The organism is Veillonella tobetsuensis (genome assembly GCF_002959935.1).
Classification (GTDB): domain Bacteria; phylum Bacillota; class Negativicutes; order Veillonellales; family Veillonellaceae; genus Veillonella; species Veillonella tobetsuensis.
This window is the reverse complement of sequence record NZ_PPDF01000012.1, coordinates 2,501-60,171: the sequence shown is the minus strand read 5'-3', so window position 1 is coordinate 60,171 and position 57,671 is coordinate 2,501. Positions and strand designations below refer to the sequence as shown.

The 57,671-nt window shown below is 37.7% G+C and carries 50 protein-coding genes, 1 tRNA gene and 2 rRNA genes (2 of these 53 running past the window's edge); 8 read left to right on the top strand and 45 right to left on the bottom strand.

Annotated features, from left to right (window positions below; genetic code table 11):
- The 20 genes from VTHSUH11_RS06190 to VTHSUH11_RS06095 form a co-directional block, all read right to left on the bottom strand.
- Positions 1 to 251: the 5' end (the start) of a nucleoid-associated protein gene (locus VTHSUH11_RS06190; RefSeq protein ID WP_059361853.1), read on the bottom strand. It extends 748 nt beyond the left edge of the window; 251 of the gene's 999 nt are visible here — the first part of the coding sequence; the start codon lies at positions 249 to 251; its stop codon lies beyond the left edge, outside the window.
- 194 nt (positions 252 to 445) lie between these two features.
- Complete coding sequence (locus tag VTHSUH11_RS06185; RefSeq protein ID WP_059361852.1) at positions 446 to 958, bottom strand: biotin transporter BioY; 513 nt, start codon at positions 956 to 958, stop codon at positions 446 to 448.
- Between the two features lie 159 nt (positions 959 to 1,117).
- Positions 1,118 to 1,978 (bottom strand): UTP--glucose-1-phosphate uridylyltransferase GalU, encoded by an 861-nt coding sequence (galU, locus tag VTHSUH11_RS06180; protein ID WP_105093023.1) that lies wholly within the window; start codon positions 1,976 to 1,978, stop codon positions 1,118 to 1,120.
- Between the two features lie 11 nt (positions 1,979 to 1,989).
- Positions 1,990 to 3,540, bottom strand: coding sequence for an LptA/OstA family protein (locus VTHSUH11_RS06175; RefSeq protein WP_059361850.1), 1,551 nt, complete (start codon positions 3,538 to 3,540; stop codon positions 1,990 to 1,992).
- An 18-nt stretch (positions 3,541 to 3,558) separates the two neighbouring features.
- Complete coding sequence (locus VTHSUH11_RS06170; RefSeq protein ID WP_105093022.1) at positions 3,559 to 4,689, bottom strand: hypothetical protein; 1,131 nt, start codon at positions 4,687 to 4,689, stop codon at positions 3,559 to 3,561.
- 114 nt (positions 4,690 to 4,803) lie between these two features.
- Entirely contained in the window at positions 4,804 to 5,250 is a 447-nt protein-coding gene (locus VTHSUH11_RS06165; RefSeq protein WP_059361848.1) for a hypothetical protein, read from the bottom strand.
- Between the two features lie 190 nt (positions 5,251 to 5,440).
- On the bottom strand, positions 5,441 to 6,448 hold the full coding sequence (hypE, locus tag VTHSUH11_RS06160; RefSeq protein ID WP_059361847.1) for a hydrogenase expression/formation protein HypE: 1,008 nt from the start codon (positions 6,446 to 6,448) through the stop codon (positions 5,441 to 5,443).
- A complete protein-coding gene (hypD, locus tag VTHSUH11_RS06155; RefSeq protein ID WP_181143916.1) occupies positions 6,449 to 7,567 on the bottom strand; it encodes a hydrogenase formation protein HypD in 1,119 nt (372 codons plus the stop codon).
- Complete coding sequence (locus tag VTHSUH11_RS06150; RefSeq protein ID WP_059361845.1) at positions 7,527 to 7,778, bottom strand: HypC/HybG/HupF family hydrogenase formation chaperone; 252 nt, start codon at positions 7,776 to 7,778, stop codon at positions 7,527 to 7,529. Before VTHSUH11_RS06150 ends, hypD begins: the two co-directional genes overlap by 41 nt.
- 120 nt (positions 7,779 to 7,898) lie before the next feature.
- Complete coding sequence (hypF, locus tag VTHSUH11_RS06145) at positions 7,899 to 10,196, bottom strand: carbamoyltransferase HypF (protein WP_105093020.1); 2,298 nt, start codon at positions 10,194 to 10,196, stop codon at positions 7,899 to 7,901.
- 43 nt (positions 10,197 to 10,239) lie between these two features.
- On the bottom strand, positions 10,240 to 11,649 hold the full coding sequence (gene scfB, locus VTHSUH11_RS06140) for a thioether cross-link-forming SCIFF peptide maturase (RefSeq protein ID WP_105093019.1): 1,410 nt from the start codon (positions 11,647 to 11,649) through the stop codon (positions 10,240 to 10,242).
- A 165-nt stretch (positions 11,650 to 11,814) separates the two neighbouring features.
- A complete protein-coding gene (gene scfA / locus VTHSUH11_RS06135) occupies positions 11,815 to 11,958 on the bottom strand; it encodes a six-cysteine ranthipeptide SCIFF (RefSeq protein ID WP_004693318.1) in 144 nt (47 codons plus the stop codon).
- A gap of 99 nt (positions 11,959 to 12,057) precedes the next feature.
- Positions 12,058 to 12,777, bottom strand: coding sequence for an ECF transporter S component (locus VTHSUH11_RS06130; protein WP_105093018.1), 720 nt, complete (start codon positions 12,775 to 12,777; stop codon positions 12,058 to 12,060).
- 59 nt (positions 12,778 to 12,836) lie between these two features.
- A complete protein-coding gene (locus tag VTHSUH11_RS06125) occupies positions 12,837 to 13,676 on the bottom strand; it encodes a hypothetical protein (protein WP_105093017.1) in 840 nt (279 codons plus the stop codon).
- Positions 13,669 to 14,076 carry a hypothetical protein gene (locus VTHSUH11_RS06120; protein WP_059361840.1) on the bottom strand — a complete coding sequence of 136 codons (408 nt, stop codon included), beginning with the start codon at positions 14,074 to 14,076 and terminating at the stop codon, positions 13,669 to 13,671. Before VTHSUH11_RS06120 ends, VTHSUH11_RS06125 begins: the two co-directional genes overlap by 8 nt.
- Before the next feature lie 145 nt (positions 14,077 to 14,221).
- Positions 14,222 to 16,366: a heavy metal translocating P-type ATPase gene (locus tag VTHSUH11_RS06115; protein ID WP_105093016.1), complete on the bottom strand. Its 2,145-nt coding sequence runs from the start codon at positions 16,364 to 16,366 to the stop codon at positions 14,222 to 14,224.
- Between the two features lie 16 nt (positions 16,367 to 16,382).
- Positions 16,383 to 16,643, bottom strand: a complete 261-nt coding sequence (locus VTHSUH11_RS06110) for a DUF6110 family protein (protein WP_004697111.1) — start codon at positions 16,641 to 16,643, stop codon at positions 16,383 to 16,385.
- Positions 16,644 to 16,753: 110 nt separating this feature from the next.
- Positions 16,754 to 16,954 carry a FeoB-associated Cys-rich membrane protein gene (locus VTHSUH11_RS06105; protein ID WP_105093015.1) on the bottom strand — a complete coding sequence of 67 codons (201 nt, stop codon included), beginning with the start codon at positions 16,952 to 16,954 and terminating at the stop codon, positions 16,754 to 16,756.
- A 231-nt stretch (positions 16,955 to 17,185) separates the two neighbouring features.
- Positions 17,186 to 19,558 carry a ferrous iron transport protein B gene (feoB, locus tag VTHSUH11_RS06100; protein WP_105093014.1) on the bottom strand — a complete coding sequence of 791 codons (2,373 nt, stop codon included), beginning with the start codon at positions 19,556 to 19,558 and terminating at the stop codon, positions 17,186 to 17,188.
- Between the two features lie 9 nt (positions 19,559 to 19,567).
- Entirely contained in the window at positions 19,568 to 19,801 is a 234-nt protein-coding gene (locus VTHSUH11_RS06095) for a FeoA family protein (protein ID WP_105093013.1), read from the bottom strand.
- A gap of 505 nt (positions 19,802 to 20,306) precedes the next feature.
- On the opposite strand from VTHSUH11_RS06095, the gene VTHSUH11_RS06090 reads away from it, so the two are divergent.
- A complete protein-coding gene (locus tag VTHSUH11_RS06090; RefSeq protein ID WP_105093012.1) occupies positions 20,307 to 21,605 on the top strand; it encodes a DEAD/DEAH box helicase in 1,299 nt (432 codons plus the stop codon).
- A gap of 55 nt (positions 21,606 to 21,660) precedes the next feature.
- Here VTHSUH11_RS06090 and VTHSUH11_RS06085 read toward each other — a convergent pair whose 3' ends face one another.
- A complete protein-coding gene (locus tag VTHSUH11_RS06085; RefSeq protein WP_105093011.1) occupies positions 21,661 to 23,976 on the bottom strand; it encodes a DNA topoisomerase 3 in 2,316 nt (771 codons plus the stop codon).
- 176 nt (positions 23,977 to 24,152) lie between these two features.
- On the opposite strand from VTHSUH11_RS06085, the gene VTHSUH11_RS06080 reads away from it, so the two are divergent.
- Together VTHSUH11_RS06080 and VTHSUH11_RS06075 are read left to right on the top strand one after the other, a co-directional pair.
- Entirely contained in the window at positions 24,153 to 25,748 is a 1,596-nt protein-coding gene (locus tag VTHSUH11_RS06080) for a peptide chain release factor 3 (protein ID WP_105093010.1), read from the top strand.
- Positions 25,749 to 25,991: 243 nt separating this feature from the next.
- A complete protein-coding gene (locus VTHSUH11_RS06075; RefSeq protein ID WP_105093009.1) occupies positions 25,992 to 27,239 on the top strand; it encodes a sodium/glutamate symporter in 1,248 nt (415 codons plus the stop codon).
- A gap of 74 nt (positions 27,240 to 27,313) precedes the next feature.
- Here VTHSUH11_RS06075 and rsmA read toward each other — a convergent pair whose 3' ends face one another.
- On the bottom strand, positions 27,314 to 28,168 hold the full coding sequence (rsmA, locus tag VTHSUH11_RS06070; protein WP_105093008.1) for a 16S rRNA (adenine(1518)-N(6)/adenine(1519)-N(6))-dimethyltransferase RsmA: 855 nt from the start codon (positions 28,166 to 28,168) through the stop codon (positions 27,314 to 27,316).
- 69 nt (positions 28,169 to 28,237) lie between these two features.
- Positions 28,238 to 28,768 (bottom strand): ribonuclease M5, encoded by a 531-nt coding sequence (gene rnmV, locus VTHSUH11_RS06065; RefSeq protein WP_105093007.1) that lies wholly within the window; start codon positions 28,766 to 28,768, stop codon positions 28,238 to 28,240.
- Positions 28,769 to 28,875: 107 nt separating this feature from the next.
- On the opposite strand from rnmV, the gene VTHSUH11_RS06060 reads away from it, so the two are divergent.
- The 3 genes from VTHSUH11_RS06060 (at position 28,876) to msrB (ending at position 32,143) form a co-directional block, all read left to right on the top strand.
- Complete coding sequence (locus tag VTHSUH11_RS06060) at positions 28,876 to 29,814, top strand: LysR family transcriptional regulator (protein ID WP_105093006.1); 939 nt, start codon at positions 28,876 to 28,878, stop codon at positions 29,812 to 29,814.
- Between the two features lie 271 nt (positions 29,815 to 30,085).
- Positions 30,086 to 31,207, top strand: a complete 1,122-nt coding sequence (locus VTHSUH11_RS06055; protein ID WP_105093005.1) for a 5-methyltetrahydropteroyltriglutamate--homocysteine S-methyltransferase — start codon at positions 30,086 to 30,088, stop codon at positions 31,205 to 31,207.
- Positions 31,208 to 32,143: a peptide-methionine (R)-S-oxide reductase MsrB gene (gene msrB / locus VTHSUH11_RS06050; protein ID WP_105093004.1), complete on the top strand. Its 936-nt coding sequence runs from the start codon at positions 31,208 to 31,210 to the stop codon at positions 32,141 to 32,143.
- A gap of 113 nt (positions 32,144 to 32,256) precedes the next feature.
- Here the strand turns inward: msrB and VTHSUH11_RS06045 are convergent, their stop codons facing one another.
- The 20 genes from VTHSUH11_RS06045 to VTHSUH11_RS05950 all read right to left on the bottom strand — a co-directional run bounded on the left by VTHSUH11_RS06045 (position 32,257) and on the right by VTHSUH11_RS05950 (position 56,042).
- The gene (locus VTHSUH11_RS06045) at positions 32,257 to 33,228 is read right to left on the bottom strand and encodes a 3D domain-containing protein (protein ID WP_105093003.1); all 972 of its coding nucleotides are present in this window, start codon (positions 33,226 to 33,228) and stop codon (positions 32,257 to 32,259) included.
- Positions 33,229 to 33,641: 413 nt separating this feature from the next.
- Complete coding sequence (ppk1, locus tag VTHSUH11_RS06040; protein WP_105093002.1) at positions 33,642 to 35,759, bottom strand: polyphosphate kinase 1; 2,118 nt, start codon at positions 35,757 to 35,759, stop codon at positions 33,642 to 33,644.
- A 1-nt stretch (position 35,760) separates the two neighbouring features.
- The gene (locus VTHSUH11_RS06035; protein ID WP_105093001.1) at positions 35,761 to 37,311 is read right to left on the bottom strand and encodes a Ppx/GppA phosphatase family protein; all 1,551 of its coding nucleotides are present in this window, start codon (positions 37,309 to 37,311) and stop codon (positions 35,761 to 35,763) included.
- 9 nt (positions 37,312 to 37,320) lie between these two features.
- Entirely contained in the window at positions 37,321 to 38,856 is a 1,536-nt protein-coding gene (locus tag VTHSUH11_RS06030; protein ID WP_105093000.1) for a Ppx/GppA phosphatase family protein, read from the bottom strand.
- A 162-nt stretch (positions 38,857 to 39,018) separates the two neighbouring features.
- Entirely contained in the window at positions 39,019 to 39,789 is a 771-nt protein-coding gene (locus VTHSUH11_RS06025) for a TatD family hydrolase (RefSeq protein ID WP_105092999.1), read from the bottom strand.
- Positions 39,789 to 41,738, bottom strand: a complete 1,950-nt coding sequence (gene metG, locus VTHSUH11_RS06020) for a methionine--tRNA ligase (RefSeq protein WP_105092998.1) — start codon at positions 41,736 to 41,738, stop codon at positions 39,789 to 39,791. The genes VTHSUH11_RS06025 and metG overlap by 1 nt, the downstream gene beginning before the upstream one ends.
- A 34-nt stretch (positions 41,739 to 41,772) precedes the next feature.
- Complete coding sequence (gene rsmI, locus VTHSUH11_RS06015; RefSeq protein WP_105092997.1) at positions 41,773 to 42,618, bottom strand: 16S rRNA (cytidine(1402)-2'-O)-methyltransferase; 846 nt, start codon at positions 42,616 to 42,618, stop codon at positions 41,773 to 41,775.
- Positions 42,605 to 43,333, bottom strand: a complete 729-nt coding sequence (locus tag VTHSUH11_RS06010) for a tRNA1(Val) (adenine(37)-N6)-methyltransferase (RefSeq protein ID WP_105092996.1) — start codon at positions 43,331 to 43,333, stop codon at positions 42,605 to 42,607. The genes rsmI and VTHSUH11_RS06010 overlap by 14 nt, the downstream gene beginning before the upstream one ends.
- Positions 43,326 to 44,171, bottom strand: coding sequence for a PSP1 domain-containing protein (locus VTHSUH11_RS06005; RefSeq protein WP_105092995.1), 846 nt, complete (start codon positions 44,169 to 44,171; stop codon positions 43,326 to 43,328). Before VTHSUH11_RS06005 ends, VTHSUH11_RS06010 begins: the two co-directional genes overlap by 8 nt.
- Positions 44,172 to 45,212 (bottom strand): hypothetical protein, encoded by a 1,041-nt coding sequence (locus VTHSUH11_RS06000; RefSeq protein WP_105092994.1) that lies wholly within the window; start codon positions 45,210 to 45,212, stop codon positions 44,172 to 44,174. It abuts the gene before it with no gap.
- An 89-nt stretch (positions 45,213 to 45,301) separates the two neighbouring features.
- Complete coding sequence (locus tag VTHSUH11_RS05995) at positions 45,302 to 45,988, bottom strand: dTMP kinase (protein ID WP_105092993.1); 687 nt, start codon at positions 45,986 to 45,988, stop codon at positions 45,302 to 45,304.
- 2 nt (positions 45,989 to 45,990) lie between these two features.
- Positions 45,991 to 47,472: an aminotransferase class I/II-fold pyridoxal phosphate-dependent enzyme gene (locus tag VTHSUH11_RS05990; RefSeq protein WP_105092992.1), complete on the bottom strand. Its 1,482-nt coding sequence runs from the start codon at positions 47,470 to 47,472 to the stop codon at positions 45,991 to 45,993.
- Positions 47,473 to 47,530: 58 nt separating this feature from the next.
- Entirely contained in the window at positions 47,531 to 48,109 is a 579-nt protein-coding gene (gene pth, locus VTHSUH11_RS05985) for an aminoacyl-tRNA hydrolase (RefSeq protein WP_005378490.1), read from the bottom strand.
- 10 nt (positions 48,110 to 48,119) lie between these two features.
- Positions 48,120 to 49,073 (bottom strand): ribose-phosphate diphosphokinase, encoded by a 954-nt coding sequence (locus tag VTHSUH11_RS05980; protein WP_105092991.1) that lies wholly within the window; start codon positions 49,071 to 49,073, stop codon positions 48,120 to 48,122.
- 139 nt (positions 49,074 to 49,212) lie between these two features.
- A complete protein-coding gene (gene glmU, locus VTHSUH11_RS05975) occupies positions 49,213 to 50,586 on the bottom strand; it encodes a bifunctional UDP-N-acetylglucosamine diphosphorylase/glucosamine-1-phosphate N-acetyltransferase GlmU (RefSeq protein ID WP_105092990.1) in 1,374 nt (457 codons plus the stop codon).
- Between the two features lie 9 nt (positions 50,587 to 50,595).
- The gene (gene purR / locus VTHSUH11_RS05970; protein WP_105092989.1) at positions 50,596 to 51,420 is read right to left on the bottom strand and encodes a pur operon repressor; all 825 of its coding nucleotides are present in this window, start codon (positions 51,418 to 51,420) and stop codon (positions 50,596 to 50,598) included.
- A gap of 167 nt (positions 51,421 to 51,587) precedes the next feature.
- Complete coding sequence (locus VTHSUH11_RS05965) at positions 51,588 to 52,184, bottom strand: 3D domain-containing protein (protein ID WP_059361786.1); 597 nt, start codon at positions 52,182 to 52,184, stop codon at positions 51,588 to 51,590.
- Positions 52,185 to 52,208: 24 nt separating this feature from the next.
- On the bottom strand, positions 52,209 to 53,381 hold the full coding sequence (nhaA, locus tag VTHSUH11_RS05960; RefSeq protein ID WP_105092988.1) for a Na+/H+ antiporter NhaA: 1,173 nt from the start codon (positions 53,379 to 53,381) through the stop codon (positions 52,209 to 52,211).
- A gap of 28 nt (positions 53,382 to 53,409) precedes the next feature.
- Positions 53,410 to 54,564, bottom strand: a complete 1,155-nt coding sequence (nhaA, locus tag VTHSUH11_RS05955; RefSeq protein WP_059361782.1) for a Na+/H+ antiporter NhaA — start codon at positions 54,562 to 54,564, stop codon at positions 53,410 to 53,412.
- A gap of 152 nt (positions 54,565 to 54,716) precedes the next feature.
- Positions 54,717 to 56,042 carry a PepSY-associated TM helix domain-containing protein gene (locus VTHSUH11_RS05950; protein WP_105092987.1) on the bottom strand — a complete coding sequence of 442 codons (1,326 nt, stop codon included), beginning with the start codon at positions 56,040 to 56,042 and terminating at the stop codon, positions 54,717 to 54,719.
- A 136-nt stretch (positions 56,043 to 56,178) separates the two neighbouring features.
- Between VTHSUH11_RS05950 and VTHSUH11_RS05945 the strand changes: the two genes are divergently transcribed.
- Positions 56,179 to 56,252: transfer RNA gene (locus VTHSUH11_RS05945), tRNA-Gly, on the top strand.
- 98 nt (positions 56,253 to 56,350) lie between these two features.
- Positions 56,351 to 56,560 carry a TOBE domain-containing protein gene (locus tag VTHSUH11_RS05940; RefSeq protein WP_059361778.1) on the top strand — a complete coding sequence of 70 codons (210 nt, stop codon included), beginning with the start codon at positions 56,351 to 56,353 and terminating at the stop codon, positions 56,558 to 56,560.
- Positions 56,561 to 57,106: 546 nt separating this feature from the next.
- Here VTHSUH11_RS05940 and rrf read toward each other — a convergent pair.
- Both rrf and VTHSUH11_RS05930 read right to left on the bottom strand, forming a co-directional pair.
- Positions 57,107 to 57,223: ribosomal RNA gene (gene rrf / locus VTHSUH11_RS05935) — 5S ribosomal RNA — on the bottom strand.
- Between the two features lie 183 nt (positions 57,224 to 57,406).
- Positions 57,407 to 57,671, bottom strand: a 23S ribosomal RNA gene (locus VTHSUH11_RS05930) (its annotated part continues 2,500 nt past the right edge of the window); the annotation flags it as partial.

Sequence of the window (57,671 nt, the reverse complement as noted above, 5' to 3'; positions counted from 1 at the left end):
TTCTCCCCTAACTCTTTTGCTAACGTAACAAAGGCGATTTCACCAGATTTATATTCACCGATTCGCTTTCCCATAGGGCTATGTGCATGTAATGTCCCTGTTCTCGCACCAGGATCTTTAAAAGCTTTCGTTACATGGCCTGCAATATAGTCATGTATGTCTTGCTCACCTATTTTTAATTCATGTTCAGAATAGACCGCTAAAGATGATATAAAATCAAAAATCTCTAAGGCTGCTTTATTAATTTGCATGATAACTCCTAAAGAATAAAAATATTACTCTTTATTATACCATTCTTTTAGCAATTCTTTGTCTATTTTTGAATGATCAATAATTAGACATAATTTAAACACCTATATTTATGTTCATAAATTAAGAGAAAGTAATTATATATCCTCTTAATACAACAAAGGAGGTGCCTGTTAACACCTCCCTTGTTATAGTATTAGATTTTAATTTTAGTGGCTAACCAAGCAGCAACTAAGCATTTTACAATATCTCCAGGAATATAAGGGAACATTGCAGCGGTTAATGCAGCCCAAAGTGGAGTTCCTGTAACAAGCATAAATCCAGCAACACCAAAAATATATACTACAGGAATTGTTATAGCAATAGAACGCCAAGCATAAGAGAAAAAGCTTCGAGACTTACCTTTACAAACACTCAACAATGTATATGCTATTGGCCAAGAAACAATAAAGCCACCTGTAGGCCCCCATAATTTAGTTAATCCAGAAGTACCACCAGCAAATACGGGAACCCCTATAAGGCCTAATAAAATATATACTAAGAATACCATTAATGCGTCCTTCGGCTCCAACATTAATCCTGTTAGTGTAGCCACTAAAGTTAGTGCTATCACTGGAACAGGGCTAAATGGTAATGGAAAAGAAATCCATGCTGAAACACATAATAAGGCCGTTAGTAAAGCCATTTTAGTTAAACGTCTTGCTTCCATATTTTACCTCTCTATATATTATAATTATTACTATTAAATTATAATCAACCAGCAAACCATCGTCAACCAATTAATTTTGACTAGTTAACAACAAAAACCACCATTGATAATCAATGGTGGCTTACACTGTAAAGCTAGATTTATAAAATATAATATATATTATAAATTCAAACCTTTCAAATACTCTTTGAATGCAGCGCCTAATTCTTCATTGCGAAGGGCATATTCTACAGTAGCTTTTAGATATCCTAATTTATCGCCTGTATCATAGCGAATACCTTCATAAGCTAATGCATAAGTATCTGTTTTTGATGCGGCTAAAGCATCTGTCAACTGTACTTCATTACCAACGCCTGGTTTTGTATTTTCTAGAATATCAAAAATATCCGGTGTCAAAATATAGCGTCCAAGAACAGCTAAATTAGAAGGTGCTTTATCAACGCTTGGCTTTTCTACTAAACCATTTACGCGATATAAATTATCAGCTAATGGTTCTCCTGAAACAATACCATAAGAACTTACCTTATCATTAGGCACAAATTGAGCACCAAGTATAATCCCTGGATGTGTCTCATAACACTCCATTAATTGTTGTAAACATGGTTTTTCTGGATTATAAACAATGTCATCACCCAACAATACTGCAAATGGTTCATCACCAATAAATGCCTTAGCACATAGTACGGCATCACCTAAACCACGAGGTGCTTTTTGACGGATAAAATGAACCTTAATATCCGCCAAGTCCTTTACCATAGCTAACTGTTTGTTTTTACCTTGTTTTTGCAATAACTCTTCGAGCTCAACACTACTATCAAAATGATCTTCTATAGCACGTTTGCTACGACCTGTTATGATAAGAATTTCTTCAATACCAGAATCAAGTGCTTCTTTTACAATGTATTGAATTGCCGGGGTATCAACGATAGGCAACATTTCCTTTGGTTGTGCTTTCGTTGCTGGTAGGAATCTCGTACCAAAACCAGCTGCTGGAATGACAGCCTTACGAATAGACTTCATGTGTATGCTCCTTAGAAATCTTTACCAACGAATTTGATTTTCCATTGGTTATTGTTATTTTTATGAGAATCTTTATATGTTAAATACATATCAAAGGAGTGCAAATCACGATGGTATGTGTAATAGATAGAATCCACATCGCCACTCATCATATTTTGTTTAACACTCACAGAAATATCATCGAGACGTGTCAATTTAAAGGAACCACCATAGATGAGCTCCTTAGGAAGCTCTGTACTATCAAAGCGATATGGCGAGTTGTTATAGTTAATATTGCGTTGATTATACGATACCCACGCATTAACTCTAGGTCCTACAGCTGTACGGAATTGAGCGCCCCAGTACGGCATGCTACGTATCGACTTATCATAGCCATAATAATCGCGTTGATAACCGCCGAAGAATCGCAAAGTACCATCTTTCCAAATGGTGATAGGATCATGAGATACTTCTACCTTATAGTCCTTATGGACCCCCTTTACAGATCCTTCCTTCCAATAACCAATGCTTGTTTCACCACGTGCAGTAAATGGAGATTTACCAATATGGTACGTATGTGTATCAAGACGTAATTCGCCGATTTTTTCTACCCATACAGTTTCATCATTGTATTCATTGGATACTTTACTATACCCGATAGATGCAGTCCCCCAAGGTAGGTAATGACGATAGCCTATTTGCGGCTTAAATCCCGATTTGAAATACCATTTATAATCAAAATAGGCTTCGCCGGATTTTCCCATTGGAATATCAGCATTACCACGTAATCCAAACCCATCATCACTATTATAAATAGGACGAGGCATAATAGAAAATGCACTTACTTTACCTTGTTTATCTCCACGTATAGATTTTGTATAAGATTTCAAGCTAAAAAGTTTAAAATTCTTGATGTAAAAGCTTGGATGTTGAATTACTACCTTATCGCCAGGATAGATTTTAATGTCTTCACCTTCAATACGGTAATCAGGTGTATGCTTAAATGCCATGGCATGCTTAGACGTAATCATACCCTTCTCTATGGAACCAGTTTGCCCATCATAAGATAAGTTTTGACCCTTCACATAATACGGATCAGACCAGCCTTGTGTATGACCTGCATCAAAATGTTGATCGCTAGTACGATAAGTCATAACATCACCAGTAAGGTCTTTTGTTTTACCACCATCTTCCAAATAGCGATATGGTCCATCTGCAGTCCTATACTCTGTAGTCTTAGTATTACCAGTAATGCGATTAGCTAATAATGTGCGATTACCTTGAGTAACCACTACATTACCAAAAGCATTTACATCGCCAGTACTACCGGAATATGTCATCTTATCTGCATCTACACGAGTTGGTAACTTTTCTGTCGGTGCAGTAATCGGTGAAGCACCACGACGAACAACACGAATATTGCTGCGTTCAGGTGTAGACGGCTGTTGAATTTCACCTGCATAAGATTCAGATATACTATCCAAACTATCTTGATATGTAATTGATTCTGAAGCAGCCCATGCTGGCTGGGCTAGACAAAGCAAGCATGCTGCCACGAGCCATTGTATTCTTTGTTTCCTCATGGTCACTAAACTCCTCTATTAGTTACGTTTTACTACAACGATTGGTTGGGATACATTTTCGACCGTATCATTTGTATCTTCCACGTCTTCCTCTGAAGTATCTTCTGCATCGACATCATTTCCAACTACATCATTATTAGGGCTATCTGCAGAATCATCTACTATGCTTTCATTTGTATTTGTAGATGGTACAGTAACCGCATCAGCTAACTCATCATCACTATGAGCTAAACCATCACCACCAATAACAAGACCTTGAATGGAGACAGAATCTTGCGGTTGAATGAATACAGTAGATCCTGCTGGGTAATCAATATTTTTCCCTTTAATAAAAGCACCACCTACAAGACCAACAGGGCCTAATAGTACAGCACCAGCAATAGATGCACCAGCAGCCTTAATCTCACCCTTTGTCTTTTCTTTTGCTTCATCGCCTTGGATAGCAGTAAATTCTGTGCCATCAATAGCAGGAACAGAGTCAAAAGTAATATCTAGTGCGCCATTGCGACCAAAGGAGCGTGCTTTTTTCAAAGTAGTAATCGTTGCAGATCCAACAGTACCAGCTGGAACGAGTAAAACATTGCCATCCATTACATTTTCAGCAACAGTAAATTTAATTACATCGCCTTCATGGCTTGTTTTTGTAGATACTGCATCATTGAGGATTACTTTGAACACATGGTCAGATGCTAATGTACCGACTTGATTTGTAAGCGTTACATTGCTACCATACACCTTTGTTTTCAAACTGATAATACGCTTTTTCAATGGACCATTTGCAATTCTACCATTAACGCTACGTTCCATTTTTTCAACACGTTCTACAAGAGATCCGTCGTTAATGCTATTTTGATAAGTATATTCAAGAGCATCCATTTCTTCACGTAAGGAAATACTAGTACCACTACCTTCTACAGAATCATATAAAGAATCCACACGTTTACTTAATGTCGCACTATTTCCAGAGAATCCGTTACCATACACTGTTTCATCTAATTGGTTAATGCGATCTACTACGGCACCATCTTGAGGTGCACCATATACAGTGGTTTCCAATACTTGTGTTTTTTCCGTTACTGTACCAGGTGCAGCAAACGCTGTGCCTGTCAACAAAGATGCCATCAAAAGTGTAAGTACTTGCTTCTTCATATAATCCTCCAAAACTAATCCCCTATAGGACGTATACGTTAAACAGCACAATAAGCACGGGCCTAAGACCGTGCTTATTTTCTGAGTACCTCTAACGAAGTATCTCAGTGGCCATTAAATTTTCAAATCAATAAGCGCAGATACACCTACACCTTGAACACGGGAAGCGCCAACTGGATTTGTACTATCTACAGGTACTAAACCTTTAACGCGAACCATACCATTAAAGCTACCTTCGATTTGAGCAACAGCTTTAACTTGTTCAATACTAGATGCAGGGCCAGTTACTTGCGCAGCACCAATATAACCTTTAGTACCAATACTTACAATAGGAACAACCTTTGTAGTATATTCAGTACTTAAATTATTTTGTTTTAGTAATTTATTTAGGAAAGAGTCAATTTGTGGACCAAATTTGCTTACTAAAATGCCGACACCACCAATTTTAGCAGCGCCACCAAGAATACTGCTCAAGCCACCAGCTTGAGTGGTTAAAACACCACCAAATGCAGTCGTAGTCAAACAAATCCCTAGTACAGCAGTCATAATTTTCTTTTTCATGATAAGCCTCCTAATAGATACTTATATTTTAACAAATTCTATACATAGTTTCTAGTATAAGTATAAATACTTATACTTAAAGATAATAAAATTATATAAAAGTACAATGAGTTTATTGTGAGTTTTACACAATTTAATTTTTAACTATGTATTTTTAAAAAATTATACACTAATCACTAAAATAAAGCAATCAACAGATTCTTGGCACTTGATCTTCGCCTAACAAATCTACAAGCCGAACACCACCTATGGATGTTTGTAAACCAACTTTACCAATATTCTTATCCATAGTTTTTCCTATATGAGTGGCTTCACGACCTTCAGGATAACTATGTAGTATCTCTAATACTTGATTCGTCACCGTTGGCTCCACCACAAAAATACATTTACCTTCATTAGCTAAATATAACGGATCATAGCCAAGAATATCACAAACAGACTGAACCTCATCATGAATAACAAGTTGAGATTCGTTTACCTTAATGCCGACTTGGCTTTGTTCTGCAATCTCTTTTAATACAGTACCTAAACCACCTCTCGTAGGATCACGCAACAATGCAACTTGTGAACCCACCTGTTGAAGGACAGCATGAACCATATGGTTTAGCGGTGCACAATCCGTCTGAATCGTATCTGATAATTCAAGGCCAAAACGTTCACCCATGACGGCTATGGAATGGTCTCCAAGGGAACCTGATACTATGATATCCATATTAGGTTTCACCCGATTAGGCCCTATATTAATCCCTTCAGGAATCATTCCAATACCAGAGGTATTAATATAAATTTTATCTACTTCGCCCTTTTTAACAACTTTTGTATCACCTGTAACGATTTGTACATTAGCAGCCTTAGCCATATCAGCCATGGTACTGAGAATTAGCTCTAATTCATCAAAAGGTAGCCCTTCTTCTATAATAAGCCCACAACTAAGGTATTGCGGAATAGCCCCATTCATAGCTAAGTCATTAACCGTACCACATACAGCAAGCTTACCTATATTACCACCAGGGAAAAAGGTAGGTTGTACTACATAGGAATCAGTAGTAAAAGCCATACGACCAGAAGGAACAGAAAATTGAGCTCCATCATGTAAAGGTGCCAACAAATCATTGGTAAAATATTTTAATATAAATCGTTCTGTCAATTCGTGACTAAAACGGCCACCATTGCCATGAACTAAACGAACTCGTTCCATCTAATCCTCCCAGGCTAATCCACCGCTGGAAAAACCATATTTATACCAAGCTGCACAGCTACCTTCTACGGACACCATACAGGCACCTACCGCATGATCAGGTGTACAAGCCTTACCAAACAATGGACATTCATTAGGCTTGATTAAGCCTTGTAATACACTACCACATTGACATCCCTTTGGATCCATAGAAGGTTTTTCTAACTGAACAGGCAAGACCTTTTCTGCATCCAAAAAGGAATACGCCTCATTCAATGTTAGTCCTGAACTTGGAATTACACCAATTCCGCGCCATGTGTCATCACATACATCATACACTTCGTTCATCACACACACAGCAACCGGATTACCCTCCTTCATAACCACCGAATGATAAGTATTGCCTACTTTAAACTGCCCACTTTGTCGTTGTTCCAAAATATTGACGATAGCTGAAAGTATTTCTACTCCATCAAATCCAGCAATGCAGGAAGGTATTTTATATTCATTTGGCAAAAATTCATATGGTTTTTCCCCAATAATAACACTTACGTGCCCTGGCAAGATAAAACCATCAATTTGCCCTATATGTCGATCTAATAAGGCACGCAATGCAGGCGGTACTAATTTATGAGAAACCAAAAAGAATACGTTTTTCACATCTGCCTGAGCTACGGCTTTCACAGTAGCTCCGATTACGGCAATCGTCGTTTCAAAGCCGATAGCTAGAAACACAATATGCTTATCAGGATTCTGTTTACTTAATTCTAATACCTCTAAAGGTGTATAGATAATATGAATATGTGCGCCCTGTGTCTGTGCCTCACTAAGACTACTATAACTACCTGGTACCTTTAACATATCACCAAAGGTAGCAATGATGACATCATCGCGTTTGGCATATTCTAAAGCCTTATCCATGTAAACTTGATCTGTTACACATACAGGACATCCAGGTCCACTCACCAATTCAATACCTGCTGGTAATAATTGACGCAATCCTTCTCTAAAAATGGATACTGTATGTGTACCACAGACCTCCATAATTCTCACCCGTTCACCAGGTGTATGAAGTTCATTAATGCGATGCAATAAGGCATCAGCTGTTTTCTGTTTTTCCTGCAAAGTAAGCTTCTTCAAGTTCTTCCAACTCCCGGAAGGCATCTAGCGTTGCCTTCGCTTCTTCTTCATCTACAATTTGAACGGCAAAACCGGCATGAACTAACAGCCAGTCCCCCACCTTTGCATCTGGCACAAGAAGCAAACTACAATCGCGCGTTGCACCGGTTAACTCTACGGTGCCAATGGCATCATTAATAGAGATTAACTGTGCTGGTACTGCTAAACACATATACCCTCCTCTAGTTAATAAAAATTAAACTTATATTTGTTATCATTAATTTGAATATTTTCAATATAGTTATTGTATCACAATTAGAAGATGAATTTCTGTAACCTAGAACACTTTATATTATGTATGATGAGCAATCCATAATTGACCTAATGATAGCCCCCCATCATTACAGGGAACCTTTTTATTAACATATAAATTGCCATGATGCCATTTATGTTGTAACAAATTCAATAATTTACGATTTTGGAATACACCACCACTGATACATACATCATCAATGCCATAGCGCTCACATAAATCAGCACCTACTTCACATATTGCAATAGCTAGCGTCTTATGAAAGCTTGCAGCCAAGGAGGATACACTTTCACCATGCACATAGCCATCCATAATCTGTTGTACGGTAGGCATCAAATCCAAAACTTGCCCATCATAATTAAAATCTAATAATTGGCCTTTTTCGTCGCCGCATTTAGACTCTAAAGCGATGGCGATTTGTGCATCAAAGGTGTGAATATTCCCCAATCCCAATAAAGAACCAATCGCATCAAATAGCCTGCCTACACTAGTGGTCATCATCATCGGCATATCAGACTGTAGTGCTTTATCAAGAATTTCCCATCCCACAGGCAGATTACCAGTCCACTCTTTATAAACCTCTGGTATATCCTTACCATAATAATTTCGTATATACCACAAAGCTTGGCGCCACGGTTCTAAGGCAGCCTTCTCACCACCTGGAAGTGGTGCCCCGTGAATATGTGCTACGCGCATGTATTCAGCACCATAACACAACATAAACTCGCCGCCCCATATAGTATCATCATCGCCATAACCAGTACCATCAAAACATATCCCCAAAACGGGATATTTCAAATCATATTCGGCCATAACCGATGCAATATGGCTATGATGATGTTGTACTTCTATAGTTGGAATATTGAGCCTTTCACTTAAGATTCGACCATAATTGGATGAGAAAAAAGAAGGATGTTTATCCATAACTATAGCCTCTGGTTTTACATCAAATAGCTGCTCATACCGTTCTATGGTCCACTCATAGGTGTCATGCGTGGACTGACTCGCTAAATCACCAATATGCGGGCCCATTAAAACCTCTTGCCCCTTATTCATGGCAAAAGTATTTTTTAAATCACTCCCCATTGCTAATACAGATTTATTAGACAACGATTCACAATGAATAGGCTCAGGTACAAACCCACGACTGCGACGAATCAAAAGAGGTTTGTCCTCCACAACTGATATAATCGAATCATCTACAGGTGCAAAAATTTGACGATTATGAATCAAATAATAGTCTGCAATCCCTTGTAATTTAGAAAGTGCATGTTCATCTTTATAAATTACAGAATCGCCACTAGCATTGCCACTTGTCATTACCCATACCGCATCTGAGGGCACCAATACATAATGAATAGGTGCATAAGGTAACATTACGCCTATCATATGATTATCTGGCGCTACAAATTTACTAATTGATAATGTCGATCTATCTCTTTTCTCTAACAGCACGATAGGTCTTGCCATATTTGCCAGCGCATCTAAGTCGCCATCACTAACAACAGCAAAGTCCTCTACAATATCAATGGAGCCCGCCATAACAGCAAGAGGTTTATCTTTTCTTTGTTTTCGTTCACGCAAGGTTTTTACGGCCTCATCATTTGTAGCATCACACACCAAATGATAGCCCCCAATGCCTTTTAGCGCTATAATCGCACCACTGGCGATTAATTCTCTCGCTTTATCAAAACAATTGTCCACAGCACACAGCTGACCGTTACGGTCTAACAAACGATAACTGGGACCACAATTTGCACATGCATTGGGTTCCGCATGATATCTACGCCCCATTACATCTACATACTCAGTATGGCAAGATTCACACATAGTAAAATCAGCCATTGTAGTTCGTTCTCTATCATAAGGCATAGATTTGATAAGAGAATATCGAGGTCCACAGTTTGTACAATTGATAAATGGATAGTCATGACGGCGCCCCTGCTCTTTCATCTCTGTTAAACACTTATCACAAGGAGATGTATCAGCACTAATGAAAGTGTTAACGGTCCCTCCAAGAGGAGATGGTGCAATGACAAAAGCATCCTTTTCATTACATTCTACGTCAGTAGGTTCCAAAGGTGTAATACCGACATGGGTTATACGACATAATCGCGGTTGTTCATCTTGAATCATATCCACAAATAATTGTAATGTATCTTTATCAGCTTGAGCCTCAACATATACACCGGAACCATCATTAAATACAAATCCATTAATACCTAATTGATGGGCCAACATAGAAACAAGGGGTCGAAATCCGACCCCTTGTACGATACCTGTAAATCGAATTCCCCACCGTTCATTAGTTTGTTTGTCTTCCAATCTAGTGTTCATAGTGGCTCCTATTACACAAAGTATAACAATATTTATAACTTATTTATCCTAAAGCTACAGGAATACTACCATCAATGCCAGCTTGCTCAAGTTCAGCTTGAATCATGATAGCACATTCAATGCGTTTCTTTTGTAGACGACAGCCAAATTCATAAGGTGTCTCTAAATCGCCACCTAATGTAATATTATTGGCGTGACAACCACCAGAACAGAAGAATTTAGCCCAACACTCAGCACATGTAGGTTTTGTAAATACATGTGTATTACGGAAGTCCTTTGGAATTTCTGTATTTTGCAAACCTTCATATACATTACCAAGAATATAAGCCTCTTTACCTACAAATTGGTGACATGGATAAATATCCCCATTTGGTACTACCGCCATATATTCATGACCAGCACCACAACCACGTAAACGTTTTGCCATACATGGTCCTCGGTATAAGTCCATACGGAAGTGGAAGAAATTAAATTTCTCACCCCACCCCTCTTTTTGACGTTCTAAGTATATTTCTGCTAACTTTTCATATTCCTTTTCAAGAGCTGGCCAATCTTCTTCACGAAGTACATAATCACCATCTTCACCTACCACAGGTTCCATGGATAAATGTTCAAAACCTAAATCAGACATAGCCATAACATCCTTAGTAAAATCAAGATTTTTATGAGTATAGGTACCACGTACATAATACTCCAAGCCATGGCGCTGTTTTACGGCATTTACAAGATTTTTAGCAATATATTCATAAGAATTAGCACCACTACCAGCTACTGGGCGCATTGCATTATGTACATCTTCACGACCATCTAAAGACAATACTAAGCTCATTTTATGTTCGTTTACATAATCGATTTTCTCTTGATTCAATAACATACCATTCGTAGTTAATGTCAATTTAAAAATCTTGTTATATTTTGGAGCTTCTTGTTCGATATACTCTACTGTTTGTTTTACTACTTCCCAATTAAGAAGAGGTTCACCACCAAAGAAATCAATTTCACAATGCTGACGAGAGCCACTCATTTGGATAAGAAAATCAACAGCCCGTTTAGCTACATCAAAGCTCATCAATTCTCGTTTTACACCACCGTAATCACCTTGGCTAGCAAAACAATATTTACAAGCTAAATTACAATCATGTGCAATATTTAAACATAAAGCTTTAACAATTGGCTTCTCACCAACTACAAGTTTAAACTCTGTACTCATAGGCGCAAATAACTGCTCTGCAGCGATTAACTCATCTAATTCATCCATGATTTCATTCAATTCTACAGGATCTTGAGAGCTATCTAAAGTAGCATGAACCGCATCGCGATTCGTGCCATCATATATATCTAATACTTTATCAATGAGTTCATCAATAACGTGAATGATACCACTATTTACATCTAAACAATAGTAGCTATCTTTCATCCGAAACTTATGGATCATTGGTTTTAATTCTAACATGGTACCTCCAAATTGTGTGTATGTGAAAGAACTAAACTATATAGAACTTTCTAGATAATTGTACCACATTTTTAGTATATCGTGCTGAAAGTGTTCATAAATATATACCATATACATTATGTAATGTAGTCATAACAAAAAAGAGAGCCATCGGCTCTCTTTTTATTATTTTTGTTTGCAAACTTGGTTGCCTACTGTGCAGCTTGTTTTACAAGCAGATTGGCAAGAAGTTTGGCATTCACCACAACCACCAGTTTTAGCAGTTTTTTGTAGAGATTCAGTGTTGATTGTACGAATACGTTTAGCCATGATTATCCTCCTCAATACTTATTGTATTAATATTATTTTATCATAGGTATTTAAACTATGTAAAACATAAATTGTAGTGCACCTATAAAAGTAAATCCATTAATTAGACAATTCAACAGATTCATTAGGTTCTTCTTTTTTTACTTTTTGTACATCCTTACGCAATGCTTTTCGTAAAGCTAATGCAATTGGTGTTACAATTACACCTGCAAATATGGCCTCCGGAATGCCATGCGTAGCAGACAAAATCAATATGGTCCCTAACACTTGATCCGCTGAAAGATGCATTGCCTCTGCAAACATATTGGAGTATAGTACATAAATTAATCCCATGACCATACATGTATGGAATATAGTGCCCATGAATGCGGAAACTATTAAACGAGGTCCTTGTGGCACCTTCCACAGTGATTTATATACCAATACGGCTAGCACTGGAAATAAAACGCGCGGTAATACTGATACCAATGGATTAATAAATAAGGGTGACAAAATATTTGGTGCTGTAAAGTTTTGCCAGAAACTATACATACCAAAAATAAGTCCAACAAAAGCACCTACCTTAGGACCTTCTACTAGGGCCCCTATCAAGGTTGGTACATGTAATGTTGTGACATTTAAAGGCCCCAAAGCCATAATGCCATAACCAGATAAGCCTAAAATAATTGTAATTGCTGCTAACAAACCTACAATGGTAAGCTCACGTAATGTAAGACTAGATTTTTTAACAGGTTCCTTACTCTGCTTACGCTCCATTGTGTCAGTTTGCTGTTCATGGATTGATACCTGTTGGTTACCATCCTTCACATTTTCATTCATAGAAAAGTCCTCCTCCGCTCTCATTCTTTAAGGATATGAGTCGAAACCAGAAATAAAAATCAACCCTTGCGTTTAGCAATGGTTTTTATTATACCCACCTCTACTAATTTACCAATCAGTACAGACGCGATAATAAACGTAAATTCTAATAATCCAGGTGTAATAAATACTAGTAGATTACCTTGATAAAGTGGGAAAATAGTAGGCGCTATTGCTTTCACAAATTCAGGAATATATCCACCATATAATATATGCCCATTCATAGCCAACAACATAATTGCTGTAACAATAATACGCAACAATCTAGATGCCTTATATTCACCACTTCGTGGATACATATAAAACACAAATACTAGCATAGAAACTAGAACAAATACAAATTCGCCAATTAAAGAATTTAAACTGATTGTAGGTCCAAAATAAGCTAGCATCACTGGATTAGTAAGGTCAATATAAAAAATTGATCCCAAATAAATAAATGGAATTGGCAAAATATAAATAGACATATCGATTGCTTCATCAACAATTCCCCATCGATGATTTCGATTAAAGAAGAATGTCATTAATAAAGCGACCAATTCCAATAATACTTGTGTAAAGAAATAGACACCTAAGAATACTAAGATAATAAGAGCCTCATTATCAATCATCACATTAAATGGTGTTGTAAATAAATTAATAACCGTAAATATAGCCCAACTATATGTATGATACCTCATGCAAAGAGGTAAATCGCTAAACTGCCCCTGACGCATACGTTGTAAGATTACAGGTACTAACAAGGATAACACAGGAAATGTAAGATAAGGAGATCCTAAACCCGTTTGATGTAAAATAGCGGTAAATACACTTACAAAAAATGCACTAATTAAGGTAAACAGAATAAATTGTTTATTCATTCTGACCTCCTAATATCTGTGAGATTAAGTAAGCTATAACAAGCATAACTGTAACCTGACCATACATGCCTCCAAGAAAAATTATATCTCTTCCGATAGCTGGTAGGCTCCAAAGCCAATCTAAATTCATACCTAAAAATATCAATTTATAAGTTCCAAATTGAATCGCCGCCCAAGCAACTACATAGACAATACGATTAATTCGTCGATTAGCATTACCGAATGTACTTGTTCTAAATGATAAATATGCCCAAGGAATGCATAAGGATAGTAGCAAATACCATACTAATGCTACCGCAGCACTAGACCCATTATGAATCATATACGAGATGACCGGAATTGCCACAATAAAAAGATTCATATATAGGGATCGTTTACAAATATCTAATAGTGTGTTCATATACGTTCTCCTAAGATAATTAATCACTTGATATTGTACACTACCTATCATGAAAATGCCACAAAAAAAGACCTCTTACAGATATTTTCTATAAGAGGTCCTTTATTTACATCATATTAACTCAATGTATTGAATTATAATGTTACTATGCCACTGTAGATTCAGCGGAAACATCAATAGTTTGTACATCGTTAGCTTCTTCTACAGACTCTTCTTTCAACAATGGAGTCATGCTTTCAATACCAATACCCAATGTGAATAGGTTATGTAACCAAGCAGTTTGACTTGGAGGCATGAAACCAAGTACGCCACCACCTACAAGAGCACCATTGAAGCCAACAATGCCATTGTAGTTAGCCTTAATACGTTTCATCAACGCTAAGGAAATACGACGCAAGTCAACAAGTGCTTGTAGATTATCAGAAGAAATCGTAACATTCGCAATTTTTTGTGCAATAGGAGCACCTTCATTCATTGCGATGCCTACATGTGCTTCAGAAATAGCTGGGGAATCATTGATACCATCCCCTACCATCATGACAGTATAACCTTCAGCTTTTGCTTGTTTTACATAAGCTGCTTTATCCTCTGGCAATACCTCTGCATGCACTTCATCGATACCGAGTTCATCAGCTACTCGTTGCGCATTGCGTTTAGAGTCACCAGTCATCATTACAATCTTTTTAATGCCTAAAGCATGTAAATCAGCAATAACTTGTTTAGATTCATCGCGTACAGGGTCTTTAATACAAATAACCGCTGCTAATGTACCCCCAATAGCGAGGTAAATATGGGAAGATGAATTTGGTAAATTGTTGAATTTTTCTTGTTCATCTGCAGGAATTTTTGTCTTTTCATCATCAAAGATGTAGTGAGCACTACCAATGCGTACACGGTAGCGACCGACTTTAGATGCAATACCATGAGCTACAACGTATTCTACATCGGAGTGCATTTCCTTGTGAGGCAAGTCATGATCCTTAGCAGCGCGTACAATTGCTTTTGCCATGGAGTGAGGGAAATGTTCCTCAATACATGCAGCTAATTTCAACATTTCATCTGCATCATGACCGTTGAACGGGATGATTTGTTCAAACTCAGGTTCTGCTTTTGTAAGAGTACCAGTTTTATCGAACACAATCATATCTGCTTGTGCAATTTGTTCTAAGAATTTACCACCTTTAACAGTGATACCGCGTTTAGATGCTTCTTGCATAGCAGAAAGTACTGCTAATGGAATGGATAATTTAAGAGCACAAGAGAAGTCAACCATTACGAAAGACAATGCTTTCATCACATTACGAGTCAACAAGTATGTTAAACCAGCACCAATAAAGCTAATTGGAACTAATTTATCAGCCATGCGGTATGCTTGTTGTTCCATACCGGATTTCATTTGTTCAGACTCTTCAATGAGGTTAACGATTTTTTCGTAACGAGATGTTTTGGATGTGCTACGTACTTCTACAATAGCTTTACCGTCTTCAACAACAGTACCTGCATATACAGAACTGTCTTGATCGCGACGAACCGCTTCTGGTTCACCAGTCATAGAGCTTTCATTAACAAGAACAACACCATCGATAACGACACCATCCAATGGAATCACTTCGCCTTGACGAATGATAATTTGATCGCCTGCTACAACTTCGTTAACTGGCTTGCTCACTTCGATATCGTCAACTAATACCCATACTTTATCTACATTCAAAGACATGCTTTGAGCAAGATTCAATACGGATTTACGATGAGTCCATTCTTCTAAAATATCCCCAATACCCAATAGGTACATAACAGCGCCAGCTGTAGGGTAGTCTTTTTGAAGTAATGCAGCACCAATAGCTACGCCATCAAGTACTTCGACAGTTAACTTACGTTGCCACAATGTTTTAATCGCTTTACCGATAAATTTAATACCGTCAAACCAAGCCCATGCTGCCGCAATCGGTGCAGGTAACACTACTTTTTTACCTAAGTAAAGTGCAGTACGATTAATCATCATTTCACGGTATTTTTTATTTACCAAGCGTGGTGAATATTCGTTCAAAGCAGGTGCTTCGGACAAGTCTAAATCGCGTAGACCTAGCACTGCTTCACGCACAGCATCAACATCGCCAGTATGTTTAATGGCGATTTGACTGCTACGAGTGTAGAAGGTTACGTCTAAAATTGCATCATTAAGGAGTAATGTATCCTCTACATAAGCGGCTTCAGCCTCTGTAAAGTGATGACCAGTTACCTTAACATGCAAGCGATTTCTGAGTTTTTTTACTACAGAAAATTGTAACATATGTGCAATCCTCTAATTATTTGTTTTCTTCAAAGATTTCTTCGTTGCGTGCTTCGTTGATTTCTTGAGCTTCTGCCAATACATCAGATGCGGAAGCTTGTACTTTTTCAGCTGTTTCTAATACAGTTTCTTTAGCGCGAAGACCAGCTGCTACGATACCAGCATATACTTTTTTAGCATCTTTAGAAGTTAACACTTTAAGACCTACAGTACCCAATGCAAGTCCTGCTGCGAATAAGTTAGCGTTTTTAAGATTTTTTTGATCGATGTTGAACATGATAATATTCCTTTCTACTAAATATGATAAAAAATTTAATTACTATATTTGAAAAGAGGAGCCATTATAGATACTCCTCTTCTCATTCAATAACTTGAGTGTTGTTCTGATTACTTATCAGCTCGTTTAATGCCTAACGCTTTATTGGAACCATCACAACTGCAGCTTCCACCACAACCAGATGATTTACCGGAGTCAGATTTACCGCCGCCACAGCCGCAGCCACCTTTACCGCTAACTTGTTTAAACATTTTAAAACCAATATAAGCTAATGCTAGAACAACTATGAGTCCTATAATGAGGTTATCCATACTATTCCTTCTTTCTCAATATCTACCAATATTTCAATATTAGTAATTTAACAAATGAGTTAAAAGCAATACTTTTGGATATTTCCCTTTTCTCATTATCATTTAAACACAAATAATGATAATTGGCAAGAATAAATTTATTTTTTTCTATAACTAAATCACATTTTTCCAATATATTTTAGTTATAGATATTTAAGGAATGTTAATCATAATGATTAGCCATACCTTAAATTAGTAACCTAATGCTTTGCCTATATTGTAGAAGATGAAACATGCAATCCATGCAAATGCGTTTTCATAGAAGAACATGAAAGCAACCCATTTCCAAGAACCTGTTTCACGTTTGATAACAGCTAATGTTGCCAAACAAGGTGGGTAAATTAAGATAAACAACATCATTGTCAAACCAATTAACGGTGAGAAATGAGGGTCATTTTGTAGGTACTCAGTCAACGGTGCTGGATTTTGATCATCGCCACCAACAGCGTAAATAGTACCTAATGTAGAGATAACGACCTCTTTAGCTGCTAAACCAGCTACTAATGATAGGCCCATTTTCCAATCAAACCCCAATGGTTCTAGCACTGGGTTGATAGCTTTACCAAAAGATGCTGCATAGGATTGTTCAATTTTTTCCGCAGCTTGTTCTTTATCAATTTTGTCATTTTCAGCATCTAAGTTAACGCTATTTTTATACATTGCCCATGCTGCTGGGAACAATTTTTCATTTTGGTCTTTAATGCTATTGAATAATTCAGGAGCTGCAGAATCAGCTTCTACAGCTACTTCAGGTTCATCTTCTCCTGCGTTCTTAGCAGCATCAGTAGCATCTTGTACAGTAGATTTCATATCTTCCACAATTTTATCTACTGCTTCTTTTTGGTCATCTGCAGTAATGCCAAATTGTGCTAATGTAGCTGCATCTTTTACTTCGTACTCTTGAGCAACTTGTTCTTTCATTGCGTCATAATCTTTAGAGTATTCTACATCCATAGGATATGCAGTGATGAACCAAATCAAAATAGATGCAGCCATGATGAAAGTACCGGCTTTAATAATGTACAATTTAGCACGTTCGTACATATGTAACCAAGTGGCTTTCAATGTAGGCAAGTGATAAGGAGGTAATTCCATTACAAATGGTTCAGCCTCACCAGAGAAAATGAATTTACGGAAGATTTTCGCAAAGATAACACCAAAGATAATACCTAAGAAGTACACAGAGAAGACAACAAATGTACTATCCCAACCATTCGGGAAGAATGCATTTGCAAATAAGATATATACCGGTAAACGAGCAGAACAACTCATGAATGGTGTAATCAAAATAGTAACCATTCGATCCTTATAGTTATCAAGGATACGAGCGCCCATTACAGATGGTACGGAACAACCAAATCCCAATAACAAAGGAATAAATGATTTACCATGCAAGCCACATGCGCGCATTACGCGGTCAATAACGAAGGCTGCACGAGCCATGTAACCAGTATCTTCCAAGAAAGAAATTCCAAGGAAGAGTAATAAAATTAATGGCAAGAATGAAAGTACCGCACCTACGCCGGCAATAATACCGTCAGATACAAGTGACTGTAGTTGGCCTTCTGGAATAGTCTGAACCACATAAGCTTGTAATGCAGCGAAACCATCCTCGATCCAACCTTGAGGAATACCACCTACGATGTTTACGAACGCAAACAATAGGTACATAACAACCATGAAGATTGGTAAACCCCAAATACGGTGCGTTAAGATTTTATCATAACGATCGGAACGTGTTTCTATCTCTTTTGGAGCTTGTGTTAAAGATTGGTTATATACTTCAACAGCATAACGATGGCGATATTCTTGGAATACTATATCAAGATCAACTTGATCTTTGATTTCTTCACGGATAGCTGCTGCCTTTTGTAGAACTGCTTCTGTATTCGCAAAGCCTTTAACTTTTTCCACCACATCTGGATCGTTTTCTAATAATTTAATAGCGATCCAACGTAGTGGATACGTTACTGTACCAGCTTCTTCAAGTGCGGCTACGAGTTCAGCAATTTTGCCTTCTAATAAATCACCATAATTAACTGTTACACCAGGTGCTTTTTGAGAAGCAGCTACGCTAATTGTTGCTTCTAACAACTCTTTTGTACCAATATTTGTACGACCTACTGTACTAACGATTGTAGCGCCTGTTAATTCAGCCATTTTTTTAAAGTCGTAATTGATACCCATTTCTTCAGCAACGTCAGCCATGTTTAGAGCAATAACCATTGGCTTTTCAAGTTCCAACAGTTGTGCCGCTAAATACAAGTTACGTTCTAAGTTAGATGCATCAAGGACGTTTACGATTACATCTGGATTATCGTTTACGATTACATTTCGAGCTACTAACTCATCCAAGGAACGAGCCGTTAAGCTGTACGTACCTGGTAAGTCGATAAATAATAACTCTTGACCATTAAATTTAGTATGGCCTTCTTTCTTTTCTACCGTAACGCCGGCATAGTTACCAACGTGTTGCTTCGCCCCTGTGATATTGTTAAACATTGTAGTTTTACCACAGTTAGGGTTACCTGCTAAGGCAATACGAATTTGCCCTTTTTCTGCCATGTGGACCTCCTATTGTACATCTACATCAATCATACCAGCTTCACTTGTACGAAGTGCCAATTCAAAGTTTTTAACTTTGATTTCTACTGGATCACCCAAAGGGGCAAACTTCATAACATGGATTTTTGTACCACTTACAAGACCCATGTCTATCAGACGATGCTTAACATTACCGCTGCCATGTAGAGCAACAATAAGACCAGACTCACCTGGTTTCATGTCTTTCAACTTTTTGATAGCCATACGACACCTCCTAATTATTGTATCTAACAACCTCATATTAACCACACACCCAATGAATAATGCGTATTAATATCTTAAATAATTATATCATGCTAGCTCACAATTTCAACAATAATTATCAATATTTCATCTAAAATATTAATACAGAGTATAAATATTAATTATGCAATTTATTCATAAACCCCACATATTATCTAGTCCAATCATATTATTCCCATAACTATATATAAGGGTCTAAGATCATATAAAGGCTATTTAAATGAGAACATCAGTTAATTAATTCTCATTTTTCTGCAATCCTATTCTCATTATCAAAACAATATTTTAATAACAATTAATTATTAAGTGATTCTACATTCTCATTAATCCACTCCCTCTTCTCAATTAAATTCATTTCCCCATGATTTTTTATTTTTACGAAATTATGTCTTATCATAGTTAGATTTGCCCCTATCTACTAGATTAGGTATAATTAATATAATATGTATTAAAGAAAGGACGACACATGAAATCTTTTAAATCCTTAGGCGTTTGTGACGAAATCATTAGCACCTTACAAAAACAAGGCATCAAGGAACCAACGCCAATTCAAGAGCAATCGATTCCTATCGTCTTCAAAGGTAACGATATTATTGCAAAGGCACAAACAGGAACTGGTAAAACTCTGGCCTTCCTTTTACCTATCTTGCAACGTGTTCACACTGATGTACATCAAGAACAAGTACTTATCATTGCTCCAACACGTGAATTAATTAAACAGATTTCCGATGAAGCAAAAACATTGGGCGCTGTTTTAGGGGTTGACATTCTGCCACTCATTGGCGGTAAAACAATCGAATCACAATTACAACAGTTGGGCAGACGTCCACATGTTATCTTAGGTACACCTGGCCGTTTATTAGATCATGCAAAACGCGGATCACTACATCTTGACTCTATTCGTCGAGTAGTATTAGACGAAGCAGATCAAATGCTCCACATGGGCTTTTTACCAGATATAGAAAATTTGATTGGCCAAACAGATGCCAATCGACAATTACTTCTCTTCTCAGCCACTATTCCAGACAAAATTCGCAATCTTGCAAAAGCTTATATGTCTAAACCTGTATCTGTTACAGCTGAAGGTAAGCATATTACATTAGAGGCTATCGACCAACGCGTGTATATGATGAACACAGAGGACAAAACACCTCGACTCATCAAAATGATTCAAGAAGATGATCCCTATTTGGCAATTGTTTTCTGTAACAAACGGGAAGGCGCTATTAAACTATCCTATGAATTGACTGCAGCAGGCCTAAATATTGCAGAAATGCATGGTGACTTAACGCAAGGACGTCGTACACAAATTCTGCGAGATTTTGCAAAAGCAAAAACACAAATCTTAGTGGCTACCGATATTGCAGCCCGCGGTATCGATATTGAAGGTATTACACATGTGTACAACTATGACGTACCGCACGACGTAGATTACTACATTCACCGTATCGGACGTACTGGTCGTGCAGGCAACACAGGTATCGCTGTTACCTTTGCTACACCTTCTGACGAATCTTGGTTGCGACGTATTGAGCGTGCTATTCAAGCAACATTAACAAAATATACCAAAGATGGTCAAATCAAAACTAAGGGCAATGCCAACAACGCACCTAAACGTAACAAAACTACATCTAAACCTAAAATCACAAGTTCATATCAATCTACAAAGGCAAAAGCCCACAAAGCTCGAGGCCACAAAGGTTCTAACACTAGACAACGCCGCACCTCTACATCACAAACAGGTCGTCGTGGTAAACGTAGATAATACAAAATGCGTGTAGCAAAAGCTGCACGCATTTTTCTATGTCATATTTACTATATTACTTATTTTGATTCACATATATGCTAGGCACGCCATCTACATCTGTACACTGTGTTTTACACGCAGAACGATTACTACATAGCCATGTAGTACGCCCCCGCATATTTTGCTTAACAAAATAGCCTTTTTTACATCGTGGACACAAATACCGCTTCGACTCTTCTGGCACCTCAATATTTGTATTAGCATTTTGAGATACTTCATTCACAGGCTGCGTATACCGACAAGACGGATAATTGGTACAGCCTATAAAAGCACCAAATTTCCCTGTTCGTTGCTGCAAACGCCCCTTTTTGCAAGATGGACATTCTGGTAACTTAGAAATATCTACCTGCATATCATCAAGAGGCCGTTTCGAATTTTGACTAGAAATAGTTCGTACCACATTTGGCATCATCTGATCTCGACCTTCCTGTTTATCAAAACCAAGCTTTTCAATTAAATGTCGTAAAAATTGAATTTGATCCGTCAAAAAAGAATCTAATGTATCCTCCCCTTCACTCATGAGGGCAAGGCGTTCCTCCCATACTGCAGTTTCATCAGGATATAACAGTTCATCTGGCAATGCATCTACCAATAAATAACCTGTATCTGTTGGTGATAGCACCTGTTTCTTGCCAGAGGTTTGCATAAAGCCACGACTAATTAATTCATCGATAATATTAGCCCTCGTCGCTTCCGTTCCGATTCCAGATACGGCTTTTAATTGCTTTTTCAGCTCTTCATTTTTTACAAACTTATGAATCTCCTTCATGGCTTGCAATAATGTGGATGGTGTAAATCGAGATGGCGGTTTGGTTTGCTTTGCATCTACAGAGGAGTCTGTATATTGAACATCATCATTCTTTCTAACAGATGGCAAATGATCAGCTTCCTCTATAGCATCCTTTTTAGAATCTGATTCAGCACCTCGTTCATCTGTTAAATCCGGTTCATCATTATCAATATTATTTTTTGATTTTTGACGTTTATATAAAGATTTCCAACCATCTTCAATAACGACGCGCCCATTGGCAACGAATTCTTCATCACATTGCCCAACTACAATCTTAGTCTGCTCATACACATGTTCCCCATAAAATTGAGCGATATAGGCCTGACTAATGAGAAAATATATATTTCGTTCTGCTTGCGTCAGATTATTGATATTACACGCCACCGTAGTCGGAATAATAGCATGATGGGCAGTAATCTTTTTTTCGTTCCAAGCACGACTCTTGATGTTTCGATCCGCTTTTTGTGCCCATACTGAAAGCTTCTCATCACCAGACTGTGTCAAATTATCCAATATCGCCATACGATCGCCATATTGATTAGGTGGTAAATATTCACAATCAGACCGCGGATAGGTTGTTAACTTCTTCTCATATAATTTTTGAGCTGTATCAAGTACTGTTTGAGGATCATAGGAATACGCCTTCCCCGCTAATACTTGTAATGACGATAATGATAAGGGCAAGCGTTGCGGATCTTTTTTCTTAGACTTTGTAACTGACTTTATAACGCCACTAGGACTAGCCTCTAATCTCTTAACTAATTCTTCAGCGATTTCTTTATTGATAAGGCGCCCATCTGGGTCTAATCCCTTTTGCTCATCCTTTGGCTGCCAAGTTGCCCAAAATGTATCATTCACATGAGCATATAAAATTTTAACAGTAAAATAATCAACTGGTTTAAAATCTGCTAATTCACGTTCACGTCGTACTACAAGTGCCAACGTCGGTGTTTTCACACGGCCAATCGGCAATGTTACCTTATGTCCTTTATAACGTTCGGATAATGTATAGGCTCGCGATAAATTCATACCAATTAGCCAATCAGCACGAGCTCTAGCCAGTGCTGATTGATATAAATTATGAAAGTCCTTGTTATCTCGTAAATCACCTAATGCTGATCTTATAGATTTTTCATCCAATGCATTTAACAAAATACGTTGCACAGGTTTTGTGTTTCCTACAAAGTAAAGAACTTCATCAACTAATAGTTGCCCCTCTCTATCAGGGTCACCTGCGTTAACGATTATATCGGCTTTACCTATCAAATCTTTAACGACCTCAAATTGTTGTCGACTACTATCCGTAACTAGTAGTTTCCACTCCGATGGCACGATTGGCAAATCTTGAGGGCGCCAACGGATATATTTATCATCATAATCACCTGGTTCAGCTTGATGTAATACATGTCCCACAACCCATGTAACAACATCATCGCCTTGGATAAAATAACCATTGCGTTTTTGTATATTTTTATTTTCCGGCAAACATTTACTGATTTCTCGAGCCATCGATGGCTTTTCTGCAATAAATAACCGCATGGTCCCCTCCTTAACGTACATATGGCAGCTATTCCCCAAGCCGCCCTTTGAAATTTCATTATACTACAATTTAGTGGTCATAACTACCAAAATCATGTATAATTTTAAAGATATGAATGATGTGAAAGTAACACATTGAAATAAAACTTTCACAAACGAAACAACAGAGGTGAACCATGACATTTTTAGAAGAAGTACAACGTCGTCGTACGTTTGCTATCATATCTCACCCGGATGCGGGTAAAACTACATTAACAGAAAAATTACTATTATACGGTGGTGCCATCCACTTGGCTGGTTCCGTTAAATCTCGTAAAACCGCAAAACACGCCGTTTCTGACTGGATGGAAATCGAAAAACAACGTGGTATCTCCGTAACGAGTTCAGTCTTGCAATTCGACTACGATGGATGTCGAGTAAACATCCTTGATACGCCTGGTCACCAGGACTTCTCCGAAGATACGTACCGTACATTGATGGCTGCTGATAGTGCTGTTATGTTGATCGACGTAGCCAAAGGCGTGGAAGCACAGACAAAGAAATTATTCGCTGTATCTAAAGAGCGCGGGATTCCTATCTTTACGTTCGTAAACAAAATCGACCATTTCGGTCGCAGCCCATTTGACTTGATGGAGGAAATTGAAAATGTTCTCGGTATTCGTACCTGCCCTATGAACTGGCCTATCGGTATTAATGGCGAATACAAAGGTGTTTATGACAGAGAACACGAGACCATCGAACTCTTTGCCAAAGACGAAACACATGGTCAAGAAAAGCTAGCCTCTGAAAAAGGTGCTTTAACAGACCCTCGCATGAAAGAATTATTAGGCGACGATGTATATCAAGCATTACTTGACGATATTGAATTGCTAGATGTTGCAGGCGATCCATTCGATTTTGACAAGGTTCGTGCTGGTGAATTAACGCCAATGTTCTTCGGTTCTGCTATGACTAACTTTGGGGTAAAACCATTCTTAGAAAAATTCTTAGAACTAGCACCATCCCCTGCGCCACGTCAAGCAGTAGAAGAAATGGTACAGCCTACTAGCGAAGATTTCTCCGCTTTAGTATTTAAGATTCAAGCAAATATGGACCCTAATCACCACGACCGCATCGTATTTATGCGTATCTGCTCTGGTAAATTCGAAAAAGGTATGTCCGTATTACATCGTCAATCTAATAAAGCGATTCGTCTATCTCAACCGCAACAATTCTTAGCTACAGAACGTACTATCGTTGAAGATGCATACCCTGGCGATATTATCGGTGTCTTCGATGCCGGTACAATGGGTGTAGGCGATACACTTTGTGCTCAAAAGCACAAAGTAACATTCGGTGACTTCCCAGTATTCCCACCGGAATTCTTTGCTCGCGTATCCCCAAAAGATACAATGAAGCGTAAACAGTTCCAAAAAGGTATGACTCAGCTTGCTCAAGAAGGTGCGGTCCAAATCTTTGAACAACCAGGTGCCCTCGACTCCTTCGTAGTTGGTGCAGTTGGCATGCTTCAATTTGAAGTTCTAGAATATCGCCTTAAAAATGAATATGGTGTCGACCTATTAAATCATACATTGCCATATAGCGTGGCACGTTGGATTGATGGTGACGTAGATACATCTACACTCAAAGGCTTAGATAATGCAATGATTGTTAAGGATAATCGCAATCGTACAGTGGTCCTTATCTCAAACGAATGGCAAATGGGCTGGGTAATAGAACGAAATCCTGATATTACATTCTTGCATACCCCAAAACTACATAATGAAATCTAGTTAAAACTATAAAGCTAAGATATATACTGGCGAAGATTCTCTATTTCAGTGAATCTTCGCCATTTTCTTTTTCGATTTACATGGATATAAAAAAATTTTCATAACTTAGAGGAATTTTTAATAATGATGCAGAATATATAATGTATACATATTTTGTATACATGATAAATTCTATAGTATTTGATTGGTTGTTCATGATACAATGTAATAAATTATTTTTTATTTGTTAAAAGGAGTGATTTTATGCCACTGATTGACCTAAAGTTAGTCAACGATGTATGGACTCTAAACTTGTCCATGATTCAAACTGTGGGCCTCGCTGTAATTACCTTATTCATAGGTACTTGGATTAATAAACATTCCAAGTTTTTACAACGCATGTGTATGCCAGCACCTGCTGTAGGGGCTTTACCATTTGCATTTTTAACTGCCATTCTTTCTTATTATCATATTTTGGATATTAAATTTGAAGGTTCATTACAAACCTTCTTAATGCTTGCCTTCTTTACCACCATAGGTTTGATGGCATCTTTAAAAGTTTTGAAAAAGGGCGGTATTTTCATCATATTCTTCTTCCTTGCTTGTGCAGTGTGGATTGTTGTTCAAAACGCTGCAGGTATCGCTATTGCAAAAGCATTAGGCATTGAACCAATCATCGGTATCATGGCAGGTTCCGTATCCATGATTGGTGGCCTTGGTACGGCAGGTGCCTTCGGTCCATATTATGAACAATTACTCGGTATTCCTGGTACTGCGTCTGCAGCCGTAGCAGCTGCCACATTCGGTATGGTAGCTGGTACAATCTTAGGTGCTCCAGTAGGTGAACGTATCATTAAGATGCATAGTGTGAAAACACCTTATGACAACCCTGAAACTATGGATGATGACAACATCGATTATATCGAAGATCACGTTGAAGGCGGCGGTAAACAATTCAACTCACAAGATTTATTAACGATTTGTATGTGGATTGGCTTGGCATTGGGTATTGGTACTATCGTAAGTGCTGGTTTATCTGTTCTTACACCATTACCTGCATATATTGGTGCTATGATTTGTGCAGCAGTAATTCGTAACGTAGGCGATTTTACAAAATCCTACAAAATTAACGATGCAGCTCTTGACGCAGTATCTAATGTAGCATTATCTTTATTCGTTACAATGGCAATCAATAGCTTGAAACTTGTTCAATTAATCAACCTTGCATTACCTCTTATTACAATCTTAGTTGCTCAAATGGCTCTTATCTGTGTATTTGCGTATATCCTTTACTTCTTATTCGGCCGCAACTACGATTCTGTTATGCTCGGTGCTGGTGCCATCGGCTTCGGCTTAGGTGCTACTCCAAATGCGTTGGTTAATATGTTATCTTTAGCAAGTAAACACGGCCCATCCCCTCGTGCATGGCTCGTAGTTTCCTTGGTAGGTGCATTCTTAATCGACTTTGCTAATGCCTTTATTATTACAACAATGGCAGGCATTCTATACTAAGACTAAAGGACCCATTTGGGTCCTTTTCTTATACCAAAATGTCCTAAGGAGTTCCTTAGGACATTTCTGTTATATTATTTAATTAATGCAGCCCACGCATTAGCTACATCGGCAAACTCTTGAAGTGTGAAGGTTTCCCCTCTTCGTTGCCCATCGATATTAGCCTTTGCTAATAGTTCTTCAATTCTATCCTTCGATAAGCCTGTGGTCTTCATCGTATTAGCAAATGTTTTACGACGTTGTGCAAAACCAGCCTTCACAACGCGGAAGAATAGTCTTTCATCGATTACATCCACAGGTGGTTTATCGCGCAATACACAGCGGATGACAGAACTTGTTACCGCTGGCGCTGGCAAAAATGATTTAGGCGGTACATCAAGCACGATATCTGGCTTAGTATAATATTGAACCGCTACCGATAGAGCACCATAGTCCTTTGAACCAGGTTTTGCCACCATACGTAAGGCTACTTCCTTTTGCACCATTACAACAAGTCGTTCAATAGGTAATCGACTTTCCAACAAGGACATAATAATAGGTGTTGTAATATAATACGGTAAATTAGCCACCACCTTAAATGGCTCATGATTCATGATGGATGGTACATCTAATTTAAGTACATCCCCATGCACAATCTTTACATTATCATATTGAGCTAATGTTGTATCCAATACCTCTAATAAGCGTGTATCTAATTCAATAGCTGTTACATTCGCACCACTTTGTGCTAAACCTTGCGTTAAGGTGCCGATACCAGGGCCAATCTCTAATATTGGTTCACCATCACGTAAATCAGCAGCCTTAACAATTTCATCAACGATGCCACGTTTAATTAAAAAATTTTGCCCTAGCTTTTTGCTCATCTTAATATCAAACCGCTTACATATATAATGAACTACTTCCGGGCTTGCAATGATAGATTCAATCATGAATGCTCCTATTTTATAACTTATTATTTATTCCATTATTACTATAATAATATACCTCTTAAAAGCATATTAAAGCATAGAGACAGCCTGTTCAAATTCATCACGACTAATACCATAATGGTTCAATCGATATAAAAACTGTTTACCATTACCATAACCTATACCTAGTATGGCACCAACAGCTGCCCTTTTATCGGCACTATTAGGAAATCCAGAAAGGCCATGTTTTACAAGGTCCCCCATCGTAAATTCATCACTGGATACGAGTGATTCAGTATGAAGTACGGATAAAGCCTTTAGAATAGATTTAGGTGAAGCTTGTTCTATCCCAATGTCATCATTAGCATAAGCCTCACCACGAGGGACAAAAGCATGTTGTGCATTGGGAAACTTTTTGGTCAGCACACGACGTATGCGCTCACCAGCCGTATCTGGATCCGTTAGGATTATAATACCTCGTTTTTCATAGGCTACGCGAATCTGATCGATTACGTCTTTACGCAAGGTAAAACCTTCTGTAGCAATGCAATCAGCTTCTATAGCTTGATGTATACGCTGTATATCAGACTTTCCTTCTACTACGATGACCTCTTTTAACATAGGACCTCCTTTTATCTATTTTATTATTGTAACATATATATCATTGCTTAAATAGATTGAATAGTTTAGTATAGAAATATATAAATCTATATAATAAGGAGATTATTGTGACATTACAACAATTACGATATGTAACAACAATTGCAAATATTGGCAGCATTAGTGAGGCTGCTAAACGTTTATTCGTATCCCAACCAAGCTTAACAAAGGCCATTAAAGAGCTAGAAAAAGAAATGGGTATCACTATTTTTGATCGAACTAACAAAGGGATAACCGTATCTAAGGACGGAGAACGCTTTTTAGGTTACGCACGCCAAGTATTAGAGCAAGCAACCTTATTAGAAGAACAATATAAATCTAATAAGGGTGGCAAAAAGCAATTTTCTGTTTCCACACAGCATTATTCCTTTGCGGTTAGTGCTTTTATTGATCTTATCAACCAAAGCGATGTGGATTCCTATGATTTTTCATTACGAGAAACACAGACCTATGAAATCATCGATGATGTAGCGCATATGAAAAGTGAAATTGGCTTATTATATTACAATGATTTCAACCGCCCCGTATTAGAAAAGCTAATTCATACTAACGAATTAACCTTTACAGAATTATTTACAGCACATCCACATATCTTTATTGGTAAAACCCATCCATTAGCAAATAAGGATGTGGTATCAATGGATGAATTAGAAGAGTATCCATATATCTCCTTCGAACAGGGGGACCACAATTCCTTCTATTTCTCTGAGGAAATTTTCAGTACTGTAGTACGTCCAAAACATATCCGTGTACGTGACAGAGCCTCCCTCTTTAGTTTATTGCTCGGTCTCAACGGATATACTGTATCTAGTGGTGTAATTGATAAAGAGGTGAATGGTGAAAACATCATTTCTGTACCTCTTGCCGAAGAGGGCTTGATGCATATCGGCTATATTACAAACAACAAAATGCAGCGTAGCCGTTTAGGTCAAGTATATATTCAAGCCTTAGAACAATACGTTGGCAACTATGGTAGACATATACAATTACCTGAAGATAAAAAATAAATACAATAATTATGTCAGTTATATAGCTAGCTAGAAATATTCTATAAGTATATCAATTCATAAACTAAGGAGGCAAGCTCTGTTAAGAGAATGCCTCCTTAATTTATATACTTGCTTCAGATATAACCAAATCAATCAAACTCTTGCTGCAACATAACTTAAAGCTATATACAACGCTAATATATAGATATTTTTATATATAATCATACTTCGTTATAATAAGCCTATCGAAATTATCGGCTCTGCCGTTTACTATAGGAGGATTATTATTATGTCTAAATATTTAGCACCATTTCATTTTGATATTGTAGGTTCTTTCCTACGTCCTGCAGAATTAAAAGAGGCTCGCGAAGCTTTTACAAAAGGAACTATTACAAGAGATGAATTAACAGCAGTTGAAGATCGCCTCATTACAGAATTGATTCAAAAACAAAAAGCTGCTGGCTTACCAGTTATTACAGATGGAGAATTCCGTCGTGCCTATTGGCATCTTGATTTTATGTGGGGCTTTAACGGCGTTAAAGAAATCGAACTTGAACATGGCTATAAATTCCACGGCCAAGAAACTGCGCCTGGTTCCCTTGCTCTTACTGGTAAAATTACAGGTACTAATCATCCATTTGTAGAACATTTCAAATTTGTAAAACAATTTGAAGATGAAAATACTACGGCCCGTCAAACCATTCCTGCTCCTTCTCAATTCCTAGCAGAATTATTTCGTGAAGATAACGGCATTACAACACGCTCCTTCTATCCCGATTTAGAAGAGTTAATCCAAGATATTGCCGTTGCATATCGACAAGTTATTAAAGATTTATATGATGCAGGTTGCCGAAATATCCAATTTGACGATTGTACTTGGGGTATGTGCTGTGACCATGCTTACTGGACAGGGCGTCAAAAGGATAAAAGCGTTACCATTGAAGGTGAAACAGCAAAATACTTGCGCTTAAACAATCTAGCCCTTGAAGGTCGTCCTCATGACTTAGCATTTACTACCCACGTATGCCGAGGTAATTACAACTCTACATGGGCCGCTAGTGGTGGTTACGAACCAGTAGCACCTATTCTCTTCGCCAAAGAAAATGTAGATGCCTATTATTTAGAATTCGATGATGATCGTTCCGGCGGTTTTGAACCATTACGTGAAGTCTCTCCTAATAAAAAGGTTGTATTAGGTCTTATTACATCAAAACGACCTGAATTAGAAGATAAAGAAGTTATTAAAGAACGCATCAAAGAAGCGACTAAATATATCCCTCTTGAAAGACTATGCTTGTCTCCACAATGCGGTTTTGCTTCTTGTGAAATTGGTAATCAATTGACCGAAGAAGATCAATGGGCTAAACTAGCATTAGTTAAAGAAATTGCTCATGAAGTATGGGGTGATTAAATGACAGAGCACACTATATATTTAGGTGGAGGTTGCTTTTGGGGTCTTCAAGGTTATATTAGACAAATTTCTGGGGTACTCTCTACTGAAGTAGGCTACGCTAATGGTCCAAGTTCAAATCCTAGCTACGAAGAGGTATGCCATGATAGCGGTCATGTAGAGGCACTTAAGGTTACATACGATGCGGATACGCTGTCTCTAGACCACTTGATTCAATATTTCCTTCGCGCTATTGATCCTTTCAGTATCAACAAACAAGGCGGTGACGAAGGTATTCAATATCGCACCGGTATTTATTATATCGATAGCGTAGATAAATCTATTATTGAAGCTACGCTAGCTCGTGCCCAGTCCTTTGAAAGCAAACCTTTTGCTATTGAAGTATTACCGCTCGATAATTACTATACTGCTGAAGAATACCATCAAGATTACTTAGATAAAAATCCTACTGGTTATTGTCATATTCCACTAGGTTTATCCCAAGAACCTCTAATCGATGACAGTTTATACAACAAACCGACAGAACAAACGCTAAAAACTCTTTCTACACAAGAATATGAGGTAACTCAAAATGCAGCTACCGATGCACCATTCAGTCATGAATTGACCGATGAATTCAAATCAGGACTATATGTTGATATCACTACGGGCGAACCTCTATTTGCTTCATCTCGCAAGTTTGAATCGCATTGTGGTTGGCCTAGTTTTACAAAACCAATAGCAAAGGATGTGATTCGGTATTACCAGGATAATTCTCACGGTATGCAACGCATAGAAGTTCGAAGCCGTATTGGTAATGCTCATTTAGGACATGTATTCGAAGATGGTCCTAATGGTTCTTTAAGATATTGTATCAATGGTTCTGCTCTTCGATTTATTCCAAAAGATCAATTAGTCGGTTCTAATTACGAATACTTAATTCCTTATATAGAATAGAACATTCAAGAATAAATAACGACCGCCTCCACACGAAGGCGGTCGTCATTTTATAATAAAATCCGCATACTAAAAGGAGATATCACATTGGATATCTCCTTTTATTGTATAGATTAATCTAGTACATATACAGTTACGTCGCGTCGACCAAAATCCATAGCCTCTCCATAAGAGTCCATAACAAGGTCAATACGATTACCAATAATAGCACCACCTGTATCAGCAGCCACAGCTTCACCATAGCCAGGGATGAATAGACGTGTACCTAACGGAATAACATCAGGGTCAACGGCAACAATACCACGTACTGCAGGAACACCTGTAGCAGTAATACCTAATCCATCACCATCACCTGCTAAGTAAGCAGATGCTTCCATAACGATAGAGCGCGATGCTCGACCAGCCACATTACGAGATGTCGTTACTTCACGAGTGCCTTCTTTAATAATTGTAGGCACCATATTTGTCATTACGGATTTAGATAATTCATTTGTTTTAATTACATTACCATTATTATATAAAGTTTCAACTTGAACACGTTCTGTGCCAGGTTGACCGACTTGAACTACCTCTTCTTCACCGATAGCCATAGTGTCATCCTTTTCACGGATAACTTGAACCGGAATCTCTTGATCTACAGTATTCACTGCACGGCTAGTAACACGTACAATATTTACTGTGCTACCAGATTGGATCGCACCGTTGGCTGCAGTTGTATAATTGGGAGCTTTAAAGCCTAATTCATTAGCTAACTCTTCTGCTGTTGTTTGTGTTGTATAAACAGTTCTAGTTTTTCCATTTACTGTAACAGAAACAGGAAATGCTCTTACGACCGTAAGCGTCGTACCTTCTTGTACAGAATTAGAATCACTAATCACTTTATCTTTTGGATTTAATTTAATACCTGCGTTACGCACGATACCTTCATTAGAATTTAAATGTGTTTTAACAGTATGGGCTGCACCATCAGCCATGACTGTAACAGTTTTATCGTTGTAAGAAAAACCAGTCAAGGTTATTGCAGTTACCATCAATCCAGCAACCACAGACGATACATATCGCTTGTGCGTTTTTTGAATTCTCATAACGAAATACCTCCTGTAACAATGATATTCTACTACAGTTAGATATAACCTGTCAAACGCACAAGGTTGACAATAGCAAATAAACATTGATTGTATATGTATTTTTAAATTTATTTAATATGATATTTTCAATCAATGTCCACTGTACAAATACATATCTATGTTTTTCGATAACATACTAAATAAGCAAAATTGTAGGTGTATACAAGATAATAATACAATATATTGTATGCCATGTATTATTAATCATCACTTTGGATTTTTATATGTTTTTGCTATTGTTATCACCTAAAATATAAATTTTTCTAAAATTTATTTCTTATTCATAATGCTATATATAAGGATATATTCGACTTCATAAAAGTATTATATATCACTCTATATTTATACAGTGTTCATAACCCAGACCTTCACTATTCTTTCATTTTAAACATCGGTTTAAAACGTTCAATAACAGTCATTTGCTCCTTATTATCTTGTGTATTAGCAGCCTCCATTAACTCTTCTTGAGCCGATAGCGGACCTTCTACGTTTGAAGCCTTATAATAAGACCCATCAGCCCTCATTATATGTGTCTTTAATGTATCCACTAAATATAAATCTAGTATCCCCTTAATACGTGACTTATGACGTTTATCTTCAATAGGAATCATCAATTCAACACGTTCATTTAAATTACGTGGCATCCAATCTGCACTGGAAAGAAAGAGCTTTTCATTACCACCATTACGGAAATAGAATAATCGGTGATGTTCTAAAAAACGTCCTACTATAGAACGTACAGTAATATGGTCACTCACACCAGCAATACCAGGACGAAGTGTACAAATACCACGTACGATGAGATCTATCTTCACACCATTTGTAGATGCCTCATACAATTTAGCAATGACACGTTTATCCAGTAGTGAATTCATTTTAGCAATAATATATGCATCTTCACCACGTTTTGCACAATCTATTTCCTCATCGATGAGCTCCATGATTTTCTCACGTAAATTAAGTGGTGCTACGATAAACTTATTCCAAATTGGGGGATCCGAATATCCAGAAATCAAATTAAAGAAACGTGATGCATCATCACCATATTCATCATTACAAGTAAATATGCCACAGTCCGTATATATACGTGCAGTTTTGCCATTGTAGTTACCTGTTGCTAAATGTACATAGCGGCGTATACCATCTTCTTCACGACGTACAACCATAGTAATCTTGGAGTGAGTTTTTAAGCCTTTTAAACCATAAATTACATGACATCCGGCTTTTTCTAATCGACGTGCCATAATGATATTATGCTCTTCATCAAAACGAGCTTTTACTTCCATTAATACTGTAACCTGCTTACCATTATCTGCAGCCTTTATGAGAGATGCAATAATAGGTGATTCACCACTAACGCGATATAAGGTTTGTTTGATAGCTAATACATTGGGATCTACAGCTGCTTGTGCCACAAACTGTTCAACTACACTAAAAGATTCAAAAGGATGATGAACAAATATATCGCGCTCTCGAATCACATCGAGTAAGTTTTCACCTTCACAACCAATCAAGTCACTTGGTGTTTTGGAGTCAAACGGTTTATAACGCAAATAATCGTAACCTGGATAATTAGAAAAATCAAAATACATACGACAATCTAAATGACCATCTATATGATATACATCCTTTTTCTCCAATTCTACACTTTTCAATACGGTAGATAACAATTCCGGAGAACCTTCACCGGCTACTTCTAAACGAACCGCATCACCACGGCGCCGACGTCGTAAAGAGGCTTCAACTTCTGTAAGTAAATCCTTTGTATCCTCTTCCGCTATTTCTAAATCCGCATCGCGAGTTAATCGGAACGTCATAGACTCTTCTATACCATAGCCTTGAAAAAACTGTATAGCATAGAAATTAATAACATCTTCTAAATACACAAAATGATGCGTCTTATTAGACGGTGTAGGCACTTCAATAATTCGATCCAATACAGATGGAATTGGCAAAATAGCAATTTTATAATCCTTTGTACCATCAGATTGAACTTGAAATATACGAACAATGGTATTAATCGTATGATTTGCCAAAAATGGGAATGGATGCCCTGAATCAACTGCTAGCGGTGTAACCACCGGATAAATTTGCTCTTCAAAATAATGTCTAAGCCAGGTTTTTGTCTTTACATCTAATTCTTCAGGATGCAAGAAATACAAGCCTTCCTCTTCTAATGAATCTAACACGCGGTGTAAATATGTATATTGTAAAGAAACTACGCGCTGTACTGATTCATCAATTGCTTTCAACTGCGCCTTAGCATCCATATGCGCCGCATCATATTTTACAATTCCATTCATAGCTTGATGCCGTAAACCAGCAACACGAATCATGAAAAACTCGTCTAGATTTGAACTGGCAATGGAGATAAAACGAAGACGCTCCATCAAGGGGGTACTCGTATCCATAGCTTCTAATACGACGCGTTGATTAAATTTCAACCAAGATAATTCACGGTTAAAATAATACTTTGGACTCGTAAACAACTTATATCCCCCCTATAGTCAAGGAAATTTCCATACCAAATATTTCACTAAAATAGATGGAGTCACGATTAAAGGTCCACCATTCAAGAGAGATATTTTCCTTGGTTCTAATGTGAACAACCAATTCTTTATCTTTTTCCTCAATACGTATAGCTTCTATTTTTTGATTGCTTCCTGCATCTAATGCACAAGCTACGCGTACAATGGCTACTAGCTTTGTGACCTGTATTTTTTGTAATTCTGTAAGAACTTTAAAATATTCATCATCATCTGAAGGTGTACCCTTGTAATGGTAATACACTACATTCGCTACAACTTGTTTTTCTTCTTCTGAAAGACCAAATATATCGGTTCCCATTACAATATGATACGCATGCTCTCCATGATTTCTAAGGCTTATAAATTTACCGACAGAACATAAAATCGCTGCTATACGGCACAAATACCCCCATCGTTCTGGTAAACCTTTATGACGAAGTGCATTACAGAATTCCAAACTAAAACGTTCAACCTCTCTATCATGTACGGCATCCGTATGATAACGAGCCGCTATAGCACGGGCCAAATCTGTATTTTGCTCACGCAATTGATACATATAAGGATGGTTTTGCGTTTCTACACCATAAAACCAACTAATACCTTGAGAGAATGAATAACTACTAAAAATTAAGGCTTCAGGATTAATAGCACTAATAATTTCAGAGAAAAAAATCATAGTAGGCATTAAAATATTAGCCTTAAACTCTGGAATCTTATAGCGATTGACTAGTTTTGTAGCCGTAATACCATCAAAGGAATTCATAAGATCATTAAACTGTTGAGGATCAATAGAAATGATTTGCTCACTATTACTATATCCCATCAACTGCAACACTAAGCGAGCCTCATCACCAGAGAAAATAATATTTTTAATATTAAACCTCTGCAATTCTTCCCGTAACGGACTAATCATGCGATGTAAGTATTCAGTAATGGCTGTACTAAAGGATATAGAAGCACGTTGGTTACGGTTAAAAGACTCCATAACACGTAGTGAACCACTATGCATATTTTGTTGGAACAATAGTGATTTGCCTTTCCAAGCAGTTAAACCGACCCCACCGGACGTGATATCTGCAAATAGACAAGCCGTACTGTCATCCGTAGCCTTATGATGATACATCATTTCATAATATAACAAGGCATATTTAAAATAAACTTCTTTAGGCATGTCTATAACTTCTACACGCATACCTGTTTGAATAAAAATCTGATCTAAAATAGCCCTTCGATTAGTGGCTTCACGGATAACAGTTGTACCATACAAGCGACATCTAGATACATTATAATCTGCCATTAATTGTTTGTAGCCTTTTAAAATATCACAGATTTCTTCAATTGTTTTAAAACTAAGGCGAGATGTTTGAAATAACTCCTCCCCAAAGGTTACTTCCCGTGCAGCATAATCGATAACACGCACTTCATCAATACTTTTATATTCTAATATGGTAATACTCATGCTACTAGAGCCAACATGCAAAATCGCATATCGAAGCACTTTAGCCAATGTCATAACTACCTCCTACTGAGGGGACCACTCAATTTGTAACTGACGCTTATATTCCTTTTTAAAGGCTTTTGCCAATCGTTCAACAGCACCTTTTATTATGGATATATCACGGCTAGATGGATAGTGCACTATCAACTGAACATCATCAGGACTAATGCGACTTTCAAGATGTGTAATCAACTGCTCATGACTTTCATCAAGAGCTTCAGCAATAGCAAGAATTATAGATAATTTCTTCCCTATCGCTTTCTGCTCATCATCCAACAATTGCCCATACAAAAAGTTTTTATACTCTTTTGGTTTTAAACCATGAGAGTTCATCACAAGAAAAGCACTAAAAGCCTGTTCAATATGAGTAATTCCGTATAAATTGCTATTAACTAACATATAACACCCATGACGAGCATGGCTATAATAGTTCACCCGTTTTCCGATATCATGTAACAAAGAAGAAACTTGCAAACAACGGCGCAATGCAGTATCACCTTTGTGTAATGGTTGCCATTGGTCATATAAGATATCGGCTAATTTGCCGACATGTTTAGCATGAATTAATTCGTATCGAGTCATTCCTAGCAGCACATTTTCTGCAGAATGGATAAGGATATCTGGAATGATTGGATTTCCTCCTAAATAGGCTTGCCCATAATAGTCGTAAAACAACCCTTCACGAAGACCTGAGCCTCCTACAACAAGAGTTTTGCAATTTATATAATTGAACAACTCATATACAATTGTCATACCGGCAATAATAATATCCGCCCGTTCTGATGAAAGGCCATTGATTTTTTTACGTTGTGCTAATGGTTTGGATTTAACCTCATCTAACAATTCTGTAAAACGGTGATAGGGTATTTCATAATTGTGCAATTTAGTAATAGGATATGATAATTTTCGTTGATCCATTTTCGCAATATTACGAGCTGTACCACCAATACCTAATAGAGGCTTTTTAACATTTTTAAGCCATGGATGTTCCTCTATGGCTTGCTTAATAGCCTTCACCATTTTATTGTATTCTTTGTCTGTAAATTCTTCGCCTTTCTGATAGGTTCCTGTTAAAGTCAAAGCACCTATTGGTAAGCTAACAGATTTCTCAATTTGTCTATTTCTTACCAAAGTCACCTCTGTACTAGCGCCGCCTAAATCAAAGATAACAAAATCCTTAAGGCCAATTGTATTAATAACACCAAGGAAACCTAAGCGAGCCTCTTCAACACCGGAAATACATTCTAATTCAAGACCTGTATCTTGTTTTACAAGATTGATAAATTCATCACCATTATTTGCTAAACGGACTGCAGCGGTAGCAACAGCCTTAATCGTATCGACCTCAAAAGCTTTAGCCATATGAACATACGATTGTAATGATACTAATGCACGATTCATAGCTTCTTGTGTTAGCTTATGATCACCCCACATATTTTCACTCAACCGAATCGAGTCTTTTTCTTGATAGAGTAAACGATAACTACCCGTATCTGATATTTCATAAATAACGAATCGAACTGAGTTCGATCCTAAGTCAATAAATGCTATGCGTTCCATCTTATCATCCTTTTTCAAGTCCAAACATATATAGACTATATATTGTTAGTATACCATAGAAAAACGCGATTCCTTCAATGAAAGAATCGCGTTCACTATGTAACTATATATTAAATAACTTTAATTTGATAGTATTTACAAATATAGCTATTCTATTCTATTTTATTTAATACCAAATACGCGCTTACCATTTTCATAAGCGATTGCGGCAAACTCATCTGCATCCATACCTTTTAAAGCAGCAATTTCTTCTGCTACAAATTGAGTCTTACTAGGGTCATTGCGTCGACCTCTATACGGAGGTGGCGTCAAATAAGGAGAATCTGTTTCTATAAGGATTCGATCCAATGGTACTTGTTTAGCAACTTCTTTTAGGTTAGTAGATTTTGGGAATACCACCGGGCCTGCAAAGGAGATATAAAACCCCATTTTAATAGCCTCTTTAGCCATTTCCCAACTACCTGAATAACAATGGAAAATTCCCCAATTATCCTTTCCTTCATTGCGCAAGATATTCATAATATCACCATGAGCATCGCGATCATGGATGATAATAGGCAAATTAACCTCTCGAGCTAACTCAAGCTGACGTATAAAGACCTTCTTTTGCGTTGGTCTATCAGAGAAATCATAGTAATAATCAAGGCCGATTTCACCGATAGCACGCACCTTATCATTGTGCAAGGCTAACTCTTTAAAATATTCGTAGTCATCATCAGTAAAATCTTTTGCTTCGTGAGGATGTGTCCCTACTGCAGCATATAAACGGTCATCAGTTTCAGCCAATGCAACACCTGATTCAACAGTTTGTCTATCTACACCAGGAATCATAATATATTCAATGCCTGCATCGAAACAAGCTTGTAACATCTCAGCTCTATCGTTATCAAAACGATTATCGTTAATATGTGCATGTGTATCAAAGAGTTTCATTATTTTACAATGCTCCCTGCTGGTAATGATTCAATATTGGTAACTTCTAAATGTTCTTCCCAATCAGAAGCGGATAAAATCATACCATAAGATTCTATGCCCATCATCTTTTTAGGGCTCAAGTTTGCTAAGTAAATTACCTTTTTACCAACCATAGATTCTGGCTCGTAATATTGAGATATACCACTGAGTACGGTGCGTTCTTCAAGGCCAATATCCAATACAAATTTCAATAATTTTTTAGACTTAGGTACTTTTTCACAGCTAACAACCTTAGCGACACGAAGATCCAATTTTTCAAAATCATCATAAGTGATATTTTCTTTTAATGGTGGAACATTAGATGTATCAACAGTTTCTTCTACTTCTTCTGTTACAGTAACGGTTTCTACCATTTCTGGAATTTCAAAGCGAGGATAAATTGGTTCACCTTTTACTACCTTAGTACCCGTATTAATAGCGCCCCAACTGCGAACATCATCTAACTGTACTTGTTCAAAGCCAGACAATCCTAATTGTTCCCAAATTTTTGGTGCCCCTACTGGAATAACTGGACTTACGAGAACTGCGATGATACGTAAGCTTTCAGCAAGATGATACATAACAGATTGCAAACGTAGAACATCTACATCTTCAGAACTCTTAGCTAATACCCACGGCATCGTTTCATCGATGTATTTGTTCATACGACCGATGAAAGCCCAAACAGTTTTAAGAGCCTTATTTAACTCCATAGCCTCCATTTGTGCTTCAAAATCAGCTACAGTTTGTTCTGCTAAGGAAGAAATTTCCTTATCTAACGCGTCTATATCATCAGTTTTTGTAATAACACCATCGTGATATTTTTCAATCATCGCAATGGTACGATTCAAAAGGTTCCCCAAATCATTAGACAAATCTGCATTAATTTTTGTAACAAAATTAGGTAATGTGAAATTGCCATCATTGCCAAGTGTAATTTCACTCAACAAGTAATAACGCAAAGAGTCTGCACCATAGGTCTCAATCAATGGAATTGGATCAATAACATTACCAAGAGATTTACTCATCTTAGTACCATCTACAATCATCCAGCCATGACCAAATACCTTTTTAGGCAATGGCAACTCAAGGCTCATGAGCATCATCGGCCAAATAATAGTATGAAAACGTACAATTTCCTTACCAACTAGATGAAGATCAGCGGGCCAGAATTTTTTATACAATTCTCCATCTCCATCAAATGGATGTAAGGCACTAATATAGTTTACTAATGCATCAAACCAAACATATACAACATGCTTAGGGTCAAATGGTAATTTGATACCCCAGTCAAATGATGTACGAGATACGGCTAAGTCCTCAAGACCTTGTTTTACGAATTGAATCATTTCATTACGGCGAGATTCAGGTTGAATAAAATCAGGGTTCTCTTCAATGAACTTGAGCCATTGCTCAGTATATTTACCAAGTTTAAAGAAATAACTTTCCTCTTTAACACGCTCTACAGGGCGACCGCAATCCGGACAAGTATGATTTTCACCAAGCTTTTGTTCAGTCCAGAAGGATTCACAAGGTGTACAGTACCAACCTTCGTATTCAGCCTTGTAAATATCACCTTTTTCATAGGCCTTTGTAAATAGTTCTTGTACTACCTTTTCATGTCGTTCATCAGTGGTACGAATAAAATCATCATTGGAAATATGCATTTTTTCCCATAATGCTTTAAAACCATTTACGATATTAGTCGTATATTCTAAAGGTGTAATACCTTGTGCCTCAGCAGCGCGTTGGATTTTCTGACCATGTTCGTCAGAACCAGTCAAGAAACGTACATCATAACCAGCTAAACGTTTGAAACGTGCAATTGTATCGGCAACAGATGTACAGTATGTATGACCAATATGCAGTTTAGCACTAGGATAATAAATTGGAGTTGTAATATAATATGTCTTTTTTGTATCGCCCATCATAATCTCCTTCTATTCAGCACTTGTGAAAGTGTTATCGTTCTACAATATTATAAACCTCACGGCGTGAAACGCCAAAACGTTTTGCTACTTCGCGAATAGCTTCCTTCTTTGGCAATCCTAAATCTACCAACTCAGCTACCGCCTCTTCGTAAGACATAGATTGCTGCGGAACTTCATCAATAGCCTCACCAGTTTCACTACCACCTATGACAAGAACGAATTCTCCTTTATACGTAATTTTCTCTAAATCATTGCAAATAGATGATAAATCACTACGCAAAAAGGTTTCAAACTTCTTAGTAAGCTCCCTAGCAATCGTAATCGGTCGATTACCAAAGGCGTCGTACATATCCTGGAGCACCTCCTGTAAACGATGAGGGGCTTCATAAAATATAAGCGTTCCCCTTTGTTTTGCCATAAGCTGAAGGGCATCATTTCGATGTTTACCACGTTTTGGTAAAAATCCAAAGAATGTAAATTGCTTAGTGTCTAAATCAGATGCAATCAGTGCTGTTAAGGCTGCATTAGCCCCTGGTAAAGGCACAACAGATATATGATGTGCAATGGCCTTTGACGCTAGGTCAGCACCGGGATCAGATATAGCAGGCATGCCCGCATCACTGACACAAGCAATATTCTTACCGTCTAACAGCATGTCAATAATGGCATTTCCCTTTTCTTCTTTATTATGTTCATGATAAGAAATCAAAGGCTTGCTAATGTCAAAATGTTTTAATAATATACCCGTATGACGCGTATCCTCCGCAGCAACAGCATCAACTTCACCCAGTATGCGTACAGCGCGATACGTCATATCCTCTAGATTACCAATGGGCGTAGGCACTAAATACAAGGTGCCCTTGTTATTTTCGTTCATACCAACGAGACACCTCCTCCGTGTACACATTAGATTGGCTATATACGATAAGTGGAGGCTCAACAGTTAAACCTTGAGCTCCACCTTTTATGGCTTCAAGCAAAACAATTTTAGCAGGCTTATAAAGCATGCCGTGAACCATACGCAACCGTTTTACTGCAAATCCGGTAACTGTTAATGCGTTCACAAGCTCTAATAGACGAGGGGCGCTATACACCATCCATAAATGCCCCTTATTTTTGATTAATCTCGATGCACTATTACAAACATCCTCAATAGTCGTACACCTATCATGCAAGGCTAAACACAAATTATTATCATCGGGCATCTCACCTTTTCGATGGTCAAAATAAGGTGGATTGACCAATACACCATCAAATGGTTTAGATCCAAACTGATGATAATTCATTGTGCGATAGTCACCATGTATAATCGATACTACATCAGATTTATGATTGTAGGTAACACTGCGTTCAGCCATCTGAGCCACTACATCATTAATTTCAACGCCTGTTATATGCCCAGCACCTAAGGATGTACCGATTAAAGGAAGTACACCTGTGCCCGTGCCTAAGTCTATATAACGATGCCGATGATTAAATCGACAAAAATGTACGAGTGCAATGGCGTCAAAGGAAAAGCGAAATTGGTCTTGCCGCTGATATATCTTTAAATTATCGATAATCAAATCATCAAGTTGTTCTTGATTATTCATCTGGTAATGCCACATCCGACCATTTTAAATCAATAGTTCTACCGGCCTCTAATTGGACCTTAACAGTATGTTTGTGGTGATTTACCTTTAGAACCTTGCCAATGCCTTCATCAGTAACCACTTCTTTTCCAATGCCTGGCGGTTCTACATCTTGAGCTGAAAGATTGCGATCTTTCTTTACATACAAATCGCCACCTTTTTTATATAAATCGTCTTCATAATTCAAGCAGCACATCAGGCGACCACATACGCCAGAAATTTTTGTAGGGTTCAAACTTAAATTCTGATCCTTAGCCATACGAATGGATACAGGAGAAAAATCACCTAGAAAATTAGAACAACATAAAGGTCTGCCACAGGCGCCAATACCATTTAATACCTTCGCCTCATCGCGAACGCCTACTTGTCTCAATTCAATACGCGTTCTAAATACTGTAGCCAAATCCTTTACGAGTTCACGGAAATCAATACGACCATCTGCAGTAAAGAAGAATACAATTTTATTCATATCAAATGTATACTCTACATTGATTAATTTCATAGGCAGTCTACGTTTAGCTATTTTTTCTAAGCAAATTGCATAGGCCTTTTCTTCCCGCTCCTCATTTTTCTCTAATTGTTGCAAATCCTTTAGTGTTGCTTTACGCATTACTTGCTTAACAGGCATCACCAAATTATCTTTTGAAACCTCTTTTGGTCCGATTACAACCGTACCATATTCAACGCCACGCGCTGTTTCTACAATGACACCGTCATCAATCATTAAAGCTTCATCACCTGGTAAAAAATAATAAATTTTACCGGCCTTTTTAAATCGTACACCAACGATGGTTACCATTTAAACCTCCTCACGAGCATTGTGAAGGGCGATGCTAAGACCGTCCACCACGAGAGCAATTTTTATGTGTAACCGCAAGGCCTGTTCCGCTCGCAATGTTTCATGTGATACAGTTGCTAAAGCGGTCATTGTCCACTGCGGTAATAATTCTAATAATGTTGCTTTATGCATAGGAACTTGAAGTTGCTCAATAGTAGCTCCACACTTTAAGGCCATCATGTCGCGACTTATTAATCGTAACCAATGCATTAATTCTAATGCATCCTCACGAGTCAAAGACTCACACCAAACTGCAATTTTGGAGAACCATCGTGCATCAGTGCCCAAAGTACGCATCCATTTAACAGCTAACTCTAGCATAGTAATTGTTCCCTGTTGCAATAGAGATTCTACAACAGCAGGATTACCATGCCCCATGAAAATAGCTTCATCTATATTTCCTGTAACACCACGTTTTTCTAATGCAAGGCGTATGCTTTCATCCGATACAGGTTGAAATCCAACACCCATACAGCGTGAAATAATCGTTGGTAGTACAAGGTTAATCTTATTCGTAATAATAATGAAGTACACCTGTGCAGGTGGTTCTTCAATCGTTTTTAACATGGCATTAGCCATGATAGCATTGGCTGCATGAAAGTCTTCAATAATAACGACGCGGTTACCTAATCCAGCTACGGAAAGATGGTCTTGTAACAGGCTATACCATTGCTCTACCTTTAAGGTTGATTTCATGGGCCGAATCCAAAATGCATCCCCCTTATCCATATAAATTGGTAAGCCTTCCGCCTCTATTTTCTTTTCACTTTCACCATTAGCAATACGTGCGGATTTTACTGCCTCTAAATATTCAGTGCCATTATGACCTGAAAAAACTTGTCGTCCCAAAATAAGTGATGCTAGACCTATTGCCATATCGAGCTTACCAAGTCCAGACTCTCCATAAAACAACAAGCTATGCGGTAATGTTTGCCGTTTTACCAATTCAGTTAGGTGGTTTTTAATCGTATCTTGACCGATTACATTATCAAAATATGTCATAATTCCTCCTATCCTGTCCAATATTACTATTATATAGGAAAATGGCGACTTTTTAAAGAGCCGCCATTTTCAAAGACCAGTAGTTTCGCCTATTTCAATAGACCTTTTACCACATCATATATATCATTATGAATTGATTCTATACTACGCATAGCAAAATTCTCACTATCATCTTTTTGAGTGCATGAAATTCGATGCCATTGATAGCGATTTACCAATTCATCATACGCATCATGAACCGATTGTAAATACGTGCGATTACCCTCGTGTATGTCCCCTGTCTCACCACCAGTTTTACCAGTTCGCTCGGACATCAATGCTTCTGTTACCTCTAAAGGCACATCTAGCAAACAAACCACATCTGGACGTGGTAGTCCGAACTTAACAAATTCAAAATCTTCAAGCCATTCTAAAAATTGAATTCGTGCATCAGTATCAGTGTATTTCACCATTTGATGAACCATATTTGATGTCGTATAACGATCTGCAATAATAATACCACCATCATTATAAAATGATTCCCAGTCCATTCTAAAAGAAGCAAAACGATCTATGGCATACATGGTACTTGCCACATAAGGGTTTACTGCATCCACCTCTGTACCAAATTGCCCAGATAAGTACATTTTAATAGGCATAGATGCATCACTTTCATAATTCGGAAAGCTAACACTACACACGCGATGGCCTTCCTCCTGTAATCGTTCTACTAAACGCTTTGTTTGCGTAGCTTTGCCACTACCATCTCCGCCTTCTAATATGATTAAAGTCCCCATAATTACTCCTGTAACACCCAGATTGTTTCTAATGTCATATCATCGGCTCCATTCGGTACATAACCTAAAGCCTTTCTATTCTCTATATATTGTAACACAGAAGCACTAATCTCTTCACCTACGGCTACACAAGGAATTCCTGGTGGATAATAGGCTATAGTCTCCCCAACAATACGATGTAATGCTTCACTTAACGGAACCTGCTCACGATGAGCATACATAGCATTACGAGGAGTTACACGAACGACTGGCTCAGGTAATAGAGCTGAATCTTTACTAAGCACATCAAAATTAACTTCTAAGGTATGGTCAGTTGTATATGAACCATTTAATACTTCATCACTTACAGATCGAACAGCCTTGATAAGAGCATCTACGGAATCTTTAGTGTCACCAATGGTGATAAGTACTAGCACATGATTAGCTTGCACTAACTCCACCTCAATGTGATTCTCTCGCAACATTCGTTCAAAAACAACACCAGTAAGACCTAATTCTTTAGCATCGATTACTACCTTGGTACAGTCATAATTTACAACTTGATTTTGAATATCCGAGTATTCCATAGTTGTAATACCAGGAATCTTATGTAGCTCATTTCTTAAATATAGGCTCAATTCTACAGTACGACTTACTAGCTCCTTACCTGCCATAGCTAATTGATGGCGTGCCATATCTAAGGATGCAAGAAAAATATAGTTAGGGCTCGTACTCTGTAACATTTGATGCATCTGAATAATACGGCGCTTATTAATACGCTCACCTTGACCTAGTAACCATGATGTTTGAGTTAATGAACCTACTGACTTATGCGTACTTTGTGCCACTAAATCAGCGCCAGCCTCGATAGCACCAATAGGTAATGCTTCAGCAAAAGGTAAATGAGGGCCGTGAGCTTCATCAACAAGGACTATTAATCCCCGTTTGTGAGCTTCTTGTACGATATTTACAATATCTACACCTACACCATAATAGTTTGGATACACTAAGAGAATCGCCTTAGCCTCTGGATGAGCATCCATGGTTTTAATAGCATCTTCCACTGATACACCTAAAGGGATACCCCACCAATCATCAAATTGGCAATCCATATATACAGGCTTTGCCCCTGAAAGAACGAGCCCACTAATTACTGAGCGATGTGCCTCTCGGGGGATAATAATTGTTTCATCTGGCCCTACGGTTCCCATAATCATCGCTTCAATTAAAGCGGTTGTGCCATTAATAGAGAACCAGCAATCATCAGCTCCATATAATTCAGCAGTTAAGTCTTGTGCCTCTTTTAATGATCCCTCTGGTTCATGTAGATCATCTAGAGCATACATAACCCCTAAATCATATGGCAGTGCTGCTCCCATCCAGTCTTTTAGTAACTGAGGCGCTTCAACACCAATCTTATGACCAGGTGTATGAAAAGGCACAAAATGTTGTTTCTTATATGATTCTAAAGCCTCTACAAAAGGCATTTTTTCTTGATTGCTCATATATACCTCGTAAAAAGGGCATGAATCTCAATGAGACTCATGCCCTTATGCATGTTATTTATCGCTGTGGACGACGCTTAGGATTAAACTGATTCATACCTTTGTCTATGCCCACCTCTAAGGTGCCTAATACAGCTTTTACTGTGTCTTTGATACCTTTTTGTACTTTCTCTTGATTTTCTTCACTAAATGGTGCTAACACGTGATCAATGACGGTCCATTGTGGTAATGGACGACCAATACCTACGCGAAAACGCGGAAAATTTTCTGTTCCTATATGGGAGATTAAAGATTTAATCCCATTATGCCCACCAGAACTACCATTTGGTCGAATACGTAATTTGCCTACCGGTAAATCCATATCATCATAAATGCAATACACATCAGATGGATCAATCTTATAGTACCGCATCAATGGACCTACAGACTCACCACTTGCATTCATAAATGTTTGAGGCTTTACAAGCAATACCTTCTCACCAGCTACATTAATACTGCACACCTCTGCCTTTTGTTCTTCCCTCCAAGGAGTGTGAGAAACGCTATCTGCAATGGCATCGATGACCATAAATCCAATATTATGTTTTGTCGCTTCATATTGCTTGCCTGGGTTACCAAGGCCTACTACTAACTTCAAGAATCACCTATTATTTATCAAATAAATTACTTACTGAAACTTCATGAAAGATACGCATAATTGCTTCGCCCAATAATGGCGCTACAGATAGTTGCGTTACATTGTCTAATTTGCAATTTTCTGGTAATGGCATTGTGTTTGTTACGATAAGCTCTTTAATGTTGGAGTTTGCAATGCGTTCACTTGCTGGATCTGTTAATACAGCATGGGTAACAGCAGCCATAACAGATTTAGCACCAAATTCTTTTAATGCTTTAGCACCTTCTACAAGAGAACCTGCTGTATCTACAATATCATCAACGATGATACAGTTTTTGCCTTTTACATCACCAATGAGGTTCATAACTTTAGCTACACCTGGTTCAGGGCGTTTTTTCTCGATGATTGCAATTGGCGCACCAATGCGGTCAGCCAAATCACGAGCTCTTGTAACACCGCCAAGATCTGGTGATACTACAATAACATCTTCAATATTTTTTTCATTAATGTATTTAGCTAAAATGGATGCACCATATAAATGATCTACTGGCACATCGAAGAAGCCTTGAATTTGACCTGCATGCAAGTCAATTGTTACAAGACGTGTAATACCAGAAGTTTGCATCAAGTTTGCTACTAATTTTGCAGTAATTGGCTCACGACCACGAGTTTTGCGGTCTTGGCGAGCATAACCGTAGTAAGGAACTACAGCTGTAATATGACGAGCAGAAGCACGTTTTAACGCATCAGCCATAACCATTAATTCCATTAAATTATCGTTTACAGGATAGCTAGTTGGTTGAATGATAAATACATCTTTGCCACGTACGCTTTCATCAATCATAATTTGTACTTCGCCATTATTAAAGCGGCCTACAAACGCTTCACCTAAAGGCAAACCTAAATAATCACAAATTTCCTTTGCCAACTCTGGATTTGCGTTACCTGTGAAAATCTTAAGTTTTTTGCCGTCTTCAAATGCCATTTTGATACCCTTTCATTTCTCCGTAATCTTAGTTAGTTACTCAATGTATATGTAACGAAATATTACAGATATACAACCTTATTGCCTTATTATTGTATACTATTTTTCCTATCTTGTGTGAAAAATTTTTAATAAATTCCTATTTCTTTTTGAAAGTATCGTCTGTAACCCAATTTTCTTTCACAATTTGCTTGCTACGACCTACTGCTAATGCCTTATCTGGAACATTTTTAGTAATCGTAGAACCTGCACCTACATAGCTATAATTACCAATTGTAACAGGTGCTACCAAATTGCTGTTACAGCCTACAAATGCGCCATCACCGATAGTTGTACGATGCTTGATTTTTCCGTCATAATTTACCGTAATTGTACCGCAACCGATATTGACACCAGAACCTACATCGCTATCGCCAATATAGGATAGATGAGGGAATTTGGTGCCTTCCCCAACATTGGAATTTTTAACCTCAACGAAATTACCAATATGAACCTTGTTGCCAATAACCGTATTAGGACGCAAATGAACATATGGACCAATATCTACGCCATCTTTTACTTCGCAGTCATGACCATAGGTAAAATGAATTACTGTATTATTGCCAACAGTTACATTCGTCAAGCGTGTATGAGGTCCAATTTCACAGTTTTCACCAATCACCGTATTGCCTTCTAAAACGGTACCAGGATGTAGAATTGTATCAGCCCCCACAGTAACCTCTGGTGCTACATAGGTATTGTCAGGATCAATAATCGTTACACCAGCGGTCATTAATTCTACATTTTTACGATGTTTTAAAATAGATTCTGCTTCAGCCAATTGCAAGCGAGAGTTTACCCCTAACGATTCTTCAAAATTTTCAGTCATATAAGCGCTTACTTTATCGCCGCCATTTACGAGAATACCAACCACATCTGTAATATACAGTTCACCTTGTGCATTATCGTCGGATAATAGGCTAAGACAAGGCCATAGTTTTTTACTATCAAAAGCATACATACCAGTATTAACTTCTTGTACAGCTAACTCTTCTGGTTTGCCATCCTTTTGTTCTACAATGCGTACCACATGACCTTGTTCGTTACGAATGATACGACCATAACCTGTTGGATCTGGCATATGGGCCGTTAAAATTGTAGCCGCTGCTCCAGATGCAGTATGCTCTTTTAAAAGAGCTTCTAAACTTTCCTTAGTTACGAGTGGCGTATCCCCACACAACAATAAAATAGTGCCATCAAAAGATCCTAATACAGGTTCTGCCATTTTTACTGCATGACCTGTACCATTTTGCTCTTCTTGACGTACAAATTCAGCACGACCTTCTAGATAGTCTTGTACTGCATTACCACCAAAGCCAACGATAACAACATCCTTATCGGTCCCAAGAGATTGAACAGTTTCTAGAACGCGTTCAACCATAGCTTTACCGCCAACTTTATGAAGTACCTTTGGCAATTTGGACTTCATCCGTGTCCCCTTACCAGCTGCTAAAATAAGACTTGCAATATTCATAGTAAACTCCTATCTATCAATCGTATCAAATACAGGTTCAATGTGAATTTCATTTGTACTTTCATCAATGCCATGGAACGTAAATAGTGATTCATAATTATTGATTAACTTAGGACTAGGTTCTGCAGTAGCAACAAGAACGCCAGTTCCCACAACCTTACCATTCATTTCATGAACAAGTTCTGTAAGCCCTTTTGCAGTGCCGCCAGCCTTCATGAAATCATCAATAATTAGCACCTTCGCATTTTGTGGAATAGCGCGTTTAGTTAATGTCATCGTTTGAATTCGACCAGATGAACCCGTTACATAGTTAATACTAATGGCAGATCCTTCTGTAACCTTACTATCACGACGCGCGATGACAAGTGGCTTGTTGAAAGCCCTAGCTACCATAACCGCCAAAGGAATCCCTTTTGTTTCTACCGTCAAAATATAATCAGGATTGCGATCTACAAAGCGAGTCATAATAATTTCGCCTAACCGAGTCATCACATGCCAATCATACAAAATATCCGACATATAAATAAATCCACCGGGAATAATACGATCTGGTTCACGCAAACGTTGCTGCACATCGCGTAGGATTTCATTGGCCTGCTCGCCTTTTCGATGAGGTATGAATCGAACACCGCCAGCTACCCCCGCTACCGTTTCTAGAGTACCCAACTGAAAATGTTCCATCGATTGACGGACACAGGTTAAATCTTCACTTACTGTAGATTTCGCCATTCCGAAAAAATCACAAAAATAATTAAGAGATATAAGTTTTTGTGGAGAATCGACTAATAATTTAGTCATTGCCACCATTCTTTCAACACGTCGAACTTTATTCATAAGCCTTCCTTTGCTGAATACTCGATTTATATTGATACTTTTATTATACCATGAATCTCCGAATATTCGTATTTTATCAAGATAAATAATTCGGAGATAAATATAGCTATTGCAATCAAAAAACTCTAGCCTAATGACTAGAGTTTTTCAATTTGAGATTATAGAATTTACAAAATATATACCGTCACGTTTTGTCGACCAAACTGTAGTGCATCATATCTAGAGTCAAAAGCTAAATCGATACGATGACCTTTAATAGCTCCACCTACATCATCAGCGATGGCATAGCCATAACCTTCAACATACATTTTTGTACCTAAAGGTATAATTTTAGGATCAACGGAGACGATACCTTTTTTTAAACGACTACCTGTAGCCGTATAATTACCATTACCAGGATCCTGTGAGCTATACGCCGTAGCATGCATTGTTATAGCTCTCGTATATTTACTAGGCGCACCCTTTGTATATTGGGAATAGCTAGACCCTTTTGAACCTTTTTCTAAAGCACTCATTGTAGCAGGTCCTACTCGCCCATCTACAGCCAAACCTTTTGATTTTTGGAATTTTCGTACTGCCAACTCAGTATTACGTCCAAAAATACCATCCGCTGAATCCTTAAGATAGCCTTGCTGCACTAACATAGTCTGAACTTTTTGCACATGATGACCACGCTGTCCCTTATCAATTGTTTTTGCTTGCGTGAAAGCCATCATATTAGTCATACATAACACAGTACATATTATTACTGCTTTTCTTATCATGTACATTCCCCTTCATTGCTTTCATTAGCAATTATGATATACCCCGATATGGCATTCTTTACGTTTTGCTCCAACTATACGCAAGAATATATAACCAACAATAGCGGAAATAATTGAACCAATCAATACGCCACCCTTAGCCATTTCTTGTGCATGACCTGGATCAAAGGCTAGAATAGAAACAAAGATACTCATTGTAAAACCAATGCCACAAACAATAGATGTGCCATATATAAATTTCCAGTTTGCTTCTGCAGGCATAGGCACAAGACCTAATTTAATCATACCAAACATGGCACCAAAAATACCGATTTGTTTACCTAAAATAAGACCAAGAGTAACACCAAGTACTACGGGATGTGTCAAATCAGCCACGCTAAATCCACCAAGGTGAACACCAGCATTAAAGAATGCAAAGATTGGAACTATGACGAAACTTACCCAATTAGATAAGAAATGTTCCCAATGACGCATTGGTCTAACATATTTACGACCAATCTTACCTCGATCTGGAATTGTCATAGCTAAAATTACACCCGCCATGGTAGCATGTAAGCCAGAGCGAAGAATGCAATACCATAAAATAATACCAAGAATAATATACGACAAAGAACGAACATAACCAGCTCGATTACAATAAATCAAAAGACCTGTTACGATAATCGCAGCCATTAAATAGAAAACATTAAGATGTGCGGCATAGAAAATTGCAATAACAATAATCGCAATTAAGTCATCAATAACTGCCAAAGCGGTTAAGAAAACCTTCATAGAATTTGGAACTCGTGATCCTAATGCAGTGATAACACCAATTGCAAAAGCAATATCCGTGGCTGTTGGAATAGCCCATCCATGAATATATTCAGGATCAAAACCAGCAATTAAATAATAAATAAAAGCTGGTATAAGTACACCAAATAAAGCTGCCACACCAGGCATAATACGTTTAGCATTGGTATTAAGTTCACCACTTACTAATTCACGTTTTACTTCTAATCCTACAAAGAGAAAGAATATTGCCATTAATGCGTCATTGACCCACTCCATAGCAGTTAATGGCCCCAATTGTAGATTAACTAGTGACATATATTGTGTCGCCATTGGAGAATTAGCAACAATTAAGGCAATAAGTGTAGCCCCTAGTAAAACAGTAGTAGCTGCACCAGGAGAACGTAAAAATACAAATATCCGTTCCATATGATTCCTTCCTAATATACTTCACTCACTATTTATTTCTAGCTGTTCTAATTTTATAAGCAACTGCCAAAACAGTAGCCCCTAACAAACCAGATATAATAGATCCTATAAAAATACCAATTTTAGACATTTCTTGCGTCACACCTGGCGGAAATGCCAGCGTCGCAACAAATAAACTCATAGTAAAACCAATACCACAAACGATGGCTGTACCATAAATTTCTGGCCAAGTTGTATTGGTAGGCATCTTGATAATCTTAGATTGCACCAATACATAAACAGCAGAAAAAATACCAAACTGTTTACCAAGAATAAGACCTAATGAAACACCTAAAACCACAGGATGGAAAAGATGATCTACAGAAACATCAGAAAATGATACACCGGCATTTAAAAAGCTAAATATAGGAATAATTAAAAAATTAACCCAATTTTTTAGCTTATCTGCCCATGCATGCATAGGATACACTTTTTCACCATCAAGTGTTCCTGAATAGGGTATAGTCATTGCTAGAACAACACCAGCAATTGTGGCATGAACACCCGACTTTAATACAAAATACCAAAGAACAGAGCCCAATACACCATATAGCACAGGACGTACATATCCTTGTTTATTTGTGTACCAAAGAGCACCAGTTACAACAGCTGCTGCCATTAAATGCGGAAAATCCACACCAGCTCCATAAAATATGGCAATAACAACGATAGCAATTAAATCATCAATAACGGCTAATGCTGAAAGAAAGGCTTTCATCGCCTGTGATACACGCTTTCCAAGCATCATAATAACACCTATAGCAAAGGCGATATCTGTAGCGGTTGGAATCCCCCATCCATGAGTATATTCAGGAACAGAGCCAGCGATTAAAAAATATACCAGAGCAGGCGTTACAACCCCTGCAAATGCAGCCAGCACAGGTAATAACCGTTTTGAGTTAGTATTTAACTCACCAGAAATCATTTCAGTCTTAATTTCAATCCCCACATAAAGGAAGAATAAGGCCATCAAGCCATCATTTACCCATTCCAATATATCCATAGGACCTAAATATATATTCATGAACGAGAAATACTGTCCAGCTATAGGAGAATTTGCTGTAATTACGCCGAGAATAGCAGCAACTAACAGCATAATACCGCCAGATGATTCAGACTGAATAAATGCTTTAATATATTTCATAATAACTACCACTTTCTGAATCGTAAATATTAATACAGTTATTTGTACATAAAAAATCTCATATATATATATTATTATATCATTTTAGTTCGAAATCAATCAATAAACTAATGATGAAGCACGCTGAATAGATCCATGAAGAATATAATAACTTAATGATTAAATCCTCTAATTAAAGAAATAAAAAATACAACTAGAGGAATAGTTAAACAAATACCTGCTATAGTATTTGTAACTGGATTGGACCAAAGTGGCATAATAAATCCAAGTAATACTAAGGTACCACAACAGATTGGTGTACGCCAAACATGTTTTATCTCAGCCGATACTTTAGATTCTGTAGCACTAGCTCTGCCAAATTTCTTTTTAATAGTCATAATAATACCAGTCACAATGCCTACAATAAGAACAATATCCCAGATGGCCCATAATATTTTAAGAGCCATGGTATTATGATTATGAATATGGAGATTAATCATTGTAGTCATGCCCGTAAAATACCAGGGGATATTTTTTGTAGAATACATATCCTTAGTAGAATCAGTATATAAATTAGCATAGACTGGTTGGCCCAAGAACATAGCTGGATCATCATCATTTTCAGCACCTAAATAAAATGCATAATGATGATCATTAAATTTAGATGGATAATCTATAGATATAAGCTGACGATCTGGGTATGCTTTCATAATTCGAGAGATAGCTTCAGATGGTTGTAAAATGTCAGATTGACCAACTGAAAGTTCTTGCTTTGCAGTGTGTAGTACATCTGCATTATAGCTGTCATTAGCAATAAAAAATCCACCTATCCATACACCTGTAATACATAAGATAAATCCCCATACAGTAGCAACCATAGCAAATTCTCGGTGTAATGTACTTAATTTCATATAGTTAGACAATACAGTAGATTTGGCAAAGCTTTTACGAAATGGACCATATAAAAAAACACCAGAAATAATAGATAACCCACATACTAAAGATAAAATCGTTACAATATAAATTCCTGTTTTACCAAGGTCTAATCGTGTATGTAGTTGATGAAGTGTGTGTAATACACTTCGAACCCAAGGATGTGCAGGCGTTTCATGATGCGTAGTAATAAGCCCCTTTGTTTCAGGATTATATAATACATAATCCCCTCCCATCCCCATACGCGCTGGAGGTGCTACAGTTGCGGAAGAATCAATAATACGATACCGTAAAATATGTGCAGCCCCCATAGCTGGAGAAATATTTAAAATATCCTTAGACGGATATTTTTCTTTCACTAATAGGGCACCTTCATCAGCATAATTAAAAATAGATATTTCTTGTTGGCTCATCGCCATTGATAACGAGGAATGATGTGACCCTCCTTGAGCCCATGCATTTAATTCAGTTCGGAACATGAGAATAAGTCCTGTAATACAAAACATTAAGAAAAATAGCACAGAAACTATAGATAACCATTTATGAATTTTATAAATTTTTGACATACATATGCCTCCTTCCTCATTATTTTATACATCTATTTTGATATCAATACAATACAGAAACCACTATGGGTATAGAGTATATAAACAAGCTCCACTTGAATGTATATATTATAGTATGATACAATATGTACATCATGCGGGCGTAGTTCATCGGTAGAATGCGAGCTTCCCAAGCTTGAGAGGAGGGTTCGATTCCCTTCGCCCGCTCCACCCTAAATAGCCATGATGTGATGTACATCATGGCTATTTTTCTTAATTTATGTATAATATTTATCAAATAATCCTATTTATTATTCTGGAGGACACATATGAAATTAAGCGCAAGAAATCAATTAAAAGGAACTATTATTGAAATAAACGAAGGTGCCGTTAATGCTATTGTAAAAATTAATGTAGGTAATGATAATATCATAACTGCAGATATTACACTTCAATCTGTAAAAGAATTAGAGTTAGAGGTAGGTAAAGAAGTTATTGCTGTTATCAAATCTACAAGTGTAATGATTGGTGTTGAATAAGTAAAAAAAGAGTTGCCTAGGCAGCTCTTTTTTTACGACTTCCTATCACACTCGCCCATGGCAACATATAATACATTATGCCAGTGTACAGACTAAACTATGGGGCTTCGTCGAACCTGATGCAATGGACGTACGCGTCACTGCGCTCCTTTACGCCCTATTGCCCTAGGTTTCACACGCCGTCTGACACGGACACTTAGTTAGATAATACCTCTACAATCTTGGCTGGAGACGGCTCTAGTAGGTATGAAAGCTGTGCTCGTTAGAGCACAAAAATAGAGGGCCAACCCTTTAGGGTTGACCCTCTATTTCGTCAATCAGCGAGTTCTCATGTAAGGTTCTTCTCTCCAGGATACTGGTTGTTCGTCGCTGTGGATGGCCTTATGTAGCTTCGCTACATGTCCATCTTACGCTCCGAACTAAGCGATGCAGTGAATCTGTCGTCGCTTCGCTTCTCCATCTTCTACTGCCCTGCTTACCAGGTACCCTGGGAGGATAGGAAGTCATACAACAAAAAAAGACACACCCTCAGGTGTGCCTTTAAGCAATCAGCGACTTCCTATCCTCCCAGGCCGTCTCCAGCCAAGTACTTTCGGCGTTTATGAGCTTAACTACTGTGTTCGAGATGGGAACAGGTGGACCCTCATAGCTATCGCCACTGAATCTGTCAGAGTTTGTACTCTGAAAACCACATAGAAGTTATATATATTTGTTGCACTAGAAATTCTAGACTAATTTATTTTCGTCGTCAGCTGTAGATTTTGTTTCACAAAATCTTACGCTGCGACATAAGCGATTACGCGCAATGTATGCGTCGCAATGCTCCTTTACATTGGCTACACTGCTTAAGTAAAGCCCTCGATCTATTAGTACCAGTCAGCTCCAAACCTCACGGCTCTTCCACACCTGGCCTATCAACCATGTCGTCTACATGGGATCTTACTAGCTTATGCTATGAGAAACCTCATCTCAAGGCTGGTTTCACGCTTAGATGCTTTCAGCGTTTATCCGTCCCGAACGTAGCTACCCAACTGTACCCTTGGCAGGATAATTGGTACACCAGCGGTTCGTCCACTCCGGTCCTCTCGTACTAGGAGCAGCCCCCTTCAAG

Coding starts and splice junctions, on each gene's coding strand:
- VTHSUH11_RS06185 (WP_059361852.1), bottom strand. CDS start 958: ATGGAAGCAAGACGTTTAACTAAAATGGCTTTACTAACGGCCTTATTA.
- galU (WP_105093023.1), bottom strand. CDS start 1,978: ATGAAGTCTATTCGTAAGGCTGTCATTCCAGCAGCTGGTTTTGGTACG.
- VTHSUH11_RS06175 (WP_059361850.1), bottom strand. CDS start 3,540: ATGAGGAAACAAAGAATACAATGGCTCGTGGCAGCATGCTTGCTTTGT.
- VTHSUH11_RS06170 (WP_105093022.1), bottom strand. CDS start 4,689: ATGAAGAAGCAAGTACTTACACTTTTGATGGCATCTTTGTTGACAGGC.
- VTHSUH11_RS06165 (WP_059361848.1), bottom strand. CDS start 5,250: ATGAAAAAGAAAATTATGACTGCTGTACTAGGGATTTGTTTGACTACG.
- hypE (WP_059361847.1), bottom strand. CDS start 6,448: ATGGAACGAGTTCGTTTAGTTCATGGCAATGGTGGCCGTTTTAGTCAC.
- VTHSUH11_RS06150 (WP_059361845.1), bottom strand. CDS start 7,778: ATGTGTTTAGCAGTACCAGCACAGTTAATCTCTATTAATGATGCCATT.
- hypF (WP_105093020.1), bottom strand. CDS start 10,196: ATGAACACTAGATTGGAAGACAAACAAACTAATGAACGGTGGGGAATT.
- scfB (WP_105093019.1), bottom strand. CDS start 11,649: ATGTTAGAATTAAAACCAATGATCCATAAGTTTCGGATGAAAGATAGC.
- scfA (WP_004693318.1), bottom strand. CDS start 11,958: ATGGCTAAACGTATTCGTACAATCAACACTGAATCTCTACAAAAAACT.
- VTHSUH11_RS06130 (WP_105093018.1), bottom strand. CDS start 12,777: ATGAATGAAAATGTGAAGGATGGTAACCAACAGGTATCAATCCATGAA.
- VTHSUH11_RS06125 (WP_105093017.1), bottom strand. CDS start 13,676: ATGAATAAACAATTTATTCTGTTTACCTTAATTAGTGCATTTTTTGTA.
- VTHSUH11_RS06120 (WP_059361840.1), bottom strand. CDS start 14,076: ATGAACACACTATTAGATATTTGTAAACGATCCCTATATATGAATCTT.
- VTHSUH11_RS06115 (WP_105093016.1), bottom strand. CDS start 16,366: ATGTTACAATTTTCTGTAGTAAAAAAACTCAGAAATCGCTTGCATGTT.
- VTHSUH11_RS06110 (WP_004697111.1), bottom strand. CDS start 16,643: ATGTTCAACATCGATCAAAAAAATCTTAAAAACGCTAACTTATTCGCA.
- VTHSUH11_RS06105 (WP_105093015.1), bottom strand. CDS start 16,954: ATGGATAACCTCATTATAGGACTCATAGTTGTTCTAGCATTAGCTTAT.
- feoB (WP_105093014.1), bottom strand. CDS start 19,558: ATGGCAGAAAAAGGGCAAATTCGTATTGCCTTAGCAGGTAACCCTAAC.
- VTHSUH11_RS06095 (WP_105093013.1), bottom strand. CDS start 19,801: ATGGCTATCAAAAAGTTGAAAGACATGAAACCAGGTGAGTCTGGTCTT.
- VTHSUH11_RS06090 (WP_105093012.1), top strand. CDS start 20,307: ATGAAATCTTTTAAATCCTTAGGCGTTTGTGACGAAATCATTAGCACC.
- VTHSUH11_RS06085 (WP_105093011.1), bottom strand. CDS start 23,976: ATGCGGTTATTTATTGCAGAAAAGCCATCGATGGCTCGAGAAATCAGT.
- VTHSUH11_RS06080 (WP_105093010.1), top strand. CDS start 24,153: ATGACATTTTTAGAAGAAGTACAACGTCGTCGTACGTTTGCTATCATA.
- VTHSUH11_RS06075 (WP_105093009.1), top strand. CDS start 25,992: ATGCCACTGATTGACCTAAAGTTAGTCAACGATGTATGGACTCTAAAC.
- rsmA (WP_105093008.1), bottom strand. CDS start 28,168: ATGATTGAATCTATCATTGCAAGCCCGGAAGTAGTTCATTATATATGT.
- rnmV (WP_105093007.1), bottom strand. CDS start 28,768: ATGTTAAAAGAGGTCATCGTAGTAGAAGGAAAGTCTGATATACAGCGT.
- VTHSUH11_RS06055 (WP_105093005.1), top strand. CDS start 30,086: ATGTCTAAATATTTAGCACCATTTCATTTTGATATTGTAGGTTCTTTC.
- msrB (WP_105093004.1), top strand. CDS start 31,208: ATGACAGAGCACACTATATATTTAGGTGGAGGTTGCTTTTGGGGTCTT.
- VTHSUH11_RS06045 (WP_105093003.1), bottom strand. CDS start 33,228: ATGAGAATTCAAAAAACGCACAAGCGATATGTATCGTCTGTGGTTGCT.
- VTHSUH11_RS06035 (WP_105093001.1), bottom strand. CDS start 37,311: ATGACATTGGCTAAAGTGCTTCGATATGCGATTTTGCATGTTGGCTCT.
- VTHSUH11_RS06030 (WP_105093000.1), bottom strand. CDS start 38,856: ATGGAACGCATAGCATTTATTGACTTAGGATCGAACTCAGTTCGATTC.
- VTHSUH11_RS06025 (WP_105092999.1), bottom strand. CDS start 39,789: ATGAAACTCTTTGATACACATGCACATATTAACGATAATCGTTTTGAT.
- metG (WP_105092998.1), bottom strand. CDS start 41,738: ATGGGCGATACAAAAAAGACATATTATATTACAACTCCAATTTATTAT.
- rsmI (WP_105092997.1), bottom strand. CDS start 42,618: ATGAACGAAAATAACAAGGGCACCTTGTATTTAGTGCCTACGCCCATT.
- VTHSUH11_RS06010 (WP_105092996.1), bottom strand. CDS start 43,333: ATGAATAATCAAGAACAACTTGATGATTTGATTATCGATAATTTAAAG.
- VTHSUH11_RS06005 (WP_105092995.1), bottom strand. CDS start 44,171: ATGGTAACCATCGTTGGTGTACGATTTAAAAAGGCCGGTAAAATTTAT.
- VTHSUH11_RS06000 (WP_105092994.1), bottom strand. CDS start 45,212: ATGACATATTTTGATAATGTAATCGGTCAAGATACGATTAAAAACCAC.
- VTHSUH11_RS05995 (WP_105092993.1), bottom strand. CDS start 45,988: ATGGGGACTTTAATCATATTAGAAGGCGGAGATGGTAGTGGCAAAGCT.
- VTHSUH11_RS05990 (WP_105092992.1), bottom strand. CDS start 47,472: ATGAGCAATCAAGAAAAAATGCCTTTTGTAGAGGCTTTAGAATCATAT.
- VTHSUH11_RS05980 (WP_105092991.1), bottom strand. CDS start 49,073: ATGGCATTTGAAGACGGCAAAAAACTTAAGATTTTCACAGGTAACGCA.
- glmU (WP_105092990.1), bottom strand. CDS start 50,586: ATGAATATTGCAAGTCTTATTTTAGCAGCTGGTAAGGGGACACGGATG.
- purR (WP_105092989.1), bottom strand. CDS start 51,420: ATGAATAAAGTTCGACGTGTTGAAAGAATGGTGGCAATGACTAAATTA.
- VTHSUH11_RS05965 (WP_059361786.1), bottom strand. CDS start 52,184: ATGATAAGAAAAGCAGTAATAATATGTACTGTGTTATGTATGACTAAT.
- nhaA (WP_105092988.1), bottom strand. CDS start 53,381: ATGGAACGGATATTTGTATTTTTACGTTCTCCTGGTGCAGCTACTACT.
- nhaA (WP_059361782.1), bottom strand. CDS start 54,564: ATGAAATATATTAAAGCATTTATTCAGTCTGAATCATCTGGCGGTATT.
- VTHSUH11_RS05950 (WP_105092987.1), bottom strand. CDS start 56,042: ATGTCAAAAATTTATAAAATTCATAAATGGTTATCTATAGTTTCTGTG.
- VTHSUH11_RS05940 (WP_059361778.1), top strand. CDS start 56,351: ATGAAATTAAGCGCAAGAAATCAATTAAAAGGAACTATTATTGAAATA.